This window comes from Bradyrhizobium cajani (assembly GCF_009759665.1).
Taxonomy (GTDB): Bacteria; Pseudomonadota; Alphaproteobacteria; order Rhizobiales; family Xanthobacteraceae; genus Bradyrhizobium; species Bradyrhizobium cajani.
The window spans coordinates 1-40,753 of sequence record NZ_WQNE01000050.1 but is presented as its reverse complement, the minus strand read 5'-3'; the positions used below and the strand labels follow the sequence as shown (position 1 = coordinate 40,753).

Annotated in this window: 36 protein-coding genes; 26 read left to right on the top strand and 10 right to left on the bottom strand. The window is 65.3% G+C overall.

Annotation, left to right across the window (positions count from 1 at the left end; all coding sequences use genetic code 11):
- The 3 genes from GPL20_RS35550 to GPL20_RS35540 all read left to right on the top strand — a co-directional run.
- Positions 1-305, top strand: a 305-nt coding sequence (locus tag GPL20_RS35550; protein ID WP_283812248.1) for a UDP binding domain-containing protein, incomplete at its 5' end; no start/stop codon positions are given.
- Between the two features lie 253 nt (positions 306-558).
- The gene (locus GPL20_RS35545) at positions 559-1,449 is read left to right on the top strand and encodes an aldose 1-epimerase family protein (RefSeq protein WP_157336866.1); all 891 of its coding nucleotides are present in this window, start codon (positions 559-561) and stop codon (positions 1,447-1,449) included.
- A gap of 130 nt (positions 1,450-1,579) precedes the next feature.
- Positions 1,580-2,392: a response regulator gene (locus GPL20_RS35540; protein WP_254126332.1), complete on the top strand. Its 813-nt coding sequence runs from the start codon at positions 1,580-1,582 to the stop codon at positions 2,390-2,392.
- Positions 2,393-2,425: 33 nt separating this feature from the next.
- On the opposite strand, the gene GPL20_RS35535 is transcribed toward GPL20_RS35540, so the two are convergent.
- On the bottom strand, positions 2,426-3,559 hold the full coding sequence (locus GPL20_RS35535) for an alpha/beta hydrolase family protein (RefSeq protein ID WP_157336864.1): 1,134 nt from the start codon (positions 3,557-3,559) through the stop codon (positions 2,426-2,428).
- 340 nt (positions 3,560-3,899) lie between these two features.
- On the opposite strand from GPL20_RS35535, the gene pgm reads away from it, so the two are divergent.
- From pgm to GPL20_RS35515, 4 genes are all read left to right on the top strand, one after another.
- Complete coding sequence (gene pgm / locus GPL20_RS35530; RefSeq protein ID WP_254126334.1) at positions 3,900-5,546, top strand: phosphoglucomutase (alpha-D-glucose-1,6-bisphosphate-dependent); 1,647 nt, start codon at positions 3,900-3,902, stop codon at positions 5,544-5,546.
- A 267-nt stretch (positions 5,547-5,813) separates the two neighbouring features.
- On the top strand, positions 5,814-6,863 hold the full coding sequence (locus GPL20_RS35525) for an aromatic ring-hydroxylating dioxygenase subunit alpha (RefSeq protein WP_254126336.1): 1,050 nt from the start codon (positions 5,814-5,816) through the stop codon (positions 6,861-6,863).
- Between the two features lie 3 nt (positions 6,864-6,866).
- Positions 6,867-7,619 (top strand): GntR family transcriptional regulator, encoded by a 753-nt coding sequence (locus GPL20_RS35520; protein WP_157336860.1) that lies wholly within the window; start codon positions 6,867-6,869, stop codon positions 7,617-7,619.
- A gap of 11 nt (positions 7,620-7,630) precedes the next feature.
- A complete protein-coding gene (locus GPL20_RS35515; RefSeq protein WP_157336858.1) occupies positions 7,631-8,611 on the top strand; it encodes a PDR/VanB family oxidoreductase in 981 nt (326 codons plus the stop codon).
- Between the two features lie 142 nt (positions 8,612-8,753).
- Here the strand turns inward: GPL20_RS35515 and GPL20_RS35510 are convergent, their stop codons facing one another.
- On the bottom strand, positions 8,754-10,715 hold the full coding sequence (locus GPL20_RS35510) for a putative bifunctional diguanylate cyclase/phosphodiesterase (protein ID WP_157336856.1): 1,962 nt from the start codon (positions 10,713-10,715) through the stop codon (positions 8,754-8,756).
- A gap of 578 nt (positions 10,716-11,293) precedes the next feature.
- On the opposite strand from GPL20_RS35510, the gene GPL20_RS35505 reads away from it, so the two are divergent.
- On the top strand, positions 11,294-15,211 hold the full coding sequence (locus tag GPL20_RS35505; protein ID WP_157336854.1) for an autotransporter domain-containing protein: 3,918 nt from the start codon (positions 11,294-11,296) through the stop codon (positions 15,209-15,211).
- A gap of 117 nt (positions 15,212-15,328) precedes the next feature.
- Here the strand turns inward: GPL20_RS35505 and GPL20_RS35500 are convergent, their stop codons facing one another.
- Positions 15,329-15,694 carry a nuclear transport factor 2 family protein gene (locus GPL20_RS35500; RefSeq protein WP_157336852.1) on the bottom strand — a complete coding sequence of 122 codons (366 nt, stop codon included), beginning with the start codon at positions 15,692-15,694 and terminating at the stop codon, positions 15,329-15,331.
- 101 nt (positions 15,695-15,795) lie between these two features.
- On the opposite strand from GPL20_RS35500, the gene GPL20_RS35495 reads away from it, so the two are divergent.
- Genes GPL20_RS35495 through hemC form a run of 3 tightly spaced genes read left to right on the top strand, consistent with a single transcriptional unit; the run spans position 15,796 to position 19,070 of the window.
- Positions 15,796-16,386 (top strand): TetR/AcrR family transcriptional regulator, encoded by a 591-nt coding sequence (locus tag GPL20_RS35495; protein ID WP_157336850.1) that lies wholly within the window; start codon positions 15,796-15,798, stop codon positions 16,384-16,386.
- A gap of 53 nt (positions 16,387-16,439) precedes the next feature.
- Entirely contained in the window at positions 16,440-18,065 is a 1,626-nt protein-coding gene (locus GPL20_RS35490; RefSeq protein ID WP_157336848.1) for a GMC family oxidoreductase, read from the top strand.
- 24 nt (positions 18,066-18,089) lie between these two features.
- Positions 18,090-19,070 carry a hydroxymethylbilane synthase gene (gene hemC / locus GPL20_RS35485; protein ID WP_157336846.1) on the top strand — a complete coding sequence of 327 codons (981 nt, stop codon included), beginning with the start codon at positions 18,090-18,092 and terminating at the stop codon, positions 19,068-19,070.
- A 274-nt stretch (positions 19,071-19,344) separates the two neighbouring features.
- On the opposite strand, the gene hemE is transcribed toward hemC, so the two are convergent.
- Positions 19,345-20,379: a uroporphyrinogen decarboxylase gene (gene hemE, locus GPL20_RS35480; RefSeq protein WP_254126340.1), complete on the bottom strand. Its 1,035-nt coding sequence runs from the start codon at positions 20,377-20,379 to the stop codon at positions 19,345-19,347.
- 109 nt (positions 20,380-20,488) lie between these two features.
- Between hemE and GPL20_RS35475 the strand changes: the two genes are divergently transcribed.
- Together GPL20_RS35475 and GPL20_RS35470 are read left to right on the top strand one after the other, a co-directional pair.
- Positions 20,489-20,704 (top strand): hypothetical protein, encoded by a 216-nt coding sequence (locus tag GPL20_RS35475; RefSeq protein WP_157336844.1) that lies wholly within the window; start codon positions 20,489-20,491, stop codon positions 20,702-20,704.
- Positions 20,705-20,872: 168 nt separating this feature from the next.
- Complete coding sequence (locus GPL20_RS35470; protein WP_157336842.1) at positions 20,873-22,777, top strand: diguanylate cyclase; 1,905 nt, start codon at positions 20,873-20,875, stop codon at positions 22,775-22,777.
- Positions 22,778-22,797: 20 nt separating this feature from the next.
- Here GPL20_RS35470 and GPL20_RS39800 read toward each other — a convergent pair whose 3' ends face one another.
- Together GPL20_RS39800 and trhO are read right to left on the bottom strand one after the other, a co-directional pair.
- Positions 22,798-23,016: a SlyX family protein gene (locus GPL20_RS39800; protein ID WP_309143247.1), complete on the bottom strand. Its 219-nt coding sequence runs from the start codon at positions 23,014-23,016 to the stop codon at positions 22,798-22,800.
- Positions 23,006-23,788, bottom strand: a complete 783-nt coding sequence (trhO, locus tag GPL20_RS35460; RefSeq protein ID WP_157336840.1) for an oxygen-dependent tRNA uridine(34) hydroxylase TrhO — start codon at positions 23,786-23,788, stop codon at positions 23,006-23,008. The genes GPL20_RS39800 and trhO overlap by 11 nt, the downstream gene beginning before the upstream one ends.
- Positions 23,789-23,986: 198 nt before the next feature.
- Between trhO and ggt the strand changes: the two genes are divergently transcribed.
- The 8 genes from ggt to GPL20_RS35415 all read left to right on the top strand — a co-directional run bounded on the left by ggt (position 23,987) and on the right by GPL20_RS35415 (position 32,115).
- Complete coding sequence (gene ggt, locus GPL20_RS35455) at positions 23,987-25,573, top strand: gamma-glutamyltransferase (protein ID WP_157336838.1); 1,587 nt, start codon at positions 23,987-23,989, stop codon at positions 25,571-25,573.
- A 175-nt stretch (positions 25,574-25,748) separates the two neighbouring features.
- Positions 25,749-26,363 (top strand): (2Fe-2S)-binding protein, encoded by a 615-nt coding sequence (locus GPL20_RS35450; RefSeq protein ID WP_157336836.1) that lies wholly within the window; start codon positions 25,749-25,751, stop codon positions 26,361-26,363.
- 4 nt (positions 26,364-26,367) lie between these two features.
- The gene (locus GPL20_RS35445) at positions 26,368-27,378 is read left to right on the top strand and encodes an FAD binding domain-containing protein (protein ID WP_157336834.1); all 1,011 of its coding nucleotides are present in this window, start codon (positions 26,368-26,370) and stop codon (positions 27,376-27,378) included.
- 2 nt (positions 27,379-27,380) lie between these two features.
- Positions 27,381-29,672, top strand: a complete 2,292-nt coding sequence (locus GPL20_RS35440) for a xanthine dehydrogenase family protein molybdopterin-binding subunit (protein ID WP_157336831.1) — start codon at positions 27,381-27,383, stop codon at positions 29,670-29,672.
- A gap of 60 nt (positions 29,673-29,732) precedes the next feature.
- The gene (locus tag GPL20_RS35435) at positions 29,733-30,197 is read left to right on the top strand and encodes an FKBP-type peptidyl-prolyl cis-trans isomerase (RefSeq protein ID WP_157336829.1); all 465 of its coding nucleotides are present in this window, start codon (positions 29,733-29,735) and stop codon (positions 30,195-30,197) included.
- A 317-nt stretch (positions 30,198-30,514) separates the two neighbouring features.
- Complete coding sequence (locus GPL20_RS35425) at positions 30,515-31,027, top strand: cupin domain-containing protein (RefSeq protein ID WP_157336825.1); 513 nt, start codon at positions 30,515-30,517, stop codon at positions 31,025-31,027.
- Positions 31,028-31,154: 127 nt separating this feature from the next.
- Positions 31,155-31,583, top strand: a complete 429-nt coding sequence (locus tag GPL20_RS35420) for a VOC family protein (protein ID WP_157336823.1) — start codon at positions 31,155-31,157, stop codon at positions 31,581-31,583.
- Between the two features lie 43 nt (positions 31,584-31,626).
- Positions 31,627-32,115, top strand: coding sequence for a VOC family protein (locus tag GPL20_RS35415; RefSeq protein WP_157336821.1), 489 nt, complete (start codon positions 31,627-31,629; stop codon positions 32,113-32,115).
- A gap of 154 nt (positions 32,116-32,269) precedes the next feature.
- On the opposite strand, the gene GPL20_RS35410 is transcribed toward GPL20_RS35415, so the two are convergent.
- Positions 32,270-33,436, bottom strand: coding sequence for a hypothetical protein (locus GPL20_RS35410; protein WP_157336872.1), 1,167 nt, complete (start codon positions 33,434-33,436; stop codon positions 32,270-32,272).
- 2 nt (positions 33,437-33,438) lie between these two features.
- Positions 33,439-34,140 (bottom strand): FecR family protein, encoded by a 702-nt coding sequence (locus tag GPL20_RS35405; protein ID WP_157336819.1) that lies wholly within the window; start codon positions 34,138-34,140, stop codon positions 33,439-33,441.
- Between the two features lie 51 nt (positions 34,141-34,191).
- Between GPL20_RS35405 and GPL20_RS35400 the strand changes: the two genes are divergently transcribed.
- Positions 34,192-35,622, top strand: coding sequence for a phospholipid carrier-dependent glycosyltransferase (locus tag GPL20_RS35400; protein ID WP_157336817.1), 1,431 nt, complete (start codon positions 34,192-34,194; stop codon positions 35,620-35,622).
- A gap of 58 nt (positions 35,623-35,680) precedes the next feature.
- Here the strand turns inward: GPL20_RS35400 and GPL20_RS35395 are convergent, their stop codons facing one another.
- Positions 35,681-36,322: an OmpA family protein gene (locus GPL20_RS35395; protein WP_157336815.1), complete on the bottom strand. Its 642-nt coding sequence runs from the start codon at positions 36,320-36,322 to the stop codon at positions 35,681-35,683.
- A gap of 386 nt (positions 36,323-36,708) precedes the next feature.
- On the opposite strand from GPL20_RS35395, the gene GPL20_RS35390 reads away from it, so the two are divergent.
- The 3 genes from GPL20_RS35390 to GPL20_RS35380 all read left to right on the top strand — a co-directional run bounded on the left by GPL20_RS35390 (position 36,709) and on the right by GPL20_RS35380 (position 38,573).
- The gene (locus tag GPL20_RS35390) at positions 36,709-36,945 is read left to right on the top strand and encodes a hypothetical protein (protein ID WP_157336870.1); all 237 of its coding nucleotides are present in this window, start codon (positions 36,709-36,711) and stop codon (positions 36,943-36,945) included.
- A 99-nt stretch (positions 36,946-37,044) separates the two neighbouring features.
- Positions 37,045-37,290 (top strand): hypothetical protein, encoded by a 246-nt coding sequence (locus GPL20_RS35385; protein ID WP_157336813.1) that lies wholly within the window; start codon positions 37,045-37,047, stop codon positions 37,288-37,290.
- A gap of 119 nt (positions 37,291-37,409) precedes the next feature.
- A complete protein-coding gene (locus GPL20_RS35380) occupies positions 37,410-38,573 on the top strand; it encodes a winged helix-turn-helix domain-containing protein (protein ID WP_157336811.1) in 1,164 nt (387 codons plus the stop codon).
- Between the two features lie 159 nt (positions 38,574-38,732).
- Here the strand turns inward: GPL20_RS35380 and GPL20_RS35375 are convergent, their stop codons facing one another.
- The gene (locus tag GPL20_RS35375; RefSeq protein ID WP_167533346.1) at positions 38,733-39,161 is read right to left on the bottom strand and encodes a ribosomal maturation YjgA family protein; all 429 of its coding nucleotides are present in this window, start codon (positions 39,159-39,161) and stop codon (positions 38,733-38,735) included.
- Between the two features lie 79 nt (positions 39,162-39,240).
- Here GPL20_RS35375 and GPL20_RS35370 point away from each other — a divergent pair, with 79 nt between their 5' ends.
- Entirely contained in the window at positions 39,241-40,581 is a 1,341-nt protein-coding gene (locus GPL20_RS35370) for an MFS transporter (protein WP_157336809.1), read from the top strand.
- Positions 40,582-40,753: the final 172 nt, after the last annotated feature.

The following is a 40,753-nucleotide window of genomic DNA, read 5'->3' as shown; positions in this document are numbered from 1 at the left end:
TCGTCACCGGCCTGATCGACATGGGGGCGAATGTTAAGGCGTTCGATCCGGTCGGCATGGAGCAGGCCAGGGGCGAGCTGCCCAGCATCACCTATTGCGAGGATGCCTATTCCTGCGCGCAAGGCGCCGACGCGCTGGTCATCGTCACCGAGTGGGTGCAGTTCCGCGCGCTCGATCTCGACCGGCTGAAGGCGACCATGGCGCAGCCGATCGTCGTCGACCTCCGCAACATCTATCGCCCCGAAGAGATGGCCGCCGCCGGCTTCACCTACGAGAGCGTCGGCCGCCCGCCGGCGCAGGGGTAAGAGTTACACGCGATTGTCATACCCCGCGGAGGCGGGGTATCCAGTAGTCCCGATCTTCGTGATGATTGGGATCTGAGTTTACTGGATCACCCGCCCCAGCGCGCAAGTGCGCACAAGGCGGGTGATGACGGATAGAGACTTTGCCCCGCAGCTTCGACACGCCCCTCCCGATCGATGCCGTGCTCGACGACCTCTCGCGCACGCTGGAGGCGCATAACGCCGCCGTGCTGGTAGCGCCGCCAGGGAGACGGTCATGACCGACGACACGCACACGATCCGCAGCGGTGGACTCGCTGCGACCATCAAGGCGCAAGGCGCCGAGCTGTGCTCGCTGAAGGACGGCAGCGGCACTGAATTCATCTGGCAGGCGGGGCCGGCCTGGCCGCGCCATGCGCCGCTGCTGTTTCCGATCGTCGGGCGTCTCGCCAATGACGAACTGCGGCACCGGGGCAAGACCTACCGGATGACCCAGCACGGCTTTGCGCGCGACAGCCGCTTTGCATGGGCGGAGCGCGGCGAAAGCCGCTGCACGCTGGTGCTTGAAGACGGCGAGGCGACGCGCGCGCTCTATCCGTTCGCGTTCCGGCTGACGGCAACCTATACGATCGATGAAGCCGGTCTCGATCTCTCGCTCACGATCGCCAACACCGGCGCGGAGACATTGCCGGCTTCGCTCGGCGGCCATCCCGCTTTCAACTGGCCGCTTCAGCCTGAAGTGGCGAAGGAGAGCTGTGCGCTGACTTTTGCGAAGACAGAATCATCTCCCGTGCGCCGTCTCGACGGTGGCTTGCTGCGCGCGGCAGCCGAGCCAAGTCCCGTCAAAGGCGCTGTGTTGCCCTTGTCCGAGTCCCTGTTCGTCGACGACGCCATCATCTTCGACCGGGTCGAAAGCAGTTCGGTCCGCTACGCCGCCGGGCAGGGCGCTCCCACCGGACCCTGGCTGAACATGTCCTGGCGTGGCTTTCGCGAGCTCGGCGTCTGGTCAAAGCCGGCAGGCGCGCCGTTCCTCTGCATCGAGCCCTGGCGCGGCTATGCGAGCCCTGCGGGTTTCGACGGCGAATTCAGTGACAAGCCGGGCCTGATGCACATTGCGCCGGGTGCGGACGAGCAATTGTCGTTCCGGATCGAGGTCGGATCATCCTAAAGGTCTATGATGCGCGGGATGAGAATTGTGGGCCAATTCATACTTAATGCGTCAAGGTCATGACCAATATTGTTTGGGCATCACAACACGCCTAGTATCCGGCAGGCAATTTCGGGGGCTCGAATAAGTCGTGAATGTACGTTCACAAGACGGCGCACTGCGCGACCTGAATTTCCAGGTCGGGCCGCAGCCGCAGGGCATATCCAGCATCGTCGCTGATTCCGCGCGTCAGGAATTGCGTCCTATCGGCCGCGAGCGGCTGCTCGTCGTCGAAGACGATCCGGTGACGCGGACGATGCTGGTCGGTTATTTCAACGAGAACAATTTCGACGTGGTCGGCGCCGGCTCCTGCGCGGAATGCCGCCAGGCGCTGCGCACGCGCATCGATCTGGTCTTCCTCGACTTGCAGTTGCCGGATGGCGACGGCTTCGATCTCGCCAAGGAGATCCAGGCCACCAGCAATGCCGGCATCATCTTCGTGACCCGCCGCGACACCGACGTCGATCGCATCCTCGGCCTCGAGATCGCCGGCGACCACTATGTCACCAAGCCGATCAATCTGCGTGACCTGCTCGCGCGTGCGCGCAGCGTGCTGCGGCGGCGCTCGATCGACCGCAAGGCGGCGCGCAACCACAATTCGATCGCCTTCGGCGACTGGATCATCGACCTGACGCGGCGCGAGCTGCTCGGCAGCGACGGCAAGCCGGTGGCGTTGACGCGCGCCGAGTTCGACCTGCTCGCGGCGCTCGTCGGCGCCGACGGCAGGCCGCTCAGCCGCGATTATCTGATCGAGGTCGTCAGCAACCGCCAGGCCGAGGTCGACATCCGCACGGTCGATGCGCTGGTGGCGCGGCTGCGCCGCAAGCTCGTCGGCAGCGGCACGCCTGTCATCGCGACCGTCACCGGCGTCGGCTACAAGCTCGCGCTCAGCGAGCGGCCCTAGCCTGTCCTGCTAATGTACTGAACGCCCTCGCGCCTATCGCGCGCGGGCGCTCTGGTCCGTCGGCGTGCTTGGCGCAGCCCCGGCCAGCCGGTCGTCGATCGCATAGAGCGTGCAGCCGGGCGACAATTTCGAGCAGGCGGCAAGCGAATCGCGCTGGGCATCGTCGGCGGTCGCCCGGCCCGAACGCCAGCCGTAACCGCCCTTCGGCGACACCGCAAAGGCCTTGTGCGGCAAGGTGCTGGCGAGATAGCGCGCGAACTCGACGCGCGCGGCCTCGTTGAGCTGGCTGGGCGGCGGCAGCGGATCGGGCGGGCTCAGGATGTCATGGCCGAGTCCGCGCTCGCGCAGGAAAGCATCGACGTAGGGCGTCCATTGCGGGCGTCCCAGCACCGAATAGAGATAATGGCCGTCGTCGCCGTAAGCCGGCGCCGCGACGAACGTCGCGTTGCCGCCGCCGGCGCGAAACCCGTCATGAAAGCGGTGCGCAAGATCGGGGCCGAAGTACAAATCGTTGGTCGCATAGACCCATAGCATCGGCACGCGCGAGCTCTTGCCGAAGCTGGCGAAGGCCTGCACCAGTCCATCCGGATTGCAGACGTCGTCGTCATCCCGCGAGCCGCGACCGCCGGCAAAATTGATTGCCGCGACCAGACCGGGCGGCGCCTGGGCCGTCAGTGCGACGGTGGCGAGCCCTCCGGTGGAATGGCCGGCCGCGATCATGCCCCTTGTCGTGACGTCGGCCCGGTGCGCCATCGCTTCGATGGCTGCGCGCAAGTCCGCCACCGCGACCGCCGTCGCCGGCACATAGGCGGCATTCGCGCAGGCGCCGACGCTGTCAACGCGGCCGCCGGGCGAGGTGCCGTAGCCGCGCCGCATCACGATCAGCGCGGCAAAGCCGCGGCGGGCATATTCGAGCGCGATGCCGTAATATTTATGCGCGGACATGGTTGCGCGGTCGTCGAACTTGCGCGGCGAGCCGTGGCTGAGCAGCGCCAGCGGATAACGCTTCGTTCCCGCCGGGCGAACCAGGAACGCCTCGAGCCCCTGCGGCCCGGCCTCCGCCATCGGGATGCGCAGATCCTCGGTGTAGAACTCCGCGGCAGGCGCCGGCGTGCCAGCGACGACGAGGCCGGCAATCAACAGCAGCAGCTTGCGCGAAAGGGCCATGGGACGATTCGAAGGACTTGATGGCGTGGACCATAGCATGATCCGGCGGATGCACGGCCTCACCGCCGGTGGCGGGAAGCTGGACCGCGGCCTCTCCACGCGTCATTCCGGGGCGCGCCACTTGGCGCGAGCCCGGAATCCATTTGTCCGCGTCAATGCTGCATGATGGATTCCGGGCTCGCGCTACGCGCGCCCCGGAATGACGGCGATGGATGACGGGACTTACAGAGCGTCACCCCGGGAACGCCGTCCCCGTCGCGCGTGTTGTGCCCTTGGCGGGCTCGTGGCCGATGCTATGGTGTCGCCGCTATCTCGGTTACGACAGGACGAGGATATCTCAGTGGCTGATGTTCATCCCGCGGCGGGCAAGCTTGCCTCGCCGGACGCGCTCACCAACGTTCCGCGGCTGGTGACGGCCTATTTCGCCGGCAAGCCGGATGTCGCGGATCCCGGGCAGCGGGTGGCATTCGGCACGTCGGGCCATCGCGGTACCTCGTTCAAGAACACCTTCAACGAAGGCCATATCCTCGCGACCACGCAGGCCATTTGCGACTACAGAAAAGAAAAGGGGCTGACCGGTCCGCTCTTCATCGGCATCGACACCCATGCGCTGGCCGAGCCGGCGCTCACAAGCGCCGTCGAGGTGTTCGCGGCCAACGGCGTCGACGTCATGCTCGACAAGGACGGCGGCTACACGCCGACGCCGGTGATCTCGCACGCGATCCTCACCTATAACAAGGGGCGCAGTTCGGGCCTCGCCGACGGCGTCGTCATCACGCCCTCGCACAATCCTCCCGAGGACGGCGGCTACAAATACAATCCGCCGCATGGCGGCCCGGCCGATACGGATGTCACGGGCGTGGTCGAGAAGCGCGCCAATGCTTATCTTGCCGACGCCCTGAAGGGCGTGAAGCGCATCGATTACGCCAAGGCGCGCAAGTCTTCGAATGTGCAGGCCTACGACTTCATCACGCCCTACGTCGCCGATCTCGGCAATGTCGTCGATCTCGCCCTCGTCAAATCCGCCGGCATCAATATCGGCATCGATCCGCTCGGCGGCGCCGCGGTGCACTACTGGCGTCCGATCATCGAACGCTACGGCCTGAAGGCCACGGTCGTGAACGAGGCGATCGACCCGACCTTCCGCTTCATGACGGTCGACTGGGACGGCAAGATCCGCATGGACTGCTCCTCGCCCTACGCCATGGCGAGCCTGATCGGGATGCGCGACCGCTTCGACGTCGCCTTCGCCAACGACACCGACGCCGATCGCCATGGCATCGTGACGCGCACCGGCGGCCTGATGAACCCGAACCATTATCTCGCGACCGCGATCGCCTACCTGTTCGCGCACCGCCCGAACTGGGGCAGGGACGCCGCGATCGGCAAGACCGTGGTGTCGAGCTCGATCATCGACCGCGTCGCCGGGAAGCTCGGCCGCAAGCTGGTCGAGACTCCGGTCGGCTTCAAATGGTTCGTCGACGGCCTCGTCGGCGGCTCCTTCGGCTTCGGCGGCGAGGAGAGTGCAGGGGCCTCGTTCCTGCGCCGTGACGGCACCGTGTGGACCACCGACAAGGACGGCATCATTCTCGGCCTGCTCGCCGCAGAGATCATGGCGAAGACCGGCCGCGATCCGAGCCAGCTCTTCAATGACCTCACCGCCGAGCTCGGCGTGCCGCATTACGCGCGCATCGACGTCGCCGCCACCGGACCGCAGAAAAACATCCTCAAGTCCGTCACGCCCGAGCAACTCGGCCTCAAGGACCTCGCCGGCGATCCCGTCCGCAGCACCCTGAGCAAGGCGCCGGGCAACGGCCAGGCCTTCGGCGGCATCAAGGTCGAGACCGATTACGGCTGGTTCGCCGCGAGGCCGTCCGGCACCGAGGACGTCTACAAGATCTACGCCGAGAGCTTCCGCAGCACCGAGCACCTGACGCGGATTCAGGAAGAGGCCAAGGCCGGCCTGGCGAGGGTGTTCGGGGCGTAGCTACCCTGAAGGGCAGAACAAGCCGCATCTGAGCGTTCACGATAGGTCGTCATGCCCGGGCTTGTCCCGGGCATCCACGTTCTTCGTGCCGCGCGGAAACGCGTGGATGGCCGGGACAAGCCCGGCCATGACGGCATCAAGGCCCCAAGATTGTGTATACATCTATCGGTTAGAAGGTAATATAGCACTCCAGATTTGTGGCTTGAACGATTCCATTCCTGCGCTATTGTATACATAACGTATTCATAAGCCTTGGGAGTGAGACTGGTGACAAAACCCTTCCCCATGAACGCCTGGTACGCCGCCGCCTGGGATGCCGAGGTGAAGCCGGCGCTGCTGCCGCGGACGATCTGCGGCAAGCACATCGTGATGTACCGGAAGGCCGACGGCTCGGTGGCCGCGCTGGAGGATGCCTGCTGGCATCGCCTGGTGCCGCTGTCCAAGGGCCGGCTCGAAGGCGACACCGTCGTCTGCGGCTATCACGGCCTGAAGTACAATGCGCAGGGGCGCTGCACCTTCATGCCCTCGCAGGAGACCATCAATCCGTCGGCCTGCGTCCGCGCCTATCCCGTGGTAGAGCGCCACCGCTACATCTGGCTCTGGATGGGCGATCCCGCGCTGGCCGATCCCGCGCTGGTGCCCGACATGCACTGGAATCACGATCCGGCCTGGGCCGGTGACGGCAAGACCATCCACGTCAATTGCGACTACCGCCTCGTGCTCGACAATCTCATGGATCTCACCCACGAGACCTTCGTGCACGGCTCCTCGATCGGCAACGACGCCGTCGCCGAAGCGCCGTTCGACGTCACCCATGGCGAGAAGACCGTGACGGTGACGCGCTGGATGCGCGGCATCGAGGCGCCGCCGTTCTGGGCCAAGCAGCTCGGCAAGCCCGGTCTCGTCGACCGCTGGCAGATCATCCGCTTCGAGGCGCCGTGCACCATCGCCATCGACGTCGGCGTGGCGCCGACCGGCACCGGCGCGCCGGAGGGCGACCGCTCGCAAGGCGTCAACGGCTTCGTGCTCAACACCATCACGCCGGAGACCGAGAAGACCTGCCACTATTTCTGGGCGTTCGTGCGCAACTACCGCCTCGGCGAGCAGCGCATCACCAGCGAGATCCGCGAGGGCGTCTCCGGCATCTTCCACGAGGACGAGCTGATCCTCGAGGCGCAGCAGCGTGCGATGGACGAGAACCCTGACCGCATCTTCTACAACCTCAACATCGACGCCGGTGCGATGTGGTCGCGCAAGCTGATCGACAAAATGGTGGCGAAGGAAAACCCGCCGCAGCACCTCCAGGCCGCGGAGTAAGGCATGGCCGAACGTGAGGTCGATCGCTCCGTCTCGCAGACCGTGAAGGCGCAGCTGGCGCTGCGCGACCAGATCCTGTCGGGCGCGTTGCGCCCGGGCGAGCGTATCTCCGAGCTCCAGGCGGTGGAGACCACCGGCGCCTCGCGCACGCCGGTGCGCATGGCGCTGGTGCGGCTGGAGGAGGAGGGCTTGCTCGAGGCGATCCCTTCCGGCGGTTTCATGGTGAAGGCGTTCTCCGAGCGCGACATCTCCGACTCCATCGAGCTGCGCGGCACGCTGGAGGGCCTCGCCGCGCGTTTCGCCGCCGAGCGCGGCGTCTCCGCGCGCGAGCTCGAGCCGCTGAAGGAATGCTTGGCTGCGATCGACGAATTGCTGCGGCAGGTGCCGATCTCGATCGAAGCCTTCTCGTCCTATGTCACGCTGAACGCGCGCTTCCACGCGCTGCTCACCGAATTGTCGCGCAGCCCGCCCTTGATCCGGCAGATCGACCGCGCCTCGGCGCTGCCGTTCGCATCCCCAAGCGGCTTCGTGATGGCGCAGTCGGCGCTGCCCGAGGCCCAGCAGATCCTGATCATCGGGCAGGAGCACCATCGTGTCGTGATCGATGCGATCGAGAACCGCGAAGGCGCGCGCGCCGAAGCGATCATGCGCGAGCATGCCCGCCTGGCCGTGCGAAACCTGCGCCTCGCGCTGCGCAACCGCACCCATCTCGACCTCTTGCCGGCGCTCGCGCTGATCAAGACCGCAACCGATTGAGGGCAGCCGCCATGCGCTTCATCGAAACCTGGATTCCGGCGACGCTCGCCTCGACGCGCGATCTTGCGCCCGGCATTCGCGAGTTCCTGATCCGTCCCGACCAGTTCGACGGTGCTGCCTATCCGGTCGGCAGCCACATCAATGTGAGCGTCACCATCGACGGCCTGCCGGAGACGCGGTCCTATTCGCTGGTCGGCGAAGCCTCGTCGCACGGCCTCAGGATCGCGGTCCGCCGCGCCGAGGATTCCCGCGGCGGCTCGCGCTACATGTGGTCATTGCAGCCGGGCGCGCGGCTCGACATCACGCAGCCGGCCTCGCTGCTCGCGGTCGATTGGGCCCGCGACAACTATTGCCTGATCGCCGGCGGCATCGGCATCACGCCGATCCTCGGCGCGGCGCAGGCACTGGCGCGGCGCGGCGCTGACGTCACGCTGCACTATGCCGTGCGCTCGCGCAGCGAGGCCGCCTATCTCGACGATCTCGCCACGATGCTCGGCGACCGCCTGGTCGTTCATGCCAGCGACGAAGGCAAGCGGCTCGATCTCGACGCGCTGTTCGCTTCGTTACCCCAGGGCGCGCTCGCGCTGTTCTGCGGCCCGATGCGGATGCTGGATGCCGCGCGCCACGCCTGGATTGGTGCGGGCCATCCGCTTCCCGAGCTCCGCTACGAGACCTTCGGCTCAAGCGGCACGCTGCCGACCGAGACGTTCCGCGTGCGCCTGAAGGGCTCCGATGTCGAGCTCGAAATCCCGCGCGAGCGCTCGATGCTCGACGTCCTCAACGCCAGCGGCCACGACGTGATGTACGATTGCAAGCGCGGCGAATGCGGCCTCTGCGCCATCGACGTGGTCGAGGTCGACGGCGAGATCGACCATCGCGACGTCTTCTTCAGCGATCATCAGAAGCAAAGCAACCAGAAGATCTGCGCCTGCGTTTCGCGCGCGAGGGGCACCATCACCGTGGACACGCTGCTGCGGGCGGATGCGATCTGAGGCGGCATTATCGGCCTTCATGGTTCGAGACGCGCCTTCGGCGCTCCTCACCATGAGGGTCTAACATTCGGGCCGCAACGCAAGGCCTCATCCTGAGGAGCCCGCCAAAGGCGGGCGTCTCGAAGGATGGCCGCACAAAAACCTACGCCGCGTAGATCGCCCGATACTTCTTCGTCTCGAGCAGCGCCAGCACGCCGTCGGCCGATACCGGCCGGCTGATCAGATAGCCCTGCACCTCGTCGCAACTGATCTGGCGCAGATATTCGAGCTGGTCGGCGGTCTCGACGCCCTCGGCGACAACGCCGATGTCGAGGTCGCGTGCCAGCGAGATCACCGACTTCACGATCGCGGCGCAATCCGGCTGCACCAGCATGTCGCGGATGAAGGACTGGTCGATCTTGATGCGGCTGAACGGCAGCTTGCGCAGATAGGTGAGCGAAGAGAAGCCGGTGCCGAAATCGTCGAGCGCCACGGTGACGCCGAGTTCCAGCAGCGCGTTCAGGATCGTGACGGCAGAGCCGTATTTCGACAGCAGCATCGACTCCGTGATCTCGATCTCCAGCCGGTGCGGAGCGATCTTGGCGTCGCCGAGCGCCTGCACGATGGTCTGGAGGACGGTCGTATTGTGAAACTGCGCGGCGGAGAAGTTCACGGCGACCCTGACGTCCTCCGGCCAGTCCGAAAGCGTTGCGCAGGCGCGCCGGATCACCCATTCGCCGATCTCGTGGATCAGCCCGGTCTCCTCGGCGATCGGGATGAACTCGCTGGGCGGCACCAGTCCGCGCTGCGGGTGCTGCCAGCGCAGCAGCGCCTCGAAGCCGGTGATCCGGTTGTTGCCGAGGTCGAGGAACGGCTGAAACACCAGGAACAGCTCATTCCCGGCGATGGCACCCTCGAGGTCCGATTGCAGCGCCTTGCGGTCGCGGGACACCCTGTCGTCGCTGGCCTCGAAGAAGCAGACCGTGCCGGGGCCCGCCTTCTTGGCGCGGTAGAGCGCGGCATCGGCGTTCTTCATGACGTCGAGCGGCGTGCTGCCGTCGCGCGGCGCCAGCACGATCCCGACACTGGTCGCGCCGACGATCTGGCGGCCCTCGATCGGGAACGGATCAGTGAAGGCCGCGACGAAACGCTCGGCGATCTCGAGCGCATCTTCCGGCCGCGCCACGTTGGTCATCACCAGCGCGAACTCGTCGCCGCCGATGCGCGCGACATGTTCGGCTGCGCGCGTGCAGCGTTGCAGGCGGCTTGCGACCTGGACCAGGAATTCGTCGCCGGCGGGGTGTCCGAGCTGGTCGTTGACCTCCTTGAAGCGATCGAGATCGAGCAGCAGCACCGCAAATTCCTCGCCGGACAGGGCGAGCCGCCGCAAGGCGGCATCGAGCGTCTCGTTGAAGGCGACGCGATTGGGCAGTTGGGTGAGGGGATCCTGCCGCACGGTACGTTCCGCCTCGACCTGCTGCATCACGCGCCGCGCGAACGAGAAGGAATTGACGAACACGCCGCGCAGCAGAACGCTGCCGTAGACCACGACGAGAAAGGCAATCAGCAGGAAGGCCAGATCGCCATTCCTGCCGAGGCAGATGGCGATACCGACGAAGATGGGCGCCGTGAACGCGATCGCTGCGATCGGGATCGTGGCGAAGGCCAGCGCGCCGCCGGCCAGCATGCCCGAGCAGAGGCAGGTGATGACGAGCTGTCCGCCGGTCGAGGCATTGGCGAAGAAGGCGACCGGAACGATTCCCCAGGCGGCACCAAGGAAGAAAGCATTGCGCACCAGCCTGTGCATGGCGCGGCGCGAGACGAATTGCGGCTTGGTGACGCGGCGCGCGGCGTGGGATTGCAGGCCGAATGCGATTGCGGCGCAAGCCACCGCGGCCGCCCAGATCAGGGCGAACATCCGGTCGGGCGACTGCCACAGCGCGATCGCCAGCACGACGGCGTTGCAGGCATTGGCGAGCATGATGCCGACGGAATAGCCGAGCACCAGCGACATCTGTTCGGCGCGGATATGGCCGGCCACGGTCTCGTCGGTTGCGGGACCGCCAAAGGCCGACAGATCGCCGGCAAACAGCCGCGCGAAATAAGAGGTCAGTTGGGTCCGCATTCTGGAGCCTAGCAGCACGGGCCGATTGTCCGGCTCGATCCGGAGAATTCGCCGCAAACCTTTGACGAACTATGAATTATCCCTGGCTGCCACGATCGCCGCGACCACTTCTGCGTGTTCGCGCGCAGTATCGATAACAAATCGATACAAATGCGGTGCCGCGCGTTACGGCTGTAACGCGGGGAAACATGATCGCGGCCAACTCCGCTGCCATGCCCCGGCCTGACCGGGGCATCCAGTACGCCGCGGCCTGTCGATTCAATCACAGTCATCTCGGAGTACTGGATCGCCCGGTCAAGCCGGGCGATGACAGCGGTGTCCGGGAGGCGTCGTCACCACCCCGGCGGCTTCGAGTCGCAGCCGCTCTCCGTCAGCCTTGTCACCCCGCCAAATCGGTCACGCGTTCTCATCCAGCGCACGAACGCGCTCTCATCGGCGCCTTATGCGTCGAAATACGACGGCTGGTATCCGATTGCCGCGCAGTGTTGCTCATCGGACATAGTGTGAACTTAAGGTTCCCTTTACTCTAGCTCGGCGCGAATTTTGGAATTTTGGAATTGCCGGTGGCTGGAATGGGAATGAAGCGTCTGCTGCTCGCGACTTCGGCATTGGCGAGCTGCCTGTTTTCGCTTCCGGCTCAGGCGCAATCGATCTGGGGTGGCGCGGGCAGCAGCACCACCACAAACGACTACAATCTCGGCACTAACTGGTCCAATGGCGTGCCGCCGACGGCCGTCGGTCAGGCCGCTCAATTCGGCGATGGCGGCGCTGGCCCGGCAAGTACCGCGGTCAGCACGGGCGCCGCCGCGATCGCGCCGGACTCATGGACGTTCACGGCAACGTCCCAGAGCTACACCATTTCGGGCTCGACCGTGAACTTCAACGGCGCCGGGCCGAACCTCGTCAACAACGCCAATGCCGGCCAGGCCATCTCGATCAGCAACAACATGACCGGCGCCGGGATCTCGCAGGCCGGCGCCAGCACGCTGACGCTGAGCGGGACCAACGCGTTCACCACGACCAGCATCACCGCCGGCACGCTCGTGAACAGCGGCTCGCTCACCTCGACCATCACGAACAGCGCGACCTTCACGAACAACAACAACGTCGTCGGCGACGTCACCAGCTCCGGCAACTTCGGCAACAATGGCACCGTCACCGGCTCTCTGAGCCAGTCCGCCGGCATCTCTTACAACTATGGAACGATCACCAGCACGCTCGGCCTGACCGGCGGCTCGTTCACCAACTACGCCGGCGGCCAGGTCCAGGGCGCGACCACGAACAACGGCGGCACCGTGGACAACAATGCCACCATGGCCGGCGTGACCAACACCTCCGGCACGTTCAACAACAACAGCAGCGGTTCGATCACGACGCTGAACAACAATGGCGGCACGTTTGCGAACGCGAGCGGTGCAACGGTCTCCGGCGCGGCGACGATCTCCGGCGGCACCGTGACCAACGCCGGCACCTTCTCCAGCACGCTTGGCCTGACCGGCGGCACGTTCACCAACAACTCCGGCGGCCAGGTCCAGGGTGCGACCACGAACAACGGCGGCACGGTGAACAACAACGCCACGATGGCCGGCGTGACCAACACCTCCGGAACGTTCAACAATAAGAACGGCGGCTCGATCACGACGCTGAACAACAATGGCGGCGGCGCGTTCACCAATTACATCGGGGCGACCGTCACCGGCGCTGCAACGCTGTCGTCCGGCTGGATCAACAACGCCGGGACGCTTGCGAGCACGCTCAGCCTGACCGGCGGCACGTTCGAGAACACAGGCGTTGGCCAGGTTCAGGGCGCGACCACCAACAACGGCGGCTTGATGGTCAACTATGCCGTGATGGCCGGTGTGACCAACACCTCCGGTACGTTCAACAACAACACCGGCTCATCGATCACCACGCTGAACAACAATGGCGGCAGCTTCGGAAACCAAGGGACGGTCTCCGGCGCGGCGACGATCTCGGCAGGCAGCGTGACGAACTCGGTCTTCGGCACGTTCTCCAGCACACTCAGCGTGACGGGCGGCACGTTCACGAACACTAGCGGCGGTCATGTCCAGGGCGCGACCACGAACAACGGCGGCACCGTGAACAACACGGCCACGATGGCCGGCGTCACCAACACGGCAGGCATCTTCAATAATAACAGTGGCGGTTCGATCACGACGCTGACCATCACTGGCGGCAATTTCACCAACGCGAGCGGCGCAACGGTCTCCGGCGCCGCGACCATGTCCACAGCCACCGTGGTCAATAGCGGTACGTTTGAGAGCACGCTCAGCGTTGGGGTGGGCAATTTCCAAAATCAGGCCTCCGGCCAGGTGCAGGGCGCGGCAACGATCAACGGCGGCGGGATCACCAACCTCGGTGCGATGGCCGATGTGACCATCATTTCAGGAAATTTCAACAATACGACCGGCACGGCCGGCGCGGTGTCGAATGCCGATACGGGATCCAACGGCGGTACGATCGCTTCGCTGTCGAACTCGGGCGGCAACTTCAGCAACTTCGGCGCAATCAGCGGAGCGATGACGATCTCCGGCGGCGTCGTTTTCGTGACCGCTGGCGGTACGATCGGCGGCGCGGTAAGCCTCACCAATGCGGCGGCGACTCTCAATATCTCCGGCGTCACTGCCGGTCTTTCGGTTGCAAGCCTCTCGGGTGTCAGCGGAAGCGCCGTGAACCTCGGCGCCAAGACGCTGACGATCTCCGGCGGCACGCAGGTCTTTGGCGGCGTGATCCAGGGCAGCGGCAATCTGATTATCTCCAGCGGCGTCTCAGAGGGGCTGACGGGCAGCAGCAGCTACACCGGAACGACCACGATCAACGGTGGCCTGCTCAAGGTCGATGGCTCGATTGCCAGCTCGTCGATGACGACATTGAACAGCGGCTCCCTCCTGGGCGTCGGCACCGTCGGGAATCTCACCGTCAACGGTGGCGTCTTCACGCCCGGCGGAGGTGTGGTCGGCGGGTCCATGACCGTCGCGGGAAGCCTCGTCCTGGCGGCGGCCTCGACTTACCTGGTGGAAGTGACTCCGGCGACATCCACCTCCGGTATCGTGACCGGCAATGCAAATCTCGGCGGCGCGACCCTGGGCGCGAACTTTGCCGCCGGCAGCTATGTCGCCAAGACATACACGATCCTGACCGCCGGCAGCATCACCGGAACGTTCAATTCCACCGTCTCCACCCTTGGCCTGCCCGCGGGCTTCAGCACCAGCGTGAGCTACGACGCAGCCAATACTCACGCCTACCTGAACCTCGTGCTGAACTTTGCGCCGCCATCGGGCAGCCTGAACGTCAACCAGCAGAACGTCGGCAACGCGATCGTCAACTTCTTCAACGCGACCGGTGGGATCCCTATGGCGTTCGGCGGCCTGACGCCATCAGGGCTGACGCAGCTCTCCGGCGAGGTCGGCAGCGCGCCGCAGCAGTCGACGTTCAACGCGATGACCCAGTTCATGGGCGTGATGACGGATCCGTTCGTCGCCGGCCGCGGCGATCCCGTCAGCGCCGTCGGCGCGCCGAATGCCTATGCCGAAGAGAGCATGGCTTACGCGGCCACCGTTAAGGGGCGTTCGGCCAGCGCGCGAGATGCCCTGGCCGCCTACACCAAGGCCCCGGTCGCGCCGGCCTTCGAGCAGCGCTGGAGCGTCTGGGCGGCCGGCTTCGGCGGTTCGCAGCAGACCGACGGCAACAATGCGCTCGGCTCCAACAATACCACCAGCAGTCTCTACGGCACGGCCGTCGGCGCTGATTATCGCGTGTCGCGCGACACGCTGCTCGGCTTCGCTCTCGCCGGCGGCGGCACCAATTTCTCCGTCGCTAACAATCTCGGCGGTGGCCGCTCCGACCTGTTCCAGGCCGGTGCCTTCTTCCGCCACAACGCAGGCCCCGCCTACATCACGGGCGCGCTGGCCTATGGCTGGCAGGACATCGTCACCGATCGCACCGTGACCGTCGCCGGCGTCGATCGCATGCGCGCCGAGTTCAACGCCAATGCCTGGTCAGGCCGGCTCGAGGGCGGCTATCGCTTCGTCTCCCAAGGCATCGGCCTGACGCCATATGCGGCGGCGCAGGTCACGGCGTTCGACCTGCCGGCCTATGCCGAGCAGGCGATCAGCGGCAGCAACCAGTTCGCGCTCGCCTATGGCGCCAAGAGCGTTACCGACACCCGCAGCGAGCTCGGCCTGCGCACCGACAAGGCGTTCGCTCAGAGCGACGGCATCGTCACGCTGCGCGGCCGTGTCGCATGGGCACACGACTTCAACTCCAACCGCACCATCGGGGCCACGTTCCAGACCTTGCCCGGCGCTAGCTTCGTCGTGAACGGCGCCGCGATGGCATCGGAGACTGCACTGGTCACCGCATCAGCCGAGAAGAGATGGCTGAACGGCTGGGCGGCCGCTGCCACGTTCGAGGGCGAGTTCTCCAACGTCACGCGCAGCTACGCCGGCAAGGGCGTGGTGCGCTACGCCTGGTGAGGCGCAGGCATCTCTAAAGCATGATCCGGAAAAGTGCGTAGCGGTTTTCCGAAAAGATCATGCTCAAACAACAACCTAAAGCGCGATGACGATTCACAATCTCATCGCGCTTTAGCGTTACCGCCCGAGCTGCTTCGGGTCGTAATAGAACCGCTCCTCGATCAGCTTGTCGCCTTGCCAGGTCTGCCAGGCGATCTCCTCCAGCGTGCGCGTGACGCCTTCGGCGTTGGTGAAGCTGAAGATCCAGCGAGAGGCGACGTTGTCGCCCTCGATCAGGCTCGGCCCGATGCGGACGGCCTTGACCTCCTTGAACGCGGCCAGCACGCCGCGCTCCTTGGCGGCCAGTTTCTCCCGTCCGACCGTCGGCGCCGCGTCGTTCTCATAGGTCGCCGCGTCAGGCGTATAGAACGCCTCGATCGCGCCGACGAAGTCCCCATCCTCCAACCGCTTCGCAAACGCTTCGACGATGTCACGGCCCGGCATGGGTCACCTCATGAATAAAACCGACTGATGGTCGGTTAAATACCGACCGGTAGTCGAAAAGTCAACTGGCCGCCTGCGCTCATTTGGACTAGACGAGATACATGGCGAAACAGGCGGAGCGGCGGGCGGCGACATCGGAAGCGATCCTGACGGCGGCGCGCCGCCTGTTCGGGACGCAAGGCTTTGCCGCCACCACCATGGACGAGATCGCCGACGCCGCCGGCATCGCCAAGGGCGCGGTCTATCATCACTTCAGGACCAAGGAGGCGGTGTTCGAAGCCGTATTCGACCAGGCCTCGCGCGACCTCGTCGTCGAGATCGACAGCGCCGCCCGTGCCGAGAAGGACGTGCTCGCCGCGATGGTCGCCGGCACGCAGCATTACTTTGCCGCGACCGCCAAGGGACCCACCGGCCAGATCATCCTGCGCGATGGGCCAGCCGTGCTCGGCTGGGAGCGCTGGCGCGAGATCGATGCCCGGCATTTCGGCGGCAAGCTGCCGCGTGCGATCGCGGCTGCGATGGAGGCCGGCCTGATCGCGCGCCAGCCGGTCGAGCCGCTGGCGCGGCTGCTGCTGGGCGCAGTGACGGAAGCCGCGGTCGCCTGCGCCGGACGCGCCGATATCGCAAGGGCAGGCGCGGAATATGCCGGTGCGTTCAAGTCGCTGGTCGAGGCGCTGCGCCTGCGGGCATGATTGTGCTAATCCGGCACCGGAAACGCTCACACCAACAAGAAGAATACTAGCGCATGAACGCAAATTCCTCCCTCACACCAATCGATCCGGAATTCGACTACATCATCGTCGGCGCCGGCTCCGCCGGCTGCGTGCTCGCCAACCGCCTCTCCGCGAACGGCAAGCACAGCGTGCTGCTGCTCGAAGCCGGCCCCAAGGATTCCAACATCTGGATCCACGTGCCGCTCGGCTACGGCAAACTGTTCAAGGAGAAGACCGTCAACTGGATGTATCAGACCGAGCCGGAGCCCGAGCTGAAGGGACGCCAGGTGTTCCAGCCGCGCGGCAAGACGCTGGGCGGATCGAGCTCGATCAACGGCCTGCTCTATGTCCGCGGCCAGCACGAGGACTACGACCGCTGGCGCCAGCTCGGCAACACCGGCTGGGGCTATGACGACGTGCTGCCCTATTTCAGGAAGGCCGAGAACCAGTCGCGCGGCGCCGATCAATATCACGGCACCGGCGGGCCGCTGCCGGTCTCCAACATGATCGTCACCGATCCGCTGTCGAAGGCCTTCATCGACGCCGCGGTCGAGACCGGTCTGCCCTACAATCCCGATTTCAATGGCGCCACGCAGGAAGGCGTCGGCCTGTTCCAAACCACGACCCGCAACGGCCGCCGCGCTTCGACGTCGGTGGCCTATCTCGGACCCGCCAGGACGCGCGGCAATCTCAAGATCGAGACCTCCGCGCTCGGCCAGCGCGTGCTGTTCGAGGGACGTCGCGCCGTCGGCGTCGAGTACCGGCAAGGCGCCACGGTGCGCCGCGCACGCGCGCGTAAGGAGGTCGTGCTGTCGAGCGGTGCCTACAACTCGCCGCAGCTGCTCCAGCTCTCCGGCGTCGGGCCTGCCGATCTCCTGCGCAAGCACGGCATCGAGGTGGTGCTGGACGCGCCGGGTGTCGGCCACGATCTTCAGGACCACATGCAGGTGCGCATCGTCATGCGCTGCTCGCAGAAGATCACGCTGAACGACACCATCAATCATCCGCTCCGCCGCACGATGGCCGGCGCACGCTACGCGCTGTTCCGCAAGGGCTGGCTGACGATCGCGGCGGGCACGGCGGGCGCGTTCTTCAAGACCAGCCCGCGGCTCGCCTCGCCCGACATCCAGGTGCACTTCCTGCCGTTCTCGACCGACAAGATGGGCGAGAAGCTGCACGATTTCTCCGGCTTCACCGCATCCGTGTGCCAGCTCCGGCCCGAAAGCCGCGGCTCCCTGCGCATCCGGAGCGCGGACCCCACGGTGCCACCGGAGATCCGCATCAACTACATGTCGACCGAGACCGACCGGACCACCAACGTCGAGGGCATCAAGATCCTGCGCGGAATATTGAATGCGCCGGCGCTGAAGCCGTTCGTGGTCAATGAGTATGATCCCGGGGCGAAGGTATCCACGGATGCCGAGATATTGGATTATTGCCGCGAGCGCGGCAGCACCATCTACCATCCGACCTCGACCTGTCGTATGGGCAATGACGCGCTCGCGGTGGTCGACCAGCGGCTGAAGGTGAGGGGGCTCGAAGCCTTGCGCGCCGTCGACGGCTCGATCATGCCGGACCTCGTGTCCGGGAACACCAACGCGCCGATCATCATGATCGCCGAAAAGGCCTCCGACATGATATTGGAGGATGCGCGGTAATCCGCGGCTCGAAAGGACGACAGCTTGACTACGCGACTGAAGATCGGCACCCGCAAGAGCGCGATGGCGCTGGCACAGACGGAAGAGATTGCGCGCCGCCTGACCGCCGCCGTGCCCGGTCTCGAGGTCGAGATCGTCAAGTTCGACACCACCGGCGATCTCGACCAGACCAGCAAGCTCTTGCCCCATGGCGGCAAGGGCGGCGCCTTCGTGGCGCAGATCCGCGCCGCCGTGCTGTCGGGCGAATTGCAGGCGGCGATGCATTCGCTGAAGGACATGCCGGGCAATGAGGACACGCCCGGCCTCGTCATCGGCGCCACCCTGTCGCGCGATCCGCCTGGTGATGCGCTGGTGCTGCGCGACGGGGTGACGCTGGAGGCGCTGCGCCAGTCCCGCGGCAAGGGTTTCAAGATCGGCACCAACGCCGTTCGCCGCGCCGCCTATGCGCGGCGGCTGTTTCCGGACGTGGAGGTCATCCACTTCCGCGGCGCCGCCGACACGCGCGTGCGCAAGCTCGACAATGGCGAGAAGCAGCGCCTGCCGGACGGTGGCGCGGTGGGGCCGGCCGATGCGCTGATCATGGCGCGCTCGGGGCTCGATCGCGTCGGTCTTGCCAGCCGCATCGCCTACGAATTCACCGCAGCGGAAATGCTGCCCGCGGCGGGGCAGGGCATCGTCGCGGTCGAATGCGCCGCGCAGGATTGGCAGACACGGCAGATCCTGTCATCGATCGACGATCCCTCCGCGCACGCCTCGGCCGATGCCGAACGCGAAGTGCTGTGGGTGCTGAACGGCCACTGCAATTCGCCGGTGGCAGGCTTCTCGACCATATCAGGCGATCAGATGTCGCTCACCGCGTCCGTGCTCGACCTCTCCGGCAACACCATCATCGAAGCCTCGCGCACGGGCCCCGCCAATCGCCCGCGTGAGCTCGGCCGCGCTGTTGGGTTGGATCTGTTGACGAAGGGCGCTGCTGAGATCATCGAGCGCAGCCGGCCTCGCTAAAGCATGATCCGGAAAAGTGCGCAGCGGTTTTCCGAAAAGATCATGCTCAAACTACAACCTAAAGCGCGATGATGATTCATCCTAATCTCATCGCGCTTTAGTCTGCCGCAAAATGGTCATTGGCGTGATGATGCCATCATGCGCCTGTTTTGCCCGACGTGTCAAACGCGCGCGGGCGCGCGCCGTGCCGGCCCAAATCTTTCAATGACTTGTCTACTGTGCATGGGGTTGTTTTCGCGGTTTTTGTTTTTCCGCTCCCCAAGAGCGAAATAAATCACCCGCGCACGCGCTTCAGCATCTGCTCGACATGGGCGATCGACGTTTCCGGCTGGATGCCGTGGCCGAGATTGAAGATCAGCCGTCCCTGCGCAAAATTCGCCAGCACGTCGTCGATCGCGCGGTCGAGGGCGGCGCCCCCGGTGATCAAGACCAGCGGGTCGAGATTGCCCTGCACGGCGACCTTGCTCTGCACGCGCTCGCGGATGAAGGACGGCTCCGCGGTCCAGTCGATGCTGACGGCGTTGACGCCGGTGGCCTCGACATAGGCGGGTAGCAGCGCGCCGGCGCCGCGCGGGAAACCGATGATCTTCGCATCCGGCACTATGGCGCGCACGCCTTCGACGATGCGCCGCGTCGGCTCGATCGACCAGCGCGCGAACTCGGCCGGCGGCAGCACGCCGGCCCAGGTGTCGAAGATCTGCAACGCGTCGGCGCCGGCGGCGAGCTGAGCCAGCAGATATTCGATCGAGCTCTCGACCAGCACGTCGATGATCTCTGCGAACGCGTCGGGATGCCGGTAGGCCATCATCCGCGCCGGCGCCTGGTCGGGCGTGCCGTGGCCTGCGACCATGTAGGTCGCGACCGTCCACGGCGCGCCGCAGAAGCCGATCAGCGCTGTCTTGGCATCGAGTTCGCCGCGCACGATGCGCAGCGCCTCGAACACCGGCGCGAGCTTGCCGAGATCGGCGCGCGGCACAAGCGTCGCGACCTTGGCCGGATCATCGAGCGGCTCGAGCCGCGGACCTTCGCCAACCTCGAACCGCACCGAGCGGCCGAGCGCATAGGGGATCACCAGAATGTCGGAGAAGATGATAGCGGCATCGAAGCCGAACCGCCGGATCGGTTGCAGCGTCACCTCGGCCGCGAGTTCCGGCGAAAAACAGAGATCGAGGAAGCCGCCGGCCTTGGCGCGCACCTCGCGATATTCCGGCAGGTAACGGCCGGCCTGCCGCATCATCCACATGGGCGGGATGGCCTGGCGCTGGCCGGAGAGCACGTCGATGAAGGGCTTTGTCGCAGACTGGGGCACGAGCGGTCCTGATGCAGATTGAGGTTCCTGATACACCGCCAGAGGCCAGAGCGGAACAGGGGAACCAGCGCAAATACGCCGCGTTGACCAGCCAATCGAGGAGGATTTCATGGCTGAGAGATTCAACCCTGCGCCGCACGACAAGCACGCCGACGATCTGCGCGAAGCGCTCTCCGCCGATCGCCACGGAAAGCTCGATGCCGGGCTGGAAGATACCTTCCCGGCCTCCGACCCCGTGAGCGCCACGCAACCGACGCCTTCGAAGGCCGATGCGGACGCCGACAATCCATCGCTGTGGGACAGGGTCAAGGCCATCTTCAGCTAGGGCGACGCCGGATTCCGACAGGCTCGCTAATGGTCTGTTAGCGATGCGCTGATGCTTGCGTCCGTACGACTACGGGAAACCGGGCATATCGCCGCGCATTGCGGCGGTAATTTCAGAGTTCAATAACAGAAGCGGCAGAGTTTCCGAACGATCGGAGAATTCTGCCGCATGAGTGCTGTACCCCAAAGAGCCGGATGGAGCCGTCTGCCGCTGCGCGCGGCGGCGTTCGTCGTGCTCACCTGCGTGACCATCCTCGGCGTCAGCGCCTGGCGCGAATGGGCCGCGCGCGATGCGGTGCTCAGGGGCGCCGAGACCGAGATGGCGAACGTCGCCCGCTCGCTGACGCAGCACGCCGAGGACAGCCTCGATCTCCTGGATTCCGGCGTCGTCGGCGTCGTCAGCCGGCTGGAGATGGACGGCGCCGGCCCCGCCACGATCGCGAAGCTGCGCATCCTGCTGGAGACGCGCAAGAAGGCGATCGAGCGCATCCACAGCCTTGCCGTCACCGACGATCAGGGCAACTGGCTGACCTTGCCCGGCACGATCGGCTCGACCCTCAGCGACGACGCGTTCTTCCGTCATCACCAGCTCTCCCCGAAACGAGAGCCCCATGTCGGCCGGCCCGTGAAGAGCCTCGTCGACGGCGAATGGGTCGTTACCCTGTCGCGCCGCTTCAACAAGCCGGACGGCAGCTTCGGCGGCGTGGTGCTCGCGACCATCAGCTCGAAATATCTTTCGCACTTCTACGAGCAGTTCGAGATTGGCCGCAACAGCTCGGTGGCGCTGACGCATGGCGACGGCTTGATCGTGGCCCGCAACCCGAACAACGACAAGTTCGTCGGACGCAGCGTTGCCGACAAGCCGCTGTTCCGCGACGCCAGCCTGCAGCGGCCGGGCGGCGCCTACCATTTCAGGTCGCCGCTGGACGGCGCCGAGCGCGTCAGCTTCTTCAAGCGCTCTGGCCGCTACCCGCTCGTCCTGCTCGCCACCGTCGACAAGGACGAACTGCTGGCACCCTGGCGCGCGGCCGCGATCTCCCGCATGCTCTTCGTGCTCGCGCTGGTCATGCTGATCGCCATCATCGGCGCGGTGCTGGTGCGGCATTTGCAGCGCGGCCAGCGCATGGCGGCTGCGCTGGTCGAGAAAGAGGCCCATTTCCGCCTGCTCGCCGAGGGCTCCAGCGACATGGTGACGCGTATCGGGCTCGACGAGCGGCTGCGCTATGTCTCGCCTTCGTCGGTCCGCGTCGTCGGCTGGCGCGCCAATCAACTGATCGGAACGCCTGCGCTCGCCGGCATTCATGCGGACGATCGGCCGCAGGTCCAGGCGATCGTCGACGCCATGAAACACGGCGAGAAGGAAGAGGCGCGGATCACCTACCGCAACGTGCATCGCGAGAAATCGGAGATCTGGCTGGAATCGACCCTGCGGGTGACGCGCAAAGTCAATGGCGACGTCGACGGCGTGGTGGCGATCTCGCGTGACATCACTGAGCAGAAGGAGCTCGAGACCAGGCTCGAGATGCTCGCGATCGAGGACAGTCTCACCGGCCTCGCCAACCGCCGTCGCTTCGACGAGCGGCTGAGCGAGGAGTGGACGCGGGCCTATCGCGACCGTTCGAGCCTTGCCCTGCTGATGATCGATGTCGATCACTTCAAGGCCTACAACGACGAATACGGCCATCCCGCGGGCGACGCCTGCCTCCGTGTTGTGGCGCAGGTCATTGCGGCCGAGACGCAGCGCTCCGGCGATCTGGCGGCACGCTATGGCGGCGAGGAGTTCGCCATGCTGCTGCCGAACACCGATGCCTCAGGCTGCGCCCGGATCGGCGACCGGATTCGGCGGGCGATCCGCGAGGCGGGCCTCGTCCACAGCAGCAACCGCGCGTATGGCTGCGTCACTGCGTCGCTCGGCGGTGCGGCCTGCCGGCCGGTGCTGGAGCGTACTGCGGGCGTGGCATCGCTCGTCGAGGCGGCCGACCAGGCGCTCTACGCCGCGAAGCAGGCCGGACGCAACCGCTTGATGATGTCGGGCGAGGTGGCCAGCCTGATGCTCAAGGCGTCGGGTCAGTAAAATCGCCTGGGCAGGAGAGCTCAATAATGCGGCGGGCGCTCGTTGGCGGGTCCCGGCGCATTTGCTTCCGCCTCCTGCAGCCGCTCGTTGAGCTGTGCGAGCTGCCGCGTCAGCGCGTCGATCTGCTTCCACTGCGCCGTGATGGTCTGGTTCAGCGTCTCGATCGTGTCGTCCTGATAGGCGATGCGCATCTCCAGCGTGTCTATGCGCTCGCTCAGCGTCTTGATCTCATTCGTCACGGCCGGGTCCCATATCCTGTTTGAGCAAGCTCCGTTCGCGCAAGCCGCTTTCCCGCAGTCCATGGCCGAGCGCGACGCGCTCGTCGAACACGAAGCATTCGCCGCGCCAGCGGCTCTGCGCCTCCGGCACCTCTTCCAGATATTTCAGGATGCCGCCCTTGAGGTGATAGACCTCGGCAAAACCGCGCGCGAGCAAATGCGCGCTCGCCTTCTCGCAGCGGATGCCGCCGGTGCAGAACATCGCGATCCTGCGGTGCTTTGCCGGATCGAGTCGCGCTGCGGCAAAATCCTTGAACTGGCCAAAGCTCCCGATGCCGGGATCGACCGCGCCCTCGAACGTCCCCATCGCCACCTCGAAGGCATTGCGGGTGTCGAGCAAGAGCGTGTCGGGCGAGGAGATCAGCGCGTTCCATTCGCTCGCATCGACATAGGTGCCGACCTGGCGGGTCGGATCGGCGGCTGCATCGCCGAGCGTCACGATCTCCTTCTTCAGCCGCACCTTGAGCCGGCCGAACGGCATTGCCTCGGCGGTCGAGAATTTGAGTTCGAGATTGTCCAGCCGGCCGCCGAACATGTCGCCGCGCACGAGCTCGTGAGCGAAGGCGTCGATCGCCTCCGGCGCGCCGGCGACCGTGCCGTTGATCCCCTCCTGGGCGAGCAGCACGCTGCCCTTCAGCGCCCGGCCGGCGCAGAACGCGCGCAGCGGCTCCCGCAGCTCGCGGTAATCGGGCAGGGCGGCGAATCGGTAGAAGGCGGCGACCTTGAAGATCATGGCGGCTCGTTTAGCAGGCGAGCGCCGCCCAGAAAACCCGCATGGTCCCGGCCGGTAAAAGGTCCATACGTCCAGCGGATGGCAGCCATTTCCCTGGTATGCCAGCATTGCCCCGGCGGGCCGGAATGTGCCATGTAGACCCGGTTTTTCCGAGATGCGCGCCGTCCGCGCCCACGGCACAAGAGAGCAAGAGTTCGCATGAGAAACTTCCATTTCCCCGGCAGGTCCACGGTCCACGCCACCAACGCGATGGTGGCGACCTCGCATCCGCAGGCCTCTCTCGCCGCGATCGAGGTGTTGCGCGAGGGCGGCACGGCGGTGGACGCGGCGGTCGCGGGCTCGGCCGTGCTCGGCGTGATCGAGCCGCAATCGACCGGCATCGGCGGCGATTGCTTCGCGCTGATCCAGCCGCGCGGCGAGGGCAAGATCATTGCCTATAACGGCTCCGGCCGCGCGCCGAAGGCGGCGAATGCCGACTGGTATCTCGAGCGCAAGATCAACTCCGTGCCGCTGACTTCCGCGCATGCGGTTTCGATCCCCGGCGTGATCGACGCGTTTGCGACCGTGCTGCGCGATCACGGCAAGTTCGGCTTCGACCGCCTGCTCCAGCCCGCGATCAAGGCGGCGGAAGAAGGCTATGTCGTCGCGCCGCGCATCGCCTTCGACTGGAAGAACCAGTTCGAGAAGCTCAAGGGCGGCACCAACACCGTGCGTTACCTGTTGCCGGGCGGCAAGCCGCCGGTGGCCGGCGATGTCATCCGCCAGCCGGAGCTCGGCAAGACGCTGCGCGCGATCGCCAAGGACGGCCGCGATGCCTTCTACAAGGGCGAGATCGCGGAAGACATGGTCGAGACCCTGCGCGGAATCGGCGGCCTGCACACGCTCGACGATTTCGCCGCGCACACCACCGAGACGACGACGCCGATCGGCACCATGTACAAGGGCTACGACGTCTGGCAGTGCCCGCCGAACGGACCGGGCGTCACCGCGCTGCTGATGCTCAACATCCTGTCGCGCTTCGACCTGACGAAGTTCGCGCCGGTCAGCGTCGAGCGCTTCCATCTCGAGGCGGAAGCTGCGCGCATCGCCTACATGAATCGCGAGATGCATGTCGCCTCTCCCGAGCACATGAAGATCAACGTCGCCGAGATGCTCGAAAAGGGCTTTGCCGACGAGTACATCAGCAAGATCCGCATGGACGGCATGCTCGATCTGCCGAACGTCGCACCGCCGATGAATCCCTCCACCATCTACATTACGGTCGTGGACAAGGACCGCAACGTCTGCTCGTTCATCAATTCGGTCGCGCATTCCTTCGGCTCGGCCATCGTCTCCAACAAGACCGGCGTGCTGTTCCAGAACCGCGCCGGCGGCTTCCGCATCCAGCCCGGCCATCCCAACTGCATCGAAGGCGGCAAGCGTCCGCTGCACACGATCATGCCGGGCCTGCTCTCCAAGGGCGGCCGTTCGACGATGTCGTTCGCGGTGATGGGGGGCCAGTATCAGCCGACAGGCCAGACCCATCTCCTGACCAACATCCTCGACTATGGCTGCGACGTGCAGGAGGCGATCGACATGCCGCGCGGCCTGCACTACGAGGGCCAGTACCAGCTCGAGGACAGCGTGCCCGCTGCGATCGTCGATGGCCTGAAGAAGCTCGGCCACAAGACCACCAGCGTGGTCGGTCCGCTCGGCGGCGCCCAGGCGATCTGGATCGACTGGGACAAGGGCACGCTCACCGGCGGTTCCGATCCGCGCAAGGACGGCTGCGCGCTGGGTTATTGATCGTCTCTGCACGGACAAAGGTTCCTGGCGCAGAGGTCAGGAAAAGTTGACGAAGGGCGACGCGGCATTTGCTGCGTCGCCCTTTCTCATTCGGAACTGCGCCCATCGCTCCCGGTTAAGGGGCGATGAGCGGTGCATGCGTGCGCTGCTTTGCAGATAAGCGGCGGAGGCGTCGATGTCCGAGAAAACAAGTTCCAAAGCATCAGCATTCGATCGGCGCGCCTTCATGGCCGGCGCCGCTGGCAGTGCGCTCATGCCGATGACGGCACGTGCCGCCACGCAGGACGCAACTCCACCGGCCGCCCGGGATCCGTCGCTTCCCGTCGAGGTCACCTTGCGGGTCAACGGCAAGGACAAGCGCCTGCGCATCGATGCCCGCACCACGGTGCTCGATGCGCTGCGCGAACATCTCAAGCTCACCGGCAGCAAGAAGGGCTGCGACCACGGCCAGTGCGGCGCCTGCACGGTGCTGATCGACGACCGGCGCGTGGTGTCGTGCCTGACGCTCGCGCTCGCCGCCGAGGGGCAGGAGATCACGACGATCGAGGGGCTCGCCACCGACGATCGCCTGCATCCGATGCAGCAGGCCTTCATCGACAACGATGCGTTCCAGTGCGGCTATTGCACGCCCGGCCAGATCATGTCCGCGGTGGCCTGCGTCAAGGAGGGACATGCCGGCAGCGATGCCGACATCCGCGAGTACATGAGCGGCAACATCTGCCGCTGCGCCGCCTATCCCAACATCGTCGCTGCGGTGAAGCAGGCCGCGCCCGAGATCATGAAAGGATAGGCCCATGCGACCCTTCCTGTACCAGAAGGCGACGGACCCGGGCATGGCCGTGCAGGCGCTCGGCGCTGCCGGGAACAATCCGCTGACCCGGGCCACCGCACAGCCGCTCGCCGGCGGCACCACGCTGATCGACCTGATGAAGCTCGACGTGATGCGGCCGGCCGCGATCGTCGACATCAATCCGCTCGCGCAAGGCTGGTCGGCGATCGAGCCCAGGGATGACAGCTTGCGGCTCGGCGCGCTTGCGAAGATGTCGGATGTTGCCGCACATGACGGGATCCAGCGCAACTATCCGGTGATCGCCAATTCCCTGAAACTCGCCGCCAGCGCCCAGTTGCGCAACATGGCGACGCTCGGCGGCAACGTGATGCAGCGGACGCGTTGCAGCTATTTTCGCGATGTCTCCTACGAGAATTGCAATAAGCGCAATCCCGGCTCCGGCTGCGCCGCGATGGACGGCGTGAACCGCATGCATGCGGTGCTCGGCACCTCCGATCACTGCATCGCGACCTATCCCGGCGATTTCGCCCAGGCGCTGATCGCGCTGGATGCCATGCTCGAGATCACGGGCGCCTCCGGCACGCGCAACATGCCGTTCGCGGAATTGCACAAGGCGCCCGGCAACACGCCCGACATCGAGACCACGCTTCGGCCGGGTGAGCTGATCTCGGCCTTCGTCATACGCGGCCGCTGGCCGCGGTCGGTGTATCTGAAGGCGCGCGACCGCCAGTCCTATGAATTCGCGCTGTCGTCGGCAGCGATCGCGCTCGACGTACAGGACGGCACGATCCGGGATGCCCGCATCGCGCTCGGCGGCGTCGCCACGGTGCCGTGGCGGGCGCGCGAGGCGGAGGCGCTGCTCAAGGGGCAGAAATTCGACGACGGCCTGGCGCAGCGCGTCGCCGATGCCGCCTTCGCTGAGGCCAGGGGACGGCGGCACAACGGCTTCAAGATCGCGCTCGGCAGGCGCGTGGTGGCACGCGCGCTCCAGCAGGCCGTAACGATGGAGATCTGATCATGACCGCTGCTGTTCCCGAGCCGAAGGCGAATATGGGCCAGTCCGTGCCGCGCTATGACGCCGTCGTAAAGGTGACGGGACGGGCGACCTATGCGTCCGACATGCCGCTCGCCGACCCGGCCTATGCGTTCCTCGTCACCAGCGCGATTGCCAAGGGGCGCGTCGACCGCTTCGATCTCGATGACGCCAGGGGTGTCCGCGGCGTGATCGATATCGTCACCCACGAGAATGCGCCGAAGCTGAAGGAGTCGAAACTCTTCAGCAATGGCGGTTATGCGGGCACGACGATCGAGCCGCTGAAATCGGCCGACATCGCGCATGATGGCCAGATCATCGCGGTGGTCATTGCCGAAACCTACGAGTCGGCGCGCGAGGCCGCCAACCGGGTCAAGATCAGCTACACGGCCACGGCGCCGAGCGCGACCTTCGATTCGCCGGGCACGACGACGGCGGCTGCGAAAGGGCAGAACGCGCAATTCAAGGAAGATCCCAAGGTCGGCGATTTCGCCAAGGCGTTCGATGAAGCCGAGGTCAAGCTGACCGCGTCCTACGACACGCCGACGCAGCATCACAATCCGATGGAGCTGTTCTCGACGAGCTGCGCCTGGATGGGTGACAACCTCGTCATCTATGAGCCGAGCCAGTACGTCTATGGCCTCAAGAACGGCGTGGCCGAGCAGCTCGGCATCGATGCCGACAAGGTGCGCGTGGTCAACCCCTATGTCGGCGGCGGCTTTGGCTCGCGCGGCTCGATGACGCCGCGCACCGCCATCATCGCCGGGATTGCGAAGCGCCTCAACCGGCCGGTCAAGCTGGTCCCGACCCGCGACCAGGGCTTCACCATCACCACCCATCGCGCCGAGACGCGGCACGAGATCAAGCTGGGTGCGCGTCGTGACGGCAAGCTGATTGCGCTCAGGCACGAGGGCGCCGAGGTGTCCTCGCGGCCCGACGCCTATTGCGTCGGCGGCACCAAGACGACGACGCGGCTCTATGCCTGTCCGAATGTCGACAGCCTGGTCTCGATCGTGCGCGCCGACCGCAACACGCCCGGCTTCATGCGCTCGCCACCGGAGGTGCCGTATCTGTTCGCGCTGGAGAGCGCGCTGGACGAGCTCGCGGTGAAGCTGAACATGGATCCGGTCGAGCTTCGCCGCATCAACGACACGACCGTTGAGCCGATCGGCGGCAAGCCGTACACATCACGCTCGCTGATGGCGTGTTTCGACGAGGCCGCCAAGGCGTTCGGCTGGGCGCAGCGCTCGCCGGCGCCGAAATCGATGTCGGACGGCGACTGGCTGATCGGCCATGGCTGCGCCGCCACCTGCTATCCGACGCAGATGGGGCCCTCCGCAGCGCGCGTGCGTCTCCAGCGCGACGGCCGCACCCGCGTCGAGATCGCTGGCCACGAGATCGGCACCGGCGCCTACACCGTCATCGCCCAGACCGCGGCCGAGCGGCTCGGTGTGCCGCTTGAGAAAGTCGCAGTCTTCATCGGCGACAGCGACCTGCCACCGGCGCCGGTTGCAGGAGGCTCGAACTCGACGGCCAGCACCTGCTCGGCGGTGATGATGGTGTGCGATCAGATCCGCCAAAGGCTGTTCAAGGCCGCGATGCCGGGCGACAGCCTCACCGACAAGGCCAAGGAGACCGTCGGCATCAGCCCGGCGCCGTCGACGCAGGCGGCGAAGAGCGGCCGTCCGCCCGATCTCGACAAGGCCTTCGATGCGCTCGGCGTCAGCATCGTCGAGGAATATGGCGAGTGGAAGCCGGAAGGCGCGCCGCCGGATTCCTTCCGCGCCATGCACAACGGGCAGGTGCGGCTCGTCGGCGGTCACACGATGAAAGACCAGATCGCCTATGCGTTCGGTGCGGAGTTCGTGGAGGTCCGCGTCAACCGCTTCACGCATGAGATCCGCTGCCCCCGCCTGGTCGGTGCTTTTTCAGCGGGCCGCATCATGAATCCGCGCACGGCCCGCAGCCAGCTCATGGGCGGACTGATCTGGGGCATGTCCTCGGCGCTGCTGGAGGCGACCGAGATCGACGAGCGCACCGCACGCTACGTCAACGACAACTTTGCCGACTATCTCGTGCCCGTAAATGCGGACGTGCCCGGCGTCGAGGTCATTCTGCTGTCCGAGCAGGATGACCACATCAACCCGGCGGGCGTGAAGGGGCTCGGCGAGCTCGCCAATGTCGGCACCAATGCGGCGATCTGCAACGCGATCTACCACGCCACCGGCAAGCGCATCCGCAAGCTGCCGGTGCGGCTGGAAAATATCGAGGTCTGAGGGGTGGAAACACAGGTCACGTTGCGCTAGACACCATCCGCTTCAAACGGAAGGTGTCTTATGCAGCGTTTCCAGCGCGCGCTCCTCGCCCTGATGTCGGCACTCGCGATCACCGTGATCGCCAGCGTGTCGCATTTCGTTTCCACCACGGCCTCGGCCCAGACCGCAGGAAAGACCATGACCACAGCTTCAGGTTTGCAGATCATCGACACCGTCCCCGGCGACGGCGCTTCGCCCAAGCCGGGCCAGATTTGCGTGATGCACTACACCGGCTGGCTCTATGAGAACGGCCAGAAGGGCAAGAAATTCGACTCGTCCGTCGATCGCAAGGAGCCGTTCGAATTCCCGATCGGCAAGGGCCGTGTCATCGCCGGCTGGGATGAGGGCGTTGCCTCGATGAAGGTCGGCGGCAAGCGCACGCTGATCATCCCGCCGCAGCTCGGCTACGGCGCGCGCGGTGCCGGCGGCGTGATCCCGCCGAATGCGACGCTGATGTTCGACGTGGAATTGCTCGCGGTGAAGTGACGGCGCAGCCGTCATTCCGGGATGGTTCGAAGGACCAGACCCGGAATCTCGAGATTCTCAGGTGCGCAATTGCGCACCAGAGTTCGGCTCTGCGAGCCGTCCCGGAATGACAGCGTGGCGACAAGCACAGACAAAAAGACCGGCCCTGCGGTCGGTCTTTTCGCTTTCAGCTCTACGCCCGTCACTCCGCCGCGCGCCTTGCGGCTTGCTCGCAAAGGCAACGTCTGGCGGCTATGAGGGTTCCGATTTTGGTATGGCTCGCGGGCGCGGCTTTGGGTTAGTTTGCCGCGCACGGAACCCACAGAAAGAAAAATCCCATGACCGGCCATGACCACACGCATTCGCACCATGACCACGATCACGACGATCGCTGGAAACATGACGGCGTGCGCGTCATTCCCGGCAATCAGCTCGACACCAACGTGCCGTCGACCGCAGGCATGGATCGCGCCGCCGCCATCAATTTCGCACGCGTCGGCGCGCAGAAATTGTGGGCGGGCACGGTGAGCATCAAGCCCGACGCCAAGACCGGCGCACATCACCACGGCCATCTCGAAAGCGTCATCTACGTCGTGAAGGGCAAGGCGCGGATGCGCTGGGGCGAGAAGCTGCAATTCACCGCGGAGGCGGGCCCCGGCGATTTCATCTTCGTTCCGCCCTACGTGCCGCACCAGGAGATCAACGCCAGTCCCGACGAGGTGCTGGAATGCGTGCTGGTGCGCAGCGACGGCGAGGCGGTCGCGATCAATCTCGATATCGAGCCGGTCGAGAAGCCCGAGACCGTGCTGTGGATCGATCCGGTGCACCGCGATCCGAACGAGAGGACGTAAGGCGGCCCGAGGCGGCTGCGCGGTTCGGTGCGACAGAACCTCGCAGGACAAAAAATTCCGGAAGCCGTGTCGGATGGCCGTCTGGCCGTCCGTCCTTGGGCGGAACCCCCGCCCAAGGAGCTTCCAAATGCCCAGGATGATTTTCCTCAATCTGCCGGTGACCGATCTCAAGCGCGCGACCGCCTTTTACGAGGCGATCGGCGCAACCAGGAACCCGCAATTTTCCGACGACACGGCGAGCTGCATGGTCTTTTCCGAGACCATCTACGCGATGCTGACGACCCACGACAAATTCCGTCAGTTCACGCCGAAGCCGATCGCGGATGCCAGGACCACGAACCAGGCGCTGTTCTGCCTCTCCGCCGACAGCCGGAACGAGGTCGATGATATCGTCGGCAGGGCCGGGGCCGCAGGCGGGGTAACTGATCCCAGCCCGAAGGACGAATACAGCTTCATGTACGGCCGCAGCTTCGAGGATCCGGATGGCCATATGTGGGGCGTGAACTGGCTGGACATGGCAGCCTTCGCCGCGCAGTCCGAAATGGCGAGCGCCTGATCAAAGCCCGCGAACACTGGGAATCCGGAGAGGAGCATCCACAATGTCCAAGCTCGTACCCTGCATGTGGTTCAACGGCGATGCCGAGGAAGCCGCGAAGTTCTACACCTCGCTTGTTCCGAATTCGAAGATCACGCACGTTCAGCGCAACGTCTCGGACGGCCCGTCCGGCAAGGAAGGCTCCGTGCTCGTCGTCGAATTCACGGTGGCCGGTCAACCCCTGGTCGCGCTCAACGGCGGCATGAAGATGGAATACACCCATGCCATTTCGTTGATGATCCATTGCGACGACCAGGCCCAGGTCGACAGCGTGTGGAGCGCATTCCTGGCTCATGGCGGCAAGGAAGAGCGATGCGGCTGGCTCAGGGATCGCTGGGGCGTGGCCTGGCAGGTGGTGCCGAAAGTGATGTTCGAATTCCTGTCGAGCCCGGACAAGGCGGCGGCCGCGCGCGCGATGCAGGCGATGATGAAGATGGTGAAGCTGGATGTGGACGTTCTGCGTCAGGCGTTCGAGGGCAAGTCGGCGGCGTGACGCGTTGTCGGCGCTCCAATCTCGCTGTCATCGCCCGGCTTGACCAGACGGGGGCGTACTGGATGCCCCACCGGAGCCTGTCATCGGGCTCGCCAAAGGCGAGACCCGGTGGCGGGGCATGACGGCGGAGTTTGTGGCCACAGCCGAACCCGCTCTAATAATTGATCCGCAGCCCCACGCCGCCATGGATGGTGTTGCCGACCGGCTGCGGACCGAGCGTGCCGTTGGCAAAGAGATCCACGATCCAGCCCTTTTGCACGCGGAAGCCGAGCCGGCCGCCATATTCGAACCAGCCCTGGTTGCCCATCGTCGGCACTACCGTGCCCTGGCCAGTCACGGTCGCCACGATCCCGCTATGGCTCGCAAACGACTGCACCCAGCCGCCATTGATGTTGGTCTCGATATTGCTGCCGTAGAGATGAGTCCACTGGCCGCCGATCTTGACCAGGCTGGTGCGGTCGGTGCCGGTCGCAATGGTGGCGTCGAACGGATTGAATGCCACAGTGCTGTCGGTATAGCCGGAGACGCGCTGCCAGAGCTGCCAGACCTCGATCGACGCTGCGACCTCGTCACGCGGCGACAGGCGGCTCATCCAGCCGGCGCGGCCATAGACGGCGTAGTTCGACGCGTTGGTCGAGCTCGTGACGCTCACCGGGCCGAGGCTGGTGTCGTAGCTGCGGGTGTAGCGCGCCTTCTCCCACGGCGTCAGGATCGTGCCGACGTCGAAGAACGGGCGTGACGAGCCCCAATCGGTGAAGTCGTAGCGCAGCGCGAAGGCGCCGATCGGTGCGCTCGTGATCTTGTAGCCGCCCTCGTTGTAGTGCGTGTAGGCGATGCCGGCCAGCAGCGACAGATTGTTGGTGAGCTCCTTGCGGCCGTGGATGCCGGCCGAGAACGAGCCGGCCGAGCCGAATGCGCTGATGCAGTCGCTGCAATTGATCTGCTCGTTGACGCCGAGCAGCACCGTGCCGAGCACGCGGTTGGTGATCATCTGGTTGAAGCGCTGGTTGGCGAGGCCGCCGATCGAATTGCCGCTGGAATCCGCGCCGGTCGGAGTCGGGCTCGGCGACGGATAGGGATACGGCGAGGGGCTTGGTGACGGCGAGGGCGTCGGGGCGTATGTCGGCACCGGAGACGGTGAATATGTCGGCGCCGGAGATGGTGAATACGTCGGCGACGGGGAGGGCGCCGGCTCGCTGCACTCGGGCTCGCAAGCGGCCTGGGCGGCAGCCGGGCGGGTATCGAACACGACAAGCGCAAGCGTTGCGGCCGCGGCGAGTGTGCCCGCGAGGATGAATCGCCCAAGGCGGAACTTCGCCATCATCAGCGCCCGCACAGCATGCCGTTCTCGTCGACGGCAGGCGTGATGGTCGGCGAGGCGGCGGCATATTGGTTGACAGCGCAAAGCCCGGCGCTCGCTGCGCAATTGGCCGCAAACGTCCAGGGCGGCGTGTTGGTCTTGGTGATGCCGACCTTGCCACCGGTCGAGGTGATGATCGCGGTGTCGCCGGGCTGGGTCAATTGCACGCATTGGAAGCTCGGCGTGCAAACGCTGGCCGCGCCGTCCTGGAGCACCACGACGGAGCGGCCGCGCTGGGAGAGGATGTCGAGCGTGGTGCCGCGCACGCCGATGGTCGCGAGCGGGGTCGTGATCTTGTAGGCGGTCTTCGCCGAATGGCCGGTGACGAAGCGGAATGCGCCGGTGGTCATGCGGATCGCGACGTCGCGATAGCTGTGCTCGTCGTTGAAGACGGTGCGGTCGAGCTTCAGCGTGGCGCTGGGGCCGAGCGACAGATTGGTGCTGTCGGCCATCACGAAGCGCGCTGCGCTGTCGGCGCCGGTGCGCACGGTCTCGTCGCGCAGCATGCTGTCGCCGACACTGATCGGCGTCGTGGTCGCGGCCACGCGCACCACTTCGTTCTGGATCACGACGGCTTCGCCGACACGCGTCTGCGCCTGCGCGCTCGACATGGCGCACGATGCAGCCGACAACAGAGGGAGGAAAAGCCAGAAACGCAAATTCATTTCGCAACCGATCGATGTGTCCCTGATCGTACCGGATCGCGCGCACTTCCGATGTGGCGGAATTATCACAAGCGGCGCGGGACGTGCGTTATGCTTAGTGACAGTCGCGGCAGAATGCGTTCAATGAAAATCGCGATCTCTTTTTTTGTCCGCGGTGACGCAAAATTGCCACGCAAAACATCCCCACAGCCGGCGCTCGAATTGTCAGCGGTTCCGAAGGTGTCGCGGAGCGCAGTGATTGCTGTCGCGATTTTCCTGGTTGCTCATCTCGCGCTGCTGATCGGTCTCGCAACGCCGGAGAAGTTCGTCTTCGACGAGGTGCATTATGTGCCGGCGGCGCGGCAGATGCTGGCGCCTGCAATGTCACAGCCGATGCTCAATCCGATGCACCCGCCGCTGGGCAAGGAGCTGATCGCGGCATCGATCGCGGCCTTCGGCGACAATGCGTTTGGCTGGCGCTATCCGGCGACATTGTTCGGCGCACTCGCGGTCGTTGCGATCTATCTGTGCGGCCTTGCGCTGTTCTCCGCGCAAGGGCCCGCCATCGCCGCCGCGCTGATCGCCGGCTGCAACCAGATGATCTACGTGCAGGCGCGCATCGCCATGCTCGACATCTTCGCGCTCGGCTTCGGCCTGCTCGCGACCGCCGCCTTCATGCATGGCTTCCGCAAAGAGCGGCCGCATGCTTTGTTTGCCACGGCAGGTGCTCTGTTCGGTCTCGCTGCGGCCTGCAAATGGAGCGGCCTGTTTCCGCTCGGCGTCTGTATCGTCATCGTCGCGGTGATCCGCCTGATGCAGGCCTGGCGCACGTTGTTTGCCGATGCGAGGCCGGGCGACTGGTACCGGCCCGATCTCTGGCCCGATTTCCGATTGCAGCATGTGGCGCTCTGCTTCGCCGTGCTGCCGGCGACGACGTATCTTGCCGCTTTCGTCCCCCTCTACGGATTGTCGTTGCCGGATCTGATCGAGGCACAGCGCCGGATCTTTGCCGACAACACCACCACCGCGATTGCCGGCCACACTTATATGAGTTCGTGGCCGTCCTGGCCGCTCCTCGCCCGCCCGGTCTGGTTCCTGTTCGACAAGACGGCGGAGGAGCACGTCTCCGCGATCGTCTTCCTCGGCAATCCGCTGGTCGCGTGGCCGGCGCTGCTCGCGCTTGCCGTCGTGCTGCGCGATTTCGTCGTGGCGCGCCGCTGGGATGCATTCCTGATCGCCGCGTTCTATTTCGGCCCCTGGCTCGCCTGGGCGCTGCTGCCGCGCACGCTCGGCTTCATCTACTACTATCTGCCGGCGGCGACCGCGGCGTCGCTTGCGCTGGTCTATGCGCTGCGACGGGAGGGCCTGCCGCGCTGGCTGCTGTGGGCCTATGTCGGCATCGCCGCGACCGGCTTTGCCGTCATGCTGCCGATCTCGGCCGCCTTCATCGGCACGTCGATGCGAACCTTCGGCCGGCTGATGCTGTTCCAGAGTTGGATATGACAACGCCGCCTGCCGGGGGACGGCAGGCGGCGTGCTTGTTGTGAGAGATGCCTTCGGATCACTTCGACGCGGTCTTGGTGTCCATGTTCACGACCTGGACGCGGCGGTTGACCGGGTCGGCACCGTTGGCGGCATCCTTCAGCTTGGTCTTGCCATAGCCGACGGTGACGAGATCGGTGCCGTTCAGGCCGTAGTTCTGCATCAGGAACTTCTTGATGGTGTCGGCGCGCCGCTCGGAGAGCCCTTGATTGTACTCCTCGCCGCCGATCGCGTCGGTGTGGCCGGCGACCACGAAGGTCGAGCCCTTGAGCGCCGGATCGGACAGGGCCTTGCCCAGCGCCTGCACCGAGGCCACCGACGTCTTGGCGATGTCGGCCGAGTTGTAGTCGAACTGGATCTCCAGGTCGATCTTCGGCTTGGTCGCCGCAAGCTCGGCGATCTGCTCGCGCTCGCCGGTCGACAGCGACCGGGTCGAGCGGTTGCGCACCGTGTTCAGGAAGGTCGCTTCCTTGGCCTGCCCGGCCGTATCGGCCTGCGGACCGGCGGACAGGCCGCGGGTCAACGGCTTCGGCTTCAACGCATCCACGATCTGGCTCGCGGAGAAGTTGTTGTCACCGGCCAGAGCCACGCCCGCCGTCATCGACAGCGCGGCGGAGAGAGCAATCGCCTTCAGTCCAAAAAACCTATCGAAACGGGTCATTGTCGTATTCCTCGATGTTACGTCTGATGACGATTTTGATGCTGCGAGCCTAGGGCAGGTTCAAAGGCACCGATGTGATCTTGGTCACGGTGGAAACCCGGGTTTCCCGGGTCGCCTGGTGCCTGGGCAGCCGTTCGGGCACGATCGGGGCCGGCGGCCGTCCGCTCCACCCTGGTGCCCCTGCGGAAACCTTTGCTCACCGATCGTCGCAAAGCCGTCGCGCGATGGCCTGTCTGCGAACAAGCTTTCGGCCAGATGCACGCCTAGCAGAATCCGTCGTCCGACAACCGCAAGCGAAGGGAGCCGAGTTCCATCCAGTGCCAAGGCCGTTTGACTATCAATTCCATCGCAGCGGCCCGCCGGATCGGACTGTGTCCTTGAGTTCCATGCCCATCTATATCGGCGCGGCGATGATCGCGGTGGCGATCCTGCTCTCGACGCTGATCACAGGACTGACCTCCCGCTATGTCGGCCTTGAAGGGCCGACCGACGAGAACATGTGGCTGGTCGACCGCCTCACCGGGAGCGTCTATCGCTGCCAGGCGGAGGGGCGCGGCAGGGCCTCCTGCGAGCCGGACGTTGCCACCGGCAGCGTCGGGGAGCGCCCAAAAGCCGCACACTAGAACGGACGAAAATATCTTCACTGTGAGGCGGTGACCCGGAAAGATGGATGCTGCGTTGGCCGGCATGAAGCCGGCTTCGTTTTCCGGAGGAAGAAATTGATGAAGACCCTGTTGCTCGCGGCAGCGTTCGTTGCACTTGCTCTGTCTCCCGCATCCGCCGCCAAGATGGAGTGCACCAGTGCAAACATGGCGAAGCTCGTTGCCGGGATGGGCGGCGAAGACACGCCGGGCAAGATCGCTGCAAGGAAATCGATGGCCTCGGCCAATTCGGACATGAGCAAAGGCAACATGCGGGGTGCTTGCAAGCACTACATGAGCGCGGAAAAGGCGATGGCAATGAAGTAGGCTTTCCGCCGATCTTCACCATCCCGCCGCGCTGTCAGCAGATGGCAGCGCGGCTTTTCTTTGGTTGCTTTCTTTGCCTTCTTTTTCCTGGCGCGAATCCCGCTACATTGCCCCCCGCAATGCCACGCTCGCCCAAACCGCTCCCACTCACCACGACACAGGCCCGACAGATCTGGCTGCATGCCCAGCGGCTGGACGTGCGCGCGCCGTTCGGCGAGGGCGCGCAAGCGGTCGCGGACGCGGTCGCGCATCTCGGCTATGTGCAAATCGACACCATCAACGTCATCGAACGCTGCCACCACCACATCCTGTTCAGTCGCATCCCGTCCTACCGGCGCGCCGACCTGCGCCACGCCCAGAGCGTCGACAAGAGCGTTTTCGAATACTGGACACATGCGCTCTCCTATGTGCCGGCGAACGATTTCCGCTTCTTCCTGCCGGCAATGCGCGAGCACCGGCGCGAGGGGCACAAATGGTATGCCTCGGTGAAGCCCGCCGACACGCGCAAGGTGATGCGGCTCCTTCGCGCCGGTCCGCTGACGATCCGCGACATCGAGGACGACGTGCTCACCGAGAAGGAGCATTTGTGGCAGAGCCGCAAGCCTTCGAAGCGGGCGTTGCAGCTTGCCTTCTATACCGGCGTTGCGACCATCAGCGCGCGCCAGGGCATGCTCAAGACCTATGAGCTGATGACGCGCCATTTCGGCTGGGACAAGCTGCCGAAGCCGGCATCGGCAAAGGACATCACGGCCTATCTGCTCGACCGCGCGCTGCGGTCGCAGGGGGTGGTGAGTCTCGATTCGATCTGCCATCTCGACGCGCCCAGCAAGAAGGCGGTGGCGCGCCTGATCGCCACGCGCGTCCGCCGCGGCGAGCTCGTGCCGGTCGCGATCGACGGTGCCGGCAAGCAGGAGCATTGGGCGGCGCCCGCGGCGCTGGAGGCGAATGGCGAGGTATCGCCCGATCTCGTCCACATCCTCTCGCCGTTCGATCCCCTGATCATCCAGCGCAAGCGCACCAGCCTCATCTTCGGCTACAACCATCTGTTCGAGGCCTATGTGCCGAAGGCCAAGCGCAAGCTCGGCTATTTCGCGCTGCCGGTGCTGGTCGGCGACGAGATCGTCGCCGCGCTCGACCTCAAGACCGACAGGCAGGCGAAGAAGCTGTTGATGCAGAAATGGACCTGGGTCGGCGAGGGGAAGAAGACCGCGGGGCGCAAGGAGCTGAAGCGTGTGATCGAGGAAGAGCTCGATCGCTTCGCGCGGTTTCAGCTCGCGGATTGAACGATACGCCGAGAGTGCGGCGAGCGACTTCAACAGGCTCGTCATTGCGAGCGCAGCGAAGCAATCCAGAATCTCTCCGCGGTCAAAGTCTGGATTGCTTCGCTGCGCTCGCAATGACGAAGGAGAGAGCCGCACGCGAGATTGTCCACCGGGTATATGCTAACGCGCCTTTATCCACCCCACGAGCCGATCGAGCCAAACACCGAACGCAATCCCGACCGCATACGCCACCAGATTCCACGGCGAGAAGATGCGCCCGAGCAGCAACGCGCCCGCCGTCGTCAACCGGAATGCGTCAAGCCATGGCGTGTGCACCAGCCGTGAGCACTCGACCACGATCGCGATTGCCATCGCGATCGCCGCGAGTTGCCGCCGCGTCAGCCGCGGCAGCAAAACCCCGATCAGCAGGAACACCATCGTCGCCCACAGCAGCGAGCCGCCGTACTTCACCACGAAGGCCGGAAGCCCGAGGGGAAAACCGTACCAGCGCAAGCTCAGCCCGCAGGCGATCACGACCAGCGCCAGGGCGGCCCGGATCAGCGATGTCCGTCGCGGCGCAATGGCGTTGACCGGTTGCGCTCCGTGCATTGCTCGCTCCATTGACTCTTTGCCCGCGATGCTCAAAACCGCCTCTCGGCCCTAGAAAAGCAACAACCCCGGGGGAAGCATGAGCCAGACCACCTATGCCGGTTCCGCCGGCGGTGCCAAAGACACCAGCAAGAGCGAAGTCGAGACCTCGACCATCCGCGCCATCTCCTGGCGCCTGATTCCGTTCCTGGTGCTGGCCTACTTCTTCTCCTATCTCGATCGCGTCAACCTCGGCTTCGCCGCGCTCACCATGAATGCCGAGCTGAAGTTCACGCCGCTGATCTTCTCCTGGGGCGCCGGCATCTTCTTCATCGGCTACTTCATCTTCGAGGTGCCGAGCAACCTGGCGCTGGAGAAATTCGGCGCCAGCCGCTGGATCGCCCGCATCATGGTGACCTGGGGCATCATCTCGGCGCTGATGGCGATGGTGAGCGGCGTGACGAGCTTCTACGTCCTGCGCTTCCTGCTCGGCGTCGCCGAAGCCGGCTTCTTCCCGGGCATCATCCTCTATCTCACCTATTGGTATCCGGCCGAATATCGCGCTCGCTTCCTCGCGGCCTTCGCCATCGCCGTCCCGGTCTCGACCGTGATCGGCGCACCGATCTCGGGCCTCCTGCTCGGGCTCGATGGCGTGATGGGGCTGAGGGGCTGGCAGTGGCTGTTCATCATCGAGGGCATCCCCTCCGTGCTGCTCGGCATCGTCACGTGGTTCTACCTCACCGACAAGCCGGAGAAGGCGGACTGGCTCACGGCCGAGCAGAAGGCCTGGCTGAAGGCGCGGCTGGATTCGGAAATCGCGGCCAAGCAGGCCGTGAAGCATCTGTCGCTCGGCGAAGCGCTGTCGTCGCCGAAAGTGATCGCGCTCAGCCTGATCTATTTCGGCTTCGTCGGCGCGCTCTATGGCATGCAGTTCTGGCTGCCGCAGATCGTGAAGGCGTTCGGCCTCACCAACGCGCAGACCGGCTTCGTCACCGCGATCCCGTATCTGTTCGGCACCATCGCGATGATCCTGTGGGCGCGGCATTCGGATGCGACGCGCGAGCGCGTGATGCATGTCGGCGCGCCGCTGCTGCTGACTGCCGTTGCGCTCGGCGTGTCTTCTTATTTGACCGATCCCACGCTGACGATGGTGGCGCTGACGGTGGCCGCGATCGGCGTGTTCTGCTGCTTCGGCGTGTTCTGGACACTGCCGACCGCCTGGCTCTCCGGCACGGCGGCGGCCGGCGCCATCGCCCTGATCAACTCGATCGGCAACCTCGCCGGTTTCGGCGGGCCCTATCTGATCGGCTGGGTCAAGGAAGCCACCGGCCAGACCTCGACGGGATTGCTGGTGCTCGCCGTGCTGCCCCTGATCGCCGGCATCCTCGTCTTCGTCGGCGGCCACGACAGCAAGCACGAGTTCGCCGAACAGGGGCGATGAGGGCGAAACCCATCGACGCGTAGCCCGGATTGCGCTTCGCTCCATCCGGGCTTCTGTAACGGGCGGTGGTTAGTCAATCCCTTTTTGCGTCATCCACTCGCCGGGAACGTGCTTCTGTACGGGATCGGCGCTGTGGCCGTCGCCTGATGGGGTTCTGGAGAGGAGCAGGTCG

Coding starts and splice junctions, on each gene's coding strand:
- GPL20_RS35410 (WP_157336872.1), bottom strand. CDS start 33,436: ATGGCGAAGTTCCGCCTTGGGCGATTCATCCTCGCGGGCACACTCGCC.
- trhO (WP_157336840.1), bottom strand. CDS start 23,788: ATGATCTTCAAGGTCGCCGCCTTCTACCGATTCGCCGCCCTGCCCGAT.
- ggt (WP_157336838.1), top strand. CDS start 23,987: ATGAGAAACTTCCATTTCCCCGGCAGGTCCACGGTCCACGCCACCAAC.
- GPL20_RS35515 (WP_157336858.1), top strand. CDS start 7,631: ATGCGCTTCATCGAAACCTGGATTCCGGCGACGCTCGCCTCGACGCGC.
- GPL20_RS35395 (WP_157336815.1), bottom strand. CDS start 36,322: ATGACCCGTTTCGATAGGTTTTTTGGACTGAAGGCGATTGCTCTCTCC.
- GPL20_RS35510 (WP_157336856.1), bottom strand. CDS start 10,715: ATGCGGACCCAACTGACCTCTTATTTCGCGCGGCTGTTTGCCGGCGAT.
- GPL20_RS35500 (WP_157336852.1), bottom strand. CDS start 15,694: ATGCCGGGCCGTGACATCGTCGAAGCGTTTGCGAAGCGGTTGGAGGAT.
- GPL20_RS35390 (WP_157336870.1), top strand. CDS start 36,709: ATGCCCATCTATATCGGCGCGGCGATGATCGCGGTGGCGATCCTGCTC.
- GPL20_RS35545 (WP_157336866.1), top strand. CDS start 559: ATGACCGACGACACGCACACGATCCGCAGCGGTGGACTCGCTGCGACC.
- GPL20_RS35380 (WP_157336811.1), top strand. CDS start 37,410: ATGCCACGCTCGCCCAAACCGCTCCCACTCACCACGACACAGGCCCGA.
- GPL20_RS35405 (WP_157336819.1), bottom strand. CDS start 34,140: ATGAATTTGCGTTTCTGGCTTTTCCTCCCTCTGTTGTCGGCTGCATCG.
- GPL20_RS35505 (WP_157336854.1), top strand. CDS start 11,294: ATGAAGCGTCTGCTGCTCGCGACTTCGGCATTGGCGAGCTGCCTGTTT.
- GPL20_RS35470 (WP_157336842.1), top strand. CDS start 20,873: ATGAGTGCTGTACCCCAAAGAGCCGGATGGAGCCGTCTGCCGCTGCGC.
- GPL20_RS35475 (WP_157336844.1), top strand. CDS start 20,489: ATGGCTGAGAGATTCAACCCTGCGCCGCACGACAAGCACGCCGACGAT.
- GPL20_RS35440 (WP_157336831.1), top strand. CDS start 27,381: ATGACCGCTGCTGTTCCCGAGCCGAAGGCGAATATGGGCCAGTCCGTG.
- GPL20_RS35425 (WP_157336825.1), top strand. CDS start 30,515: ATGACCGGCCATGACCACACGCATTCGCACCATGACCACGATCACGAC.
- GPL20_RS35375 (WP_167533346.1), bottom strand. CDS start 39,161: ATGCACGGAGCGCAACCGGTCAACGCCATTGCGCCGCGACGGACATCG.
- GPL20_RS35495 (WP_157336850.1), top strand. CDS start 15,796: ATGGCGAAACAGGCGGAGCGGCGGGCGGCGACATCGGAAGCGATCCTG.
- GPL20_RS35490 (WP_157336848.1), top strand. CDS start 16,440: ATGAACGCAAATTCCTCCCTCACACCAATCGATCCGGAATTCGACTAC.
- GPL20_RS35435 (WP_157336829.1), top strand. CDS start 29,733: ATGCAGCGTTTCCAGCGCGCGCTCCTCGCCCTGATGTCGGCACTCGCG.
- GPL20_RS35400 (WP_157336817.1), top strand. CDS start 34,192: ATGTGGCGGAATTATCACAAGCGGCGCGGGACGTGCGTTATGCTTAGT.
- GPL20_RS35420 (WP_157336823.1), top strand. CDS start 31,155: ATGCCCAGGATGATTTTCCTCAATCTGCCGGTGACCGATCTCAAGCGC.
- GPL20_RS35415 (WP_157336821.1), top strand. CDS start 31,627: ATGTCCAAGCTCGTACCCTGCATGTGGTTCAACGGCGATGCCGAGGAA.
- GPL20_RS35520 (WP_157336860.1), top strand. CDS start 6,867: ATGGCCGAACGTGAGGTCGATCGCTCCGTCTCGCAGACCGTGAAGGCG.
- GPL20_RS35535 (WP_157336864.1), bottom strand. CDS start 3,559: ATGGCCCTTTCGCGCAAGCTGCTGCTGTTGATTGCCGGCCTCGTCGTC.
- GPL20_RS35370 (WP_157336809.1), top strand. CDS start 39,241: ATGAGCCAGACCACCTATGCCGGTTCCGCCGGCGGTGCCAAAGACACC.
- GPL20_RS35385 (WP_157336813.1), top strand. CDS start 37,045: ATGAAGACCCTGTTGCTCGCGGCAGCGTTCGTTGCACTTGCTCTGTCT.
- GPL20_RS35445 (WP_157336834.1), top strand. CDS start 26,368: ATGCGACCCTTCCTGTACCAGAAGGCGACGGACCCGGGCATGGCCGTG.
- GPL20_RS35450 (WP_157336836.1), top strand. CDS start 25,749: ATGTCCGAGAAAACAAGTTCCAAAGCATCAGCATTCGATCGGCGCGCC.